We start from the raw sequence: 57,671 nt of genomic DNA on the forward strand, positions 1-57,671 counted from the left end.
ATAGGAACAAAGACGAAAGTTGTTATTGAAAAGGTTTTAGAGGAAGTTAAGAATAACCATCCAGATATCGAGATAGAACTGCTTGATTTGAAAAAGTATGATGTTCAATTTTGTGATGGCCGTAATCCGTCAACATACACAGGAGATACGAAAAAAGTAATTGATATCGTTACCTCAGCAGACTTTTACATTATAGGAACACCAATATTCCAAGGGTCGATTACGGGTGCCCTTAAAAACTTATTTGATTTAATCCCCCCGAAGGAGTTTCGTAATAAAGTAATGGGGCTTGTGGCTACTGGCGGAACCTACCAGCATTATTTAGTCATTGAAAATCAGCTGAAACCTATTGCTAGTTATTTCCGGGCATTTGTTGCACCTGGCTCTGTTTATGCTCATAACGACCATTTCAATACACAAAACGAACTGGTTGATGAGGAAGTTTTGGAACGTATTTCAATGCTGAGTGAAGAAGTCGTTTTTATGCAAAAAGCATTGAAGAGCACTAAAAAACCAGAGCACCAATTAAGTTGATGGATAGTAGATTTACAAAATGAAAAAAAACTCCAGCTGATAAATCGTATTGGAATTGAGTACATTTCAATTAGCAGAGCTAAGTAGCAAGGAGGGGACAAATTGCTATTAGATGTAGAAGAGATAATAAACTTAACTGATTTATCCTTTATTAAAGTCTGTGATGAACAGTATGGGATAAATAGAGGGGTTTATAATACCATTGATGCTTGGTTTTATAAGCAAGGAATTAGTAATATTCTAGAAAGACGAAATAGCATATTATATTTTCTTGAATTTATTAAGCGAAGTTCCGGAAAAGAAAATACCGGCTGTAAATTCGGTCACGGTGGATTAACGACAAAATTAGAAGAATATTATTTTCCAAGAATGGAATCGACCGTTTCAAAAATTGCCTCTAATCTTTAAATGAATCACATACAAAGAGTGAAGGGTGGTTGAGAACATGACAATCATAGATAAAGTAGAAAAAAAACATTTACTAATTAAAGGGGAATGGGTGGAGGCCCAGGAGTATAGTCAACTTCGATCCCCTTTTTCAGGAGAAGTCATAGCTGAAATCCCCCTGGCTACAGACGAGGAAACCGACCAAGCTATCGAAGCGGCGCAAAAAGCTACAAAGGTGATGGCAAAAATGCCGGCCCACCAACGTGCGAAAATCCTTGAAACATTGGCCCAACTTCTTGAGGAGCGCGCAGATGAAGCCGCTCAGATCATATCTATTGAGTCAGCAAAGCCGGTTACAACAGCGAAGGGCGAGGTGGCGCGAACCATTGAAACGTACAAGTTTGCCGCTGAAGAAGCGAAACGAATTCATGGAGAAACGCTTACGCTGGATGCCGCCCAAGGGGGCGAAAACCGACTTGGTTACACTGTACGTGAACCGATTGGAGTGATTGGGGCCATAACACCTTTCAATTTCCCCATGAATCTAGTCGCTCATAAAGTAGGTCCTGCTATCGCCGCAGGAAATACAATTGTATTAAAGCCAGCAAGCCAAACGCCTCTATCCTCTTTATTCCTTGGGGAACTATTACAGGAAGCAGGATTGCCTGCAGGAGCATTAAATGTGGTCACAGGTGGAGGGAGAGTGGTTGGAGACAAGTTGGTCACAGATTCTAGAGTAAGCATGATTACTTTTACCGGTAGCCCAGGAGTTGGGATTGGCATCCGTAACAAAGCAGGATTGAAACGAGTGACGCTGGAGCTGGGATCCAATGCAGCTGTCATCATTGATAGTGGTGTGGATATCGATAAGATTATTTCTCGTTGTGTGACGGGGGCATTTTCAAACCAGGGACAAGTATGCATTTCTTTACAAAGGGTTTATGCTCATGAAGAAGTCTATGATCGTTTTGTTGAAAAGTTTATAGAAGCAACGAAACTATTAAACTTAGGTAATCCGCTTGATCCAGAAACGGATGTTTCCGCTTTGATCTCCCCAAATGATGTTGAAAGAACCCTCAATTGGATTGAGGAGGCGAAACAAGGTGGAGCCAAGATTGCAGCAGGTGGAATAGCGGAAGGCAATATCCTTCATCCGACGGTCATATTAGATGCTGATGCTTACTCAAAGGTATCTTGTCATGAAGTGTTCGCCCCAATCGTGTTGATTAACAAGGTCCAATCAGTAGAACAAGCAATTGATTTAGTGAATGATTCCAATTACGGCCTGCAAGCAGGGATTTATACGAACGATGTACGTACAGCACTGGATGCGGCAGAAAATTTACAAGTTGGTGGAGTCATGATCAACGACATTCCGACATTCCGTGTGGATAATATGCCGTACGGTGGAGTGAAGGAAAGTGGAACTGGCCGTGAAGGATTAAAATATGCAGTGGAAGAAATGACAGAAATGAAGCTGGTTGTCTGGAACCGAAATTAGGGAGTGGAAAAGCATGGCTTATTATGCAGCAATTTTACATATGATTGATGCTGAAAAAAATATAGAAGTGCGGCCACAGCATATCGAGTATTTAAACGAACTTGATCGTAAAGGGAAGGTTTTTGCACGAGGGCCTTTTGCAGATGGCTCAGGCGGCTTGGTTGTCTATATTGCAGACACATTAGAAGAAGCACTCTCATTAGCGGAAAATGATCCCCACGTTGTACATAAAGTTCGGAGACTGGAATTAAAAGAGTGGAACATTTAATAACGAAACGTTATTAGTGCGTGTCATTGCAATGAAATTATACCGGGAACTTGAGACAGTTCCTTCATTTATTGAGAGGGGTTGCCGAAGCAACCTCTTTTTTATGCATGTGCAGGTCAACTCCATAATGAAAAGATAAAGTTCTAACAAAAGTGAGTAACGATATTAATCAGCCCATACTATCCTTTGATAACTGCCAGTTGTATCGAATTTTTTAATGGTTATTGGCGGTGTAGGTTCAGACTATTTGAAAGGGAAATATGTAGATTGAAAGGAACCTGCGTATAAAACTGTCTAACGAATCACAAAACGGAATCTTTTTTCCTTATATTGGGGGAAGGGGAGGCTATTCGATTGAACTTGACCATAAAAGAACAGAACCTTTGAATTTCAGGTTCTGTTCCTATTTGTTATTTGAACTTTTGCACTTCTTCTTTTCCCTCGTATTTGTTATCTTTCAATATGCCGATTTCTTCAATATGGTTTCGTGCCGTTTCATCCCCTAATTTATAAATGAGGGAATAAAGTCTTTTCATGGCTGCATCGTATTTATCATTTGCCCGGTCATGGTGATAGAGAAGGTAGGGCACATGTGAACGGGCGTATGCCTCCAGGTCATCTGTCCGGTGTTCCTCCAGGCATTGTTTCAATTCTGCAAGTTCCTCATCAGTTGCGTGTATAGTGAAGCTCGGATTCTCTTCAAGTTTTTGTCCGAGTACGTCGCCGCTTACCAAATCGACATGGTATGTCTGTTTTTCCTGCATCATTCTGCACATCATCCTTTCAAGCGTTTATCTATTCTGTACCACTATTTGTAAAAAGTTAATCATGGACGTAAACATTTCCTTAATGAAAAAGATAGGAAATAGAGGTATCGGTTTTCTTATCAAATGGTATAAGATGGATTCAAAGAACATTATGTAAAAGTGAGGAGTGACATAGTGAAGAGATCAATCATGGTTATTTTTTTTGTGATGATTGCTTCAGGCTGCGTAACAAGGAATTATGATTCCAATATGGATTTAGGAAAAGGTCAGTTGAATGAGGAAAATTATTTAGAAGCCCATGAGGCATTTGAATTAGCTTATAAAGAGGCGAAAACACCGGAAGCAAGGGAGTTAATGGATCTTTCAGGTTTTCTGGCAAGTGGGATGAAGAAATACGACGAACAGGATTTTGGTTCGGCCAAAAGCAATTTTGAAAAAGCAACCGCATATAAAGCAAAATACCGGGAAGGTAAACAAATGGTTTCAAAGGCGGTGGAAATGCACCCGCTATCAGACTCGGCCACAATCGAAACTGTAGAGGGGGATGACGAACCGGTAGAGGAAGCAACCGAGGACGGATCCAAAATAGAAGATAAGGCGGTAACGGACACGAAAGGTGAAGGAATCAAGGATTCGGTCAGTACATTAAGTAAATCGCAGGCGGAAAAGCTTGTGAAGGGTTATGTGGACATGGAAAATTTCCCTGATTTGCATATCGAATATGATCATGATTCCGAAAAGGGTGATTACATTTTTCATGTATTCGAGGTGGATGAACCTAGTCAGAAAAGTGGCCACAAAACCACTTGGGGCTGGTATGGCGTGAATAAGAAGACGAAAGAAGTTTATGAAGTCATGTAAGGAAAACTGAATGGTCGGATTGAAGGCCCTTGTTGAGGCCTTTTTTATTTTGTGGCGCGGCAAAGTACAGGATTCGATAAAAATTTAATGGTTTTTGTAAAAAGGTCGCCTCATTCTTTATTTTCTTAAGAATTTTTTAATATTTACTGTTTATGATGGAGCCAAGTAAAGGACAATTCTAGGAGGGATAAAGATGGAGAATTATAATGGTGATGAGCAAGTCAGAGTCAAGGCAGAACGGAAAAAGGGTAAATCTCTTTGGGTAACCAGTCTTGTTTCCGGAACGGTTGCTTCAATGGTTACATCGTCTGTATTTCTATTTGGCGGGGATTTTATAGATCAAGGGAAAAGTCCGGTGAATGAGTCAACCGAAACGGCAGGTGTACAGCAAACGGAAAGTGTTGAAAAGGATAAAAGTGTCACTGCGGAAAAGTTATCGACAAGTACGGATTCAAATGATAGGGCAAATATGGTCGAATCAGCATCCAAATCGATTGTAGGGGTCGTGAATTTACAGGAGATGCAAAACCAGAACCCGTACCAGCAGCAAAGCACGGAGAGCGAAACGGTTGAGAGCGGCACAGGCTCAGGGGTCATTTATAAAAAAGCTGATGGGAAAGCTTATATCATTACGAACAATCATGTTATTGAAGGAGCTAAGGAAGTCGAAATTTCATTGTATGATGGACAAAAGGCAACGGCAGCGGTTGTCGGCGCGGATGCTTTGACGGATTTAGCGGTTTTGACAATTGATGCTTCGAAAGCACCGGAGGGAATTAAATTCGGTAATTCTGATAGCATGCGTCCAGGTGAAGAAGTATTGGCAATTGGCAATCCACTTGGACTTGATTTTTCACGATCGGTTACACAAGGGATCGTCAGTGCGACAGGACGCTCCATTTCAGTCGATACTTCGGACGGGGAGTGGGAACTCGATGTCCTTCAAACAGATGCAGCGATCAACCCCGGCAATAGCGGCGGTGCATTGATCAACACTGCTGGGGAAGTGATCGGCATAAACAGCTTGAAGATTTCCGAAAACGGTGTGGAAGGCTTAGGGTTCGCCATACCGAGTAATGATGTGATTCCGATTGTTACGGAGTTGATTGAAAATGGGAAAATCACGCGCCCATATTTAGGAGTCAGCTTGGCTAGTATGGAAGAACTGCCGCAATATTACATTCAAAATGTTCCTGAAGCCGTTAAGTCCGGAGTAATGGTGACGAGTATAGAAGCAGGATCGGCTGCGGCGAATGGGGGGCTTAAGCAACAGGATATCATCGTTGAGATTGATGGAACGAAAATAAATACTGCCGCTGCATTAAGGAAGTACTTATATACAGATAAGAAAATCGGCGATAAGGTAAAGGTTAAAGTATATCGGGGTACTGAAGAGAAAACGGTAACGTTAACCTTGCAAAAACGATAGAAAGAGGTAGGGCCCCTGATTTTTCATCAGGGGCCTAAGTTTGTAGACAAAAGGGGTTCGGAATTAAAAAATCCGAACCCCATTTTCCCTTTGAATTTTAGGCGATTTTTGAAACTTACCATGTCCATTTGTCCATCTTCTTTACAATAAAAGCAGCGAAAGTAAGTATTCCCTGCATCGACAATTTTTTAAGTCCCTTTAATGTAATCCAACATATACCATACTTGTAACAATAAAGATTCAGGCTAAAAGTTTTTATCTAAAAGTTAAAACAAAGTTGATTGGAACGGACGGTGCGAGACTCTTGCGGGGAAAGCGAGCGCATGGAGTGGAAGAACGTTCAAATTGTCCAACCCCCTATTTAATAGTATACAAAAGGTTAATATAGGAAAAACAGATAGTGTATTTGCACTGTTTTACAGATTTTCCCTATAGTCTTGAATACCTAAAAGCGAATAGTGGCGCGTTCTATTTGTCAAGGTTTTCATTGTGTATATGTTAAAAAATAGAAAAGATTTGACAAATTTGTGAAATGTCATAAAATAGAAAGAAAGGGGATGAAATTATGGAAGCTAATCAGAAGATGTTAGATGCAGTGAAATGGGTATCGGGCACAGGTTGTGTAATCGGAATTATTATTTTTGCTTTAAGCTTCTTTGTAAGCGATTACAATAAGGATTATATATTTACCGCCGTTGGAATCGCCATCACACTAAGCGCAGCTGCAATTTTTCTAGTTGGTATATTTTTTGTCCTGACAGAAGAAATGGTAATGAAAACACATAAAGGTAAAAGAATTGTACCGGAAACGACTAAAATCATAAAAATGAAAACAAAGACTAACACTCAAACAAAAAGAAGTACAGAATTCAGTAACTAAAACGAGGAATATAGCATAATGAACTTGCATTCTATCATCAGATTTACTAACATGGTTGAACATAACCAGTTGTTCTTCTTTCTAAAGAATTTGAGTCAACATGATCCGAATGATTGAATGCGCTTTCATTTCGCAGGGAACGTGAATTAATTACCAGCTGGCTTTTTAATACAATACAATATACTGCACTCGTCATGTACAAAAAAATATTTCAAGTAATCCTTTGTATTTGAAATACTAACGATGTGCTTGGGTATTCAAACCAAACTGCCTGAACGCCAGGAAGTTTTCACTTTGCATTTTGAACTATATCCACGAGAAAAGGACACTTTTAAAAAGTCCTTTTTTTGTGGTTTTTTATGTGTTTTTCCCTGAAGATACAAAAGGGATGTCGTTGATTTTTGAGTAGTGAGCTTCCAAAATCCGGAGTTGATTGAACCACCAAATGTACTTTTTTGTAAAATGGTTTTGGTCCAGTCCGCTGGTATTGATTGATAAACAACTTGACTAGTTGTAACAAGTTTGACTGACCACTGAATTACTTCACCCACGCCTAATGTTAAACGGCTGTTTAGGAATACTGAAAGGGCAAAAAGTATTGCGAGGAGAAAAAACACAATTACATTTCACACTTGTTGTTTCCTTATATATATATAATATTGACCAGTGTTGGATCATAAGGGTATTGAAGCATGGAAAAAATATCGTGTACAAGGCGGCTACCATTAACCAGCTTCCATGGCCGAGTGAAAAAAATCCGCTATGAATCATGTTTTTCAACGAAAGATAACTAATTAGGATAGGTAATATAATTCATATTCTTTAGAAGTTTTGAGGCAATAAAAGCGGTGAATATAATGTGAAGATTTTATTTCATTATACTAGAGTAATATTAAACGGAAAGTGACCGGCATTATCTGCAATCCTGTACGGATAAGTGAATTATCCAAAGGTAATTTATTAAACAATTATTATATTTCATTTGCTGAAGATTTTCGAACATTTCTGTTCATTTACCATCTTCTTACTGCTCTTTATTGAACTTTATGTGACAGATGTCACTTTATATTGTCTTTTTTTACACTTGGGATTAATATTGGTATGTCGGGGTTTGTGAACATGGTAACACTTTGTCCGAATAATTACCAATTGGAATTTTATTATGTAAGAAAGGGGTAGTACTATGAAAATAAAATGGGCTCTATTAACTATACTTTTTACAATTGCCACTGTGCTAACCGGTTGCGATAACCCATTAATGGTCTTGGACCCTAAAGGGCCAGTAGCTGCAACACAAGCAGATGTTATTATGATTTCGATATGGACAATGTCCTTTGTCGTCCTTGTCGTTATGGTACTGTATATCGTCATGATAATGAAATATCGTGCTTCCAAACAGCGTGATGATTATGAACCACCTCATATTGAAGGAAGTAAGGTTCTTGAAATAATTTGGGTTGCAATCCCGATTTTGATCGTCGCTTTCCTATCCGTTGTTACTGTTAAAACAACAAATGAAGTTGAGGCAACACCTAAAGGGTACGGAGATCAAGAACCTTTAGTTATCTACGCTTCATCTTCCAACTGGAAATGGCATTTTAGTTATCCGGAAGAAGATATCGAAACGGTCAACTATCTGTTTATACCGACTAACCGACCAATTGAATTTAAACTTTACTCATTCGGTCCAATCTCAAGTTTCTGGATTCCACAACTTGGAGGACAAAAATACGCGATGTCGGACATGGTTAATACGTTGCACTTAGCAGCTGATGTACCAGGTGAATATATGGGTCGAAATTCAAACTTCAGTGGTTCAGGTTTTGCTCAGCAAACGTTCAACGTTAATGCATTGTCAGCAAAAGATTACGATAAGTGGGTAGATGAAATTAAAGCTACTGCTAAACCGATTACTGAGGAAAAATTCAATGAATTATTAAAACCTGGTCATGTGGGACAATCCACTTACACTGGAACTCACTTAGAGTTCTCACCAGCTCCTGAAGGGGAAAATGCTGGTCATGACCACGGATCTTCTGATACTGAAGAAAATGATTCCAAGGATTCACACGAGGAACATTCAGAACACAGCAACATGAATCATGATCACTAAGAATTAATTTCGTTCGATAAAACAACTAGGTTTACAAGATAAGGAATATTTTCCTGAAAGGAGTCACAAAAGTATGGATTACTTTGATCGATTTGCCGTACCTCATCCAAGTCCTGCGATTTATGCATCCATGGTTGCCATTGGTTTAACCATGATTGCGGTTGTTGCCGGAATTACCTATTTTAAAAAATGGGGTTACTTATGGCGTGAGTGGTTAACAACGGTTGACCATAAACGTATTGGTATCATGTACATCTTGTCAGCACTGCTTATGCTTTTCCGTGGTGGCGTCGATGCTCTTATGATGCGTGCTCAAACGGCTATTCCAGATAACGGTCTTTTGGATGGACAGCATTATAATGAGGTATTTACAACACACGGGGTCGTCATGATCCTGTTCATGGCTATGCCATTTATCATTGGGTTAATGAACATTGTTACACCATTACAAATTGGAGCGCGTGACGTAGCATTCCCACGTCTGAACGCAGTAAGCTTCTGGTTATTCTTCATGGGGGCAATGCTATTTAACATCTCTTTCGTAGTCGGTGGTTCTCCTGATGCAGGCTGGACATCTTACTTCCCGCTGGCAAGTAACGATTTCAGTGAATCAGTCGGTTCGAACTATTACGCGATTGCAATTCAAATCGCTGGTATTGGTACATTAATGACTGGTATCAACTTTATCGTAACCATCTTGAAAATGAGAGCACCTGGCATGAACTTAATGAAAATGCCAATGTTCACATGGTCTATCTTGATCACAAACTTCATCATCGTTTTCGCTTTCCCTGTATTGACAGTGGCACTTGCGTTGATGACAATGGATCGTCTATTCGGAACTCAATTCTTTACGATGGCCAATGGCGGTAGCGATATGCTTTGGGCGAACTTGTTCTGGGTTTGGGGACATCCTGAAGTTTATATAGTAATTCTTCCAGCTTTCGGTATTTACAGTGAAATCATTTCGACATTTGCACGTCGTAACCTGTACGGGTATAATTCGATGGTTATCTCCATGGTAGCTATTTCTACACTATCTTTCGTTGTATGGGCTCACCATTTCTATACAATGGGTCACGGTGCAATGGTTAATGGTATCTTCTCGGTTACCACGATGGCAATCGCCGTCCCGACCGGTGTTAAGATCTTCAACTGGTTGTTCACACTTTGGAAAGGTAAAATCGTATTTACCGTTCCAATGCTATACTCTTTAGCCTTCATTCCGATTTTCACGCTCGGTGGGGTAACAGGGGTAATGCTTGCCATGGCAAGTGCTGACTACCAATACCATAATACAATGTTCTTAGTAGCTCACTTCCACTACGTTTTAATCCCTGGTACTGTATTTGCCGTACTTGCCGGTTTTACGTACTGGTGGCCAAAAATGTTCGGTTTCATGTTGAGCGAAAAAATTGGGAAATGGTCGTTCTGGTTCATCACAATCGGCTTTAATGTAACATTCTTCCCGATGTTCATCACTGGTTTAGATGGGCAGGCACGTCGTATGTATACGTACTCTGAATCAACAGGATATGGTCCATTGAATATGCTCTCTTTCGTTGGAGCGATTGGTTTAGCAATAGGTTTTGCACTTATTGTGTACAATATCTATTGGAGTACTCGTTATGCATCAAGAAATATCTCAAACGATCCATGGGATGCACGTTCTCTAGAGTGGGCTACACATACACCAATCCCTGAATATAACTTTGCAATTGTACCAACAGTTGATTCTACAGAAGCATTCTGGGATTCAAAGAAAAAAGGCTTCAAATTATTTGGCGGTAAAGTAGAAAAGATTCATATGCCAAATAACAGTGGCGTGCCGTTTATCATGAGCTGTATCTTCTTCGTTTGGGGCTTTGCATTGGTATTCAGCATGTGGATCATTGCAATCATTGCAACGATCGGTATCTTTGCTTGTATGATTCACCGTTCATTCGAAAAAGATCACGGACGTTATATCTCTGTTGAAGAGATCGAAGAAACTGAAAATAAATTGCGAGGTGCTAAGTAATGAAAATAGATAACTCGCTGCCACTAGAATATAGCACGGAAGAAAATCGCTTAAAGATTTTTGGATTCTGGATTTTCCTAGGAGCAGAAATAGCTCTTTTCGCTACACTGTTCGCCACTTATTTTGTCTTAGTTGATGGTACTGGAAATGGTCCAACAGGGGAACATCTTTTTAAAGTCCCTACACTAATGTTTCAAACAATCTTTCTTTTAACTAGTAGTTTTACCATAGGTCTTGGAATCAATGCAATGAGACTTGGCAGGCAGAAAGCAACGATTGGTTTCTTCATTATCACCCTTATTCTTGGTTTAGGCTTCTTAGGAGTCGAAATTTATGAATTCGTGGAGTATGTACATGAAGGAGCAACGATTCAAACAAGTGCTTTCTTATCTAGTTTGTTCACATTACTAGGTACGCATGGAGCTCACGTTACACTTGGTTTATTCTGGGGAACCTTCATCGTCATGCAGATTAAAAAGCGCGGTATGACTCCACAGACAACAAACAAGGCTTTCATCTTTTCACTTTACTGGCATTTCTTGGACGTTGTCTGGATTTTCATCTTCAGTTTCGTCTACCTGAAAGGAATGATGTAATATGAAAGAATTATTCCCACGGGGCCAAGTTATGGGATTTGCCTTTTCGCTAGTCCTGACTTTGGTCGCACTATCAGTTATTGTGTTTGATCTCTCGCTTAAAATGGCTGTGATCATCCTACTTGTTACAGCTTTCATGCAAGCTGCACTTCAATTTGTTATGTTCATGCATGCAGGAGAGTCTGAAGATAAAGCTTCGATTTACACAAACGTTTATTACGGATTGTTCGTTGCATTGGTTACAATTTTCGGTACATTGCTAACAATGGTTTGGGGATATCAATAAATCCATTCCAGAAAAACTGGGCGTCTTGATGACGCCCGGTTTTTTTGTATTTAATTAATAATATATTGCTCTATCCACTTCATACTTTGAAGATGGGGATGAACCCATTGTGTTTAATATAACCATTTCGGAACATTATATGTATAAACGAAAAATTTTCCCTTTCGAAGCGCGGCCGTGCGTTCAAGTACAATGTTGTACAAAAGTAAAACGTTAATAGAACGTACACATTTTCAAAGAAAAACTGTCGGACCTTTTGATATAATAAGCGGTATAAGTATTTATAAACGCAGCGGAGATGATGAAATTGACATTGCCGGTCTTGATTTTGACCATTATCTTAAGTTTGTTAAAATTATTGGTTACCTGCCTTCCAACTGATGCAGTTAATTGGATTATCAACAAATTTAAAATACACTCAGAAATTAGTGACGAGAATGCGATCGTAACCTTTGACGGAAAACGTTTGGAAGGTGAAGAAAAAATTCAAGTCATTAATTATTTTAATAACGCTAGATTTTTGAAAAAAAATCATATATTCCCGGGTAACGAGCAATTGTTTTTACATCCAGAGAACAGTGGGATTCCATTGGTCATTGATACTAAAAGAAGCAAAAAGGATGTTAGGTTATTTGTATACATTTACAATGACCACGTCGATGTAGTTAAACAGTACAAGAAGAAAGTCATTTCTTATAGTCTGCTTTCAGATAACCTTCAAGAGCGTTCCGTGCCATTAATAAGTAAATTAGTTTAATAGAAAAAGACGGACTCTTTAAGGACCGTCTTAGACTTCCAGGCACTCGCTTTCCGCGGGCTGTCCTCGGCGCCTTTGCGCCTGCGGGGTCTCCCTTGGACTCGCTTTTCTAAGCAGGAGTCTCGTACCCTCCGTTCCAATTAACGTTATATAGAACCCTTTTTCTACAAACTGAGACTGGTTTTTAATGAATTTTTTAAAAAATCTAGTACACAAACTGACGTCTTAATTTTAGTTTCTTTTGGAAAATGCAATTAAAAGTGAGGGAATTGCTGTAAGAGGTTCTTTCATCGTGCATATGAAATTATTTAAATGGTAATAAAAAAGCAGGTATCTATTGCGATGCCTGCCTTTTTATGCTTTCCATTGTTTTTCAACTTGATGAAGCGCTTGTTGTAAAATTACTTCATGATCTGTATCCGGTTTAGTAAGGACGTTAGTTTGATAAGACTTTCCTTGAAAATCAACCGTTACCGTAACTTTTACCATTATGCATCTTTCCTTTCCTAATTCAGAATTAAATGGGGTGGTTGTACCTATTTCTTTAATACCCGTGACAGAGGATATTTCAAACATTTCAAAAGTAGTGAAACGTAAAGAATTAATATTCAAAATTATCTGATATTTTCGAGGGTGTGTCAACACTTTTTTTTGACCACCCTATTTCCCGGCATAATAAAAAAAACGGCCTGGCTTGTACTCATGGCTGCCAGGTCGTTTTTGTAAATGAACTATATTCATATTTTAGTCAAGATAATGCCGATTAATGCTGCAAGTACGCCGGCAACTTGATAGTTTTTTAGTTTTTCCTTGAATAAATAACATCCTGCGAAAACGACAACTAAACAGTTCAGGCTGACGACAGGGAAGATGATGCTTGCGATGCCAGTGTTCAACGCAAAGAAATAACATCCATAGCCTATAGTGCTTAAAAGGCCTACCAAGGAACCGATTTTGACTTCCTTTAGCTTGATTTTTTCCTTTTTAAAGGCCAGAGCCGAAAGAAGATAAAGAGTTCCCCCTCCATACATTGATACCAGGATATCAAGGGAATTTAAATGAAGACGTGTTGATGTCGTCATAAGAATGCCTAGCACACCAAAAGATAAAATGGATAATAATGTGTGCATCATCCAAGGGACATATTGATGGTTGCCTTTAGCATTAGGTGTATACTGAATGACTAATGTAGCGAGAAACATGCAGACGATTCCAGTCCACTGCAAAGTAGAAATATGTTCGTGAAAAATTAAAGCTGCACAGAGAATGGGGAATATTGCATTCGCTGCGATTAAAGGAGATGTCAAGCTTGCCGGTCCTTTTTCAAAGGCGCTTGCCATCTGGATATTACCATTAGCGTTCAGTACCCCAATGGCTCCACCAAGCATGATGGACAGCCAGTTAAACTGTAAACCATCCACAGATACTCCATAAGATATGGCCAAAATAAAAGCTGAAAAATAAAAGAAAAATTGGATATGTACTTTTGAGTAACCCTTTCCGCTACTCCATTTAAAAATGCTGTTATTGATTCCAAAACATAAACTCGTGATGAGGGCTGCAAAAATCCACATTGACGTAATCTCTTCCTTCATGTAGGATAAACTTCTTCTACATTTTAAGCTGAATACATGCAGGAATCAAACCAAATTTTAGAAGTATGATTGACAGATTAGATATTTTTTTCTATATTTACTAAGACAATTTTAAAATATTTCCCGATAAACGGGAGAGGTTCATAGCATCACCCTCTTAAAAAAACTATGGCTTTGATATTTTTCGCGAATCAACCATATCTTTGAGGAGATATGGTTTTTGTTATATAGAGGCCTATTTTATGAATCTCCCTGAAACGTGGGATTAGGAGGACTTTCAATGTCTGGAAGAAAAGAAGAAGAGTTAAAAAAAGATATCACACTGCTTGGGAATCAAGGAACAAAATATACATTCGACTATGCGCCTGAAATCCTTGAGTCATTCGATAACAAACATCCGAACCGGGATTATTTCGTCAAATTCAATTGCCCGGAATTCACTAGCTTATGTCCGATAACGGGCCAGCCGGACTTTGCGACCATTTACATCAGCTATATTCCAAGTGTAAAAATGGTGGAAAGCAAATCATTGAAACTTTATTTATTCAGCTTCCGCAATCACGGTGATTTCCATGAAGACTGCATGAACATCATCATGAATGATTTAATCGAATTGATGGATCCTAAATATATTGAAGTCTGGGGCAAGTTTACTCCTAGGGGCGGAATTTCCATCGACCCTTACACGAATTATGGGAAACCAGGTACGAAGTATGAGGAAATGGCGGATTACCGCTTGATGAACCATGACTTATATCCTGAAACCGTGGATAATCGCTAAAGAATAGGAGAGACAATGGGCAAATGCCCGTTGTCTTTTTTAGTTTTTTAGCTATTATCGATTAGTGGTCTTGTCGTTTTGTCCTTTTTGAAAATACAATTGTCCTTCAGTAACGGAATTTCCACTTGATTGTTTCGAGAAAAAGCGTAATAATAGGGAGAGTTAATTTTGACAGAATATTTACGAAAATAGGGGTTGTCGAGATGAAAGTTGCAAAGTTTGGTGGGAGTTCACTTGCGTCAGGTGAACAGTTGAGAAAGGTATTCGAAATTGTTGTTTCTGATCCAGAGAGGAAGATTGTAGTCGTTTCGGCTCCAGGGAAACGCAATTCCGATGATATAAAGGTGACGGATTTATTGATTGAAGCTGCGGAACAGCAGCTGCGCGGGGATAACGGAGAGCATTTGATAGAAGATGTCGTATCCCGCTATGCGAGCATTGCTGAAGAACTGGATATATCCGAGAGTGTCGTCACTGGGATCCGCGAAAATTTAATGGCGCTGTTGCATGCAGACCAAACTAACCCGAAGCGCTATTTGGATACTTTGAAGGCCAGTGGCGAGGATAATAATGCAAAGCTGGTCGCAGGTTATTTCCAAAGCCTTGGAGTTGAGGCGCAGTATATAAATCCGAAGAAGGCTGGCTTGATCGTAACGGATGAAGGTGGATTTACCAAGGTGCTGCCAGAATCTTATGATCGGTTATATGCTCTGCGTGATGAGCCTGGAATCGTAGTATTCCCAGGGTTCTTCGGTTATACGTTAGATGGTGATGTTTTAACCTTCTCAAGAAGCGGTTCCGATATTACGGGTTCGATTCTTGCGAATGGGGTCAAAGCTGATTTGTATGAGAACTTTACGGACGTGGATGCCGTTTATGCGGTGAATCCAAATGTGGTTTCCAATCCAAAGGGAATCCGGGAATTAACTTATCGTGAAATGCGTGAGCTTTCTTATGCAGGTTTCTCGGTATTTCATGATGAGGCGCTGATTCCAGCATTCCGAGCGGGAATACCTGTCCATATCCAAAATACGAACAATCCGTCGGCACAAGGGACCCGCATTGTAAGTACACGGGATAATACGAACGGGCCGGTTATAGGCATTGCAAGTGATAAAGGATTTTGCAGCATTTACATTAGCAAATATTTGATGAACAGGGAAGTTGGTTTTGGCCGGAAACTGCTGCACATCCTCGAAGATTATGGAGTTTCATATGAACATATTCCATCAGGCATCGATGATGTGACGCTTATTCTAAGACAGGACCAGATGAAGGGTGAAGCCGAGAAGAAAATCATTTCACGAATCAAGAAAGAGCTTCATGCTGATGAAGTGAATGTGGAGCATGATCTTGCCTTGATCATGGTTGTAGGGGAAGGAATGCGCCATAATGTCGGTACAACGGCAAGAGCGTCAAAAGCCTTGGCCGAAGCGAAGGTGAATATTGAGATGATCAATCAAGGCTCTTCGGAGGTAAGCATGATGTTCGGTGTGAAAGGGCATAACGAAGAGACGGCAATTCAGGCATTATATCACGAGTTCTTTTGAGAATAATAGTTCAAAGACCTCCTTTTAGAAGGGGGTTTTTGTGATTAATCATTTAGTCACTATACATACGCTGGATTTTTCATCGGGTTCTTTATGATAGTGACAATGACCGTTTGGGGGTAATCATTCCAAGCTAACAGACACGCTGTAGGGCTCAGGCTGTCTGTCTTAATTTAATGCCCATTTATCAAGTGGCTAAAGCAATTGGAGGAGAACGGAGTTGATGCTCTTGAAACGGATAAAAAGGGGGCTTCCAACCTCTAAATCATAAATGAAAGAGATGTCAATGGCAGCGTCAAGATTAAGAGCAAAATGATTCACTGGCACCAATTGATTTAAAATAATCAATTCGAGTTGATCTTGCTGAATAGCATCATGCTTAGAAGCATCCTTATCACCTCAAGTTTAATACTTCTATATAATAAAAAGAATGTAGGAATGAGTTCTATCTTTATATTAAACAAAGTTGATTGGAGTGTAAGGTTGCTAGGGGAGACACCTCAGGCGTAAGACGAGGTGGGCTCCCGGAATGCCCGCGGAAATCGAGAGCCCTACGTTACAAACAACCGTCAAATTGTAAAAGCCATAAAAAAACTGTAGACAAACTCGATTTACATCGAGAGTTTGTCTACAGTCTGAGCCTTCGATTGAGGATTGGTGGTTTTTCTTTTATATTAGTCCAAGATGGTCAGTATTTGATCGATCTCTTTCCTTGGACGTGGAGTGGGGATCATATCGGGATAGCCGACGTGAAGGCTGCCGACGATCTTCTCTCCTGGTTTCACGCCTAATGCTTCACGAAACTCCATGCTGTGTATCATGCCGTATGTTTCCCATATCATCCCGATTCCTTGTTCCCAGGCAAGCAGACTGAAATTCTGGATCAAGGCACTTGTGGCCGCATAATCTTCTTCACGTGTCATGGGATTCGGATTCTCTTCCATGATCACCGCGACAAACATCGGTACACCTATAAGTTTATTATATCCTCGCTGTCCGGCGGCTTTTTTCTTTTCAGGGTCCTTCTCTTTGCCTGACATGAATGCACTGGTTGCTTCCGCGAGTTTTAAACGGCTATCACCATGCACCACGACGAAGCGCCATGGTTGGGTCATTTTATGGTTCGGTGCCCATGTCGCAGTTTCCAATAATGATTGGATGGTATCAATAGGAACAGGAATGTCCTTAAATCGTTTGATGCTGCGCCGCTCTTTAATGATATCTTCTAGTTTCATGATCATCCTGCTCCTTTAAATCATATATGTAAGTTTAATAGTTTTAAAAAATAATCCCCGGCTGCCTAATATGCTTCCAACGTGAATAAATTACTTGAATAAAGAGGGGGCAATATTCCAGTGACTTGCATTCGCTAATGAGCATATAATTTTACTAGGCACAGAGAAGCCGGGGCGACATTGTAGCTATGTACAATATCAAAAGGGTACGATAAAAGAATATCGTAATTGCTTATCAAATTTCAGAGATTGATAATGAAATTGAAAATCATTATCAATTAGAATTTTCGCTTATTTCCTGTAATTTGTCAAGGGCATTTATTAAAAAAAATTCAACATATTTACCAATCCTTTATAATAGTTAAATTCTTTTAAAAAATCTGTATAAAAATGTATAATGAGAGGATGAAAAGATGCTATCTACATATGAAGAATCGAAGGGTGTCATAGATGAAAAATTTGTCTTCATTTCTTAAGCCATACTGGCTTTTGATCATTCTTGCTTTATCCTTAATGATTGTCGAGCTCGGGGTAGAGCTGTTACAGCCTCTATTTATAGCAAAAATAATTGATGATGGCATTTTGCAGAAAGATTTATCGGTGGTGATTAAATGGGGAAGTGTCATGGTTGGACTTTCCGTTTTTTCATTCCTTGGCGGGATCGTTAATTCCTTTACGGCATCACATGTAAGTCAAAGCTTTGGACATGATGTAAGGAAAAGTCTTTTTGGTAAAATACAGGCGTTCTCTTTTGCGAATTTGAATAATATCCCGACTTCCTCGTTGATAACAAGGATGACGAATGATGTGACCCAACTTCAAAATACGGTTTTTATGGGCTTGCGCATCATGGCAAGGGCGCCTTTGATCGTAATCGGCGGGGCGATAATGGCAATTACGGTCGATTTGAAGCTATCCCTAGTTTTGGTCATTTCAATTCCGGTTCTTGTCTTCTTCCTTAGATGGGTGATGAAAAGAGCGGCCAAGCTGTTTAAGCTCGTGCAGAATAAACTAGATAACGTCAATGGCGTCATGAGGGAAAACCTGATAGGCATGCGCTTGATCAAAGCTTTTCTTCGTAAGGAGCATGAGATCGGCCGATTTGACGATGCGAATGAAGAGTTAAAAAGAAAGACTATGGCTTCCCTTCGTTTAATTGAAACGACGATGCCTGTGTTGATGCTTGTCATGAATGTGGCGATTCTGATCATTCTCTGGCTTGGAAGCGAATTTATAACAACGGGAGATATACAGGTAGGGGAGGTTGTGGCGATCGTTAACTATGCCACGAGGATTGCGGCATCCCTTTCCGTTTTTTCATGGCTGATCATGGTCATTTCCCGTGCGAAGGCTTCAGCGGAACGTGTGACGGAAATATTCGAAACCCCGATAGACATTGATGAAGGCAAGGCGGAAAGCAAGAGTGGGGCCGTCAATGGGGGAGGCATCGAGTTTCTGGATGTATCTTTCCGCTATCCTGGAACCGAAACCCCGATTTTGAAAAACTTGAGCTTCTCCATCGATCCGGGAGAATCGCTTGCCATCATAGGAGCTACGGGATCTGGGAAAACATCACTGTTTCAGCTGATTCCAAGATTATACGAAGTTGAAAGCGGCTCCATTCGAATTGATGACCAGGATGTGAGAGATATTCCCTTGAATTCGCTGCGGAAAAGGATTGGCTATGTTCCGCAAGAGGCCCTGCTTTTTTCAGGAACCATAAAAAATAATGTCGCTTGGGGAAAAGAAGATGCCTCGATGGAGGAAATCGTGACAGCGGCCATGCATGCTCAGGTACATGAGACCGTAATGAAACTTCCGAAACAATATGAAACCCAGTTAGGGCAAAAAGGTGTGAATCTGTCCGGAGGGCAAAAACAGCGCTTATCGATAGCAAGGGCATTGGTGCGCAGACCAAAAATTCTCCTTCTGGATGATAGTACGAGCGCGCTGGATTTGAAAACGGAAAGTAAATTGCTTGCCGCTTTAAAGGAATATACATGCACAACGCTCATCATTACACAAAAAATCAGTACTGCCATGGAGGCGGACAACATATTGTTGTTGGAAAGCGGTCAAGTGCTTGCGCTGGGGAAACATCAGGATTTGATGCAAACAAGCGATCTTTATCGAAAAATCGTTCACTCACAGTTTGGGGAGGAGGGGATTTCTCTTGAGTCGAAGAATATCTCCCGATAAGGCAAGGACTAAACCGGTCAACTCCTGGAATACGATAAAAAGGATCATTCCCTACTTAGCAACGAATAAAAGCCTGCTATTTTGTGTCCTTTTCATGGTACTGATAAGCTCGGTTTTGGGATTGCTTGGCCCTTTTCTTGTTGGGATGGCCATTGATGATTATATTGTCACAAGAGATAGCGGGGGGCTGATCAGCCTTCTTTTCGGACTTCTTGGAGTCTATATATTCTATTCGCTGTCCATGTGGCTTCAGAATTATTGGATGATCGGAATCGCACAGGATACGGTTTATGCAATGCGCAATCAATTGTTCAAAAAGCTTCACCAGTTGTCCATCCCCTTTTTTGACCGGCGTCAGCATGGGGAATTGATGAGTAGGGTCACGAATGATATAGAAAATGTCAGTTCAACTTTGAATAGTTCTGTCATCCAGATTTTTTCCAGTGTGCTGACACTGGTCGGGACAATCGGAGTTATGCTGTATTTGAGCCCTTTATTAACTGTTCTAACATTATTAATCGTTCCTCTTATGTTCTTCGGTCTGAGGTGGATAACGAACCGGACGGGAAAGCTGTTTAAAGAACAGCAGAAGAATCTTGGAGAACTGAATGGGTTTATAGAAGAAACGATTTCCGGACAACGGATCGTAAAGGCCTTTTCACAGGAAGATAAAGTGATCCGTGATTTTGTCATCCGGAGTGAAAACCTAAAGAAAGCTGGGTTCCTATCACAATCATACTCGGGGCTGATTCCGAAATTGATGAATTTGCTGAATAACTTAAGCTTCACGGTAATAGCAGCTGTCGGGGGATTTTTGGCGCTGAGTGGCATAGGGACGGTTTCCATCGGGGTCATTGTCATTTTCACCGAGTATTCAAGGCAATTCACCCGTCCGCTCAATGATCTCGCTAACCAATTCAATACACTACTCTCGGCTGTTGCCGGTGCGGAGCGGGTTTTCACCATACTTGATGAAAAAGAAGAGGAAGTGGATGAGGAACAGGCCTCTGAACTTCGTGATGTCCGTGGTGAGGTGGAATTTAAGGGTGTTTCTTTTTCGTATAATGATGAGGAGCAAACGATATATGATGTTGATTTCCGTGCGGAAAAAGGGGAGACCATCGCGCTTGTAGGTCCCACTGGGGCAGGTAAGACTACGATCATTAATCTTCTAGCCCGTTTTTACGAGCCGAACAGCGGCCGGATATTGATTGATGGCCAGGATATCCAACAGGTGACGAGGTCTAGTCTCCGTAAGCATATGGGATTCGTTCTACAGGATTCATTTTTGTTTCAAGGTACGATTCGTGAAAATATCCGCTACGGCCGGCTGGATGCCGAAGATGAAGAAGTGGTGGATGCAGCCAAGCTTGCCAATGCCCATTCCTTTATCATGAAACTGCCGGATCGGTATGATACCATCCTGAATCAGGATGGCGGTGGAATAAGCCAGGGACAGCGCCAGCTATTATCGATTGCCAGGGCTATACTAGCCGATCCCGTCCTCTTGATTTTGGATGAAGCGACAAGTAGCATAGATACGATTACAGAGCTTAAAATCCAGGAGGCTTTACACCGTTTGATGGAGGGAAGGACAAGTTTTGTCATTGCCCACAGATTGAATACAATTCAGCAAAGTGACCAAATCCTTGTACTTGATGAAGGAAGGATCATTGAAAAGGGATCCCATGAAGAATTGTTGCGGCAGAGGGGTTTTTATTACGAACTGTTTCGCAGTTCATTAAGGGGAAACCAGATTGGATGAAGAAAGAATGTGTGCCGTCAGGGCGCACATTTTTTGTGTTGGTCCCCTTATTAGGACATTAAACCTGGGGGGAAATGTAGAGTTTTCACCAAAGGCGGTTTTATTAAGAGTGAAAACACCTTGGTGGGAACAGAGAGAATTATCGACAAAATAATGGAAAATACTTTACAAATTGACTAATTTGCTATTGCTAAAAAACCTTAAGGTAACATATAATTCAGAATATATATAAAATTCTTTAAATTTAATGGGTAAGAGGAGGAATAAAGCCCTAGCCCCTTATAAATGAAGTTTTTTATAGTTGCACACCAGTTCAAAATAGAGAGGAGATGGAAAGAAATGAAAGCGCTTAAGTCAGTCTTTCTTTGGGGGATCATATCTGCGTTGGGTGCGGTGAGTTTTGGTTTCGTCGCGCTAAACCGGGGGGAAAGCATCAATGCCATGTGGATTGTCACTGCAGCACTCTGTGTTTATTCAATTGCATACCGCTTTTATAGTAAATTCATTGCACGGAAAGTGTTTGAGCTAGATGACAATCGCCAGACTCCATCGGAAGCGAATAATGATGGGAAAGATTATGTTCCTACAAACAAATGGGTGTTGTTTGGCCACCATTTTGCAGCGATTGCCGGGGCTGGCCCTCTCGTTGGTCCCATCCTTGCAGCGCAGATGGGATATCTGCCAGGGACACTATGGCTTGTAGTCGGGGTTGTATTGGCTGGTGCCGTACAGGATTTCATCATTCTTTTTGGTTCGATGCGCCGTAACGGCAAATCATTGGGAGAGATGATCAAGGAGGAAATTGGACCGATTACAGGCTTGATAGCGATGATCGGAATTCTGGGTATCATGATTATTTTATTAGCGGTACTTGCCCTGGTTGTCGTAAAGGCGCTCGTGGGAAGTCCATGGGGGATGTTCACGATTGCCTCTACCATACCAATCGCTGTGCTTATGGGCATTTACATGCGCTATATAAGGCCTGGACGGGTTGGCGAAGGATCGATTATCGGAATCATACTATTGATGCTCGCGTTATATTTCGGTCGCTTTGTATCAGAGAGCGCAACCTTGGCGCCAATGTTCACTTTCAATGGGGAAACGATTGCCATCATGTTGATTGTATACGGATTCGTTGCCTCCGTTTTGCCTGTATGGATGTTATTGGCACCGCGTGATTACTTGAGTACATTCTTGAAAATCGGTACGATCATCGGACTTGCACTTGGAATCTTTATTGTCATGCCGAGCCTTGAAATGCCTGCCGTCACTCAATTCATCGATGGAACAGGACCTGTATTTTCCGGAAACTTATTCCCTTTCCTATTCATTACGATCGCTTGTGGGGCGGTATCAGGTTTCCATGCACTCGTTTCTTCAGGAACAACTCCTAAAATGATCGAACGCGAATCCCATTCACGTCCAATCGGATACGGGGCGATGCTGACTGAATCCTTTGTAGCCATCATGGCGATGATAGCAGCTTGTGTACTGACTCCTGGTATCTATTTTGCCATTAATAGCCCGGGTGCCGTTGTGGGAACGGAGCCAGCTCAAGTGGCCGCTACGATATCCGATTGGGGTTTCATTTTGACACCTGAGATGATTACCGGCCTTGCAGATGATGTTGGGGAAGAGACCATTATATCCCGCACTGGAGGAGCTCCAACCTTTGCTATCGGCATGGCCCATATCTTTTCGCAGGTGATTGGCGGAGCGTCCCTGATGGCGTTCTGGTATCATTTCGCGATCCTGTTCGAGGCATTGTTCATATTGACCACCATTGATGCTGGAACCAGGGTAGGGCGTTTTATGATACAGGATATAATCGGGACCTTTTACAAACCTTTTGCCGAAACGAATAAATGGCTGCCCAATATTATTGCTACTGCCATTTGTGTAATCGGCTGGGGGTACTTCCTTTATCAAGGGGTCATTGATCCTCTTGGCGGAATCAACACCCTTTGGCCATTGTTTGGAATTGCGAATCAAATGCTTTCCGCCATTGCGTTGCTGCTTGGGACGACGGTCCTTTTCAAAATGGGCAAAAAAGCGTACACATGGGTCACTCTTGTACCTACAACATTCTTGTTGATAGTGACCATGACGGCTGGGTGGCAAAAGCTGTTCCACGAAAACCCGGCTATTGGCTTTTTGGCACATAAGGATAAGTTTAAAGCGGCCTATGATAATGGGGAAATTCTTGCTCCGGCAGCTAACCTTACCGAGATGAAACGGGTTATCGTCAATGATTATGTGGATGCTGCCCTGTGTGCCATCTTCATGATCGTGGTGATCACGGTCTTGATTTCCGCAATTAGGTTATGGATAAAAGTCTTGAAGAATCAAAAAATAGATTTACATGAAACACCTTATGTATCAAGGACATCATAAGGGAGGGAAGGCAATGTTGAAAAGATTGATTAAAATTCTCAGCTACAGAAAACAATTCGTCAGTTTGCTGGTCGGCGTGCCGAGTTATGATACTTATGTGGCGCATATGAAAATGCATCATCCTGAAGATCCTGTGAAAACCAGGAAAGAATTTTTCTGTGAAGCCCAGGATGAGCGGTATAATGCAAAGGGTGGGAAAGTGTCTCGTTGCTGCTAACTGAATATCTTTTGAAGGGCCCTCAATAGAAGGGCCCTTTTTTTAATGGGTTTTTTAGAACGGGACATAAGTAGAGGGGGAAAAGTAATGGGAAGGGATTCGTGAAATTGGTGAAAATTATTTTCAAAACGAAAAAACCCATTTTCTTTTGATCCTTTATTCATAAGTGATGTTATATAACCTCACGCTTTTTAACGGAAAATAAAAATTTGGTTGAATTTTTAGAAAACTGAGTATATGATAAAAAATATAACATGTTAATGTTAATAAACATAACATATACAAAAAAAGGGGGAAAAAACAGTATGCAAATGGCGGATTCGGTATTCATGTTTTTGGCGACGATGATGGTTTGGCTAATGACACCAGGGATTGCACTATTTTATGGAGGGATGGTAAAGAGTAAAAATGTCCTGAATACTGCAATGCATAGTTACATGCCACTGGCTGTCATTTCGATTCTTTGGGTGCTGATTGGGTATTCATTATCATTTTCACCTGGTAATGCATTTCTAGGCGGTCTGGACTGGGTCGGCTTAAAGGATGTAGGCTTTGCACCTGGACCATACAGCGAAACAATTCCTCATAGTTTGTTCATGTTATTCCAAATGACTTTTGCCGTGTTAACAGTCTCGATCATTGCAGGTGGCATTGCCGAGCGGATGAAGTTTTCAGCATTCCTGATTTTTACGATCCTTTGGTCTTTATTAGTATACGCTCCTGTTGCACACTGGGTTTGGGGAGGCGGCTGGTTAGCGGAATTGGGTGCACTTGACTTTGCAGGAGGAAACGTCGTCCATATTTCTTCAGGGGTTGCGGGTCTGGTTTTGGCGGTCATGTTAGGTAAAAGAAAAGAGTCGGGTGATAGTGCACCACATAATCTTCCTTTAACTTTCCTTGGAGGTTCATTAATTTGGTTCGGGTGGTACGGCTTCAACGTCGGAAGTACATTGACAATCAATGAAGTGGCGATGAATGTATTCGTTAATACAGCAGTTGCAGCGGCGGCTGGTATCATTGGCTGGCTGATCGTTGAGTATATGGCTAATAAAAAGGCAACATTGCTGGGTGCGGTATCCGGAGCTATTTCAGGCTTGGTAGCCATTACACCTGCTTGTGGATTCGTAACCACTGCCTCTTCCATCATCATCGGTGTCGTCGGCGGTGCCGTATGTTTCTGGGGCGTATTCTTTCTGAAGAATAGAATGGGTTACGACGATGCACTTGATGCATTCGGATTACATGGGATCGGTGGGACATGGGGGGGCATCGCGACAGGTTTGTTCGCGACCACTTCCGTAAATGAAAGCGGGGCAAATGGTTTATTCTATGGTGACTTCAACTTGTTGTGGAAGCAGCTTGTAGCGATCGTCGCGACATATATTTTCGTTTCCGTGGTCACTTATATCGTTGCGAAAGTCATTAACCTTTTCGTGCCGTTGCGTGTCAGTGAAGAAGATGAGTCAATGGGGCTTGATCTTACACTTCATGGAGAAAAGGCTTATCACGAATCAATTTAAAGGGGGGGCTCATATGTCAGAGGTTTTAACGAAAATAGAAATCATTACACGTCCTATCAAGTTTGAACAATTCAAAGCGGAACTTGCAAAAATTGGGGTGAGCGGAATGACGGTTTCGGAAGTAAAAGGAACGGGTCTTCAGAAGAGTTATGTGGAAACATATAGAGGCAGAAATCGTGAAATGTCATTGCATGACAGGATGAAAATCGAAATCGTCGTGTGTGAGGTGCCAGTTCAGGATATTGTGGATGTAGCAAGGAAGTTCTTGAGTACCGGTAAGCCTGGTGACGGTAAAATCTTCATTTATGAATTGGCGAATGTTGTGAATATCCGGACCGGAAAAGAAGGTCATGATGCGTTAAAGAATGACATCTGATGCTGTGATTAATTCGGCCGAATATGCCGGATACAGTCGATTAAGGAAAGGGAGCTGAAAATGGGGAGACTGGTCCGAATTGTTAATGCGAAAAAACAGAAGATCGTTAATACGCTCATTTCAGAGGGTGTATATCAACCTGATGACCGATCCTTTTTATTGGAATTGCCATTGAAAAACTTAGAAGAGATATTATCCCTTCGAATAAAATCCTCGTTTCAAAATCCCCGTTTAAAAAAATAACCTTTCAGCCGTTATCCAATATGGGGAGAGCGGCTTCTTTTATGCGTTTGTTGCCAAATTCGGCTTTGGAGTATGAATGTTAGGTAAAAGGAAACTTTTTTCTAGAATCCCCCATGGAAATCGGGGAGCTTTCCAACTATAATGAATAAGGATATAAATTTAAATACGATTTTTTTGCTTTTTTTGACGTTATTCGCTTAGTTACTTCCATATTTCTTTATTTTACGAAAACCAAATTCAAAAAAATGTAAGTTTTCCAGAAAACGATGAATTATTTCATGAATGCCCTGTTTAATAAATAGGGAAATTATTAATATGTTCTTTTAAGAGGTGAAAGGAAATGGATCAATTTACGGTCGAATCCGTTTTGAATATCATCAGGGAGTTTGTACCGAAGGATGCTTCAATTTCTGTGGCTGATTCTGAAAAATACATTTATTATCAACCGAGCAAACAAGTTGACTTAAGAATAAAACCGGGTGATTTAATCAGTGAAAAAACGGCGACATATAAAGCGTTGAGTGTTCGAAAAAAAATAGGGGTGCAAGTGGAAAGTAATGTATTTGGCGTACCTTACTATGGGCTGAGTGTTCCTATCATGGACGAGGACAATCCTTTAGGGGCGGTAACGGCCATTTTGCCGTCAAAGCCATTAATTTTACCGACATCATTCTTGACCATTAAAACAGATGACCGCTGGATACCGCTTCCATATGATGAAATTATGTATTTGGAAGCTCAAAATAGGAAAACTAAGATTCAGTCCGAACGTGTGAGTGGATTTCATAAAATGAACTTAAGTGAATTGGAATTCATTTTACCTAGTGATTTATTCATTCGTGTGCATCGTTCGTACATCGTCAATATCAACTATATACAGGAGATCCTTCCTGATTTTCATTCTACATTTTTACTCATAATGAAAGACCATTCCAAAATCCAGGTCAGTCAAACATATGCAAGTCAATTTAGAAGGGCTTTGGGATTTTAGTGATTCTCCTTTATGTAAAAAAAATGCTGGTTTATGCTCTATTTAAGGCTTTTCATTCAGAATCGAATGTGATGATTACACAGGATTGATAAAATTAAGTGTAAGAAAAGCGAAAAATGGGGGTCTTTTGTATGAACGAAAGCGTTTTCAAAAAAATTCGCAACGAACAGTTTAAGGGGAAAGTAGTTACAGCGGAAGAGGCAGCTTCATGGATTAAAGATGGGATGAAACTCGGTATGAGTGGTTTTACTCGTGCTGGAGATGCTAAAGTTATTCCGATGGCTCTAGTTGAAAGAGCTAAAACTGAAAAATTCAAAGTTGACGTATTTACAGGTGCCTCATTAGGGCCGGAAGTCGACCAACATATGGCGGAAGCGGGTATCATAAACAAACGTTTGCCGTTCCAAGCGGATAAAGGTATTCGCAATAAAATCAATGCTGATGAAGTCACTTATGTAGATCAGCATTTATCTCATACAGCTGAACAAGTTCGTCAAGGCATTGTCGGGCCTATAGATTTTGCAATCATCGAAGCATTGGCGATTACGGAAGATGGATTAATCATCCCGACGACTTCTGTAGGAAACTCAGCCATATTCGTTCAAGAAGCTAAACATGTAATCATTGAATTGAACGTGTCCCATCCAGAAGGATTGGAAGGGATGCATGATATATATACACCAGCAAAACAAGGAGAACGCGAACCGATTCCTATGACTAAAGCGAGTGATCGCCTTGGATCGATCGGTATTGCGGTTGATCCTGAAAAAGTAATGGGAATCGTCGTTTCCACAGATCTTGATGCACCTTCTACAATCGTGCCGCCGGATGAAGAAACTGCAACAATCGCCAACCACCTTATTAACTTCCTTCGTGAAGAAATCAAGGCAGGCCGTTTAACTGAAAGCCTTGCTCCGCTTCAGTCGGGAGTAGGTTCAGTTGCAAATGCAGTATTCGCTGGCTTCCTTGATTCTGAATTTAAAGATTTGGAAGTATATTCAGAAGTGCTGCAAGATGCGGTGTTTGATTTGATCGATGCTGGAAAAGTTAAATTCGCTTCAGGGTGTTCGATTACATTAGCTGAAGAAAAAGGTAAACAAGTTTACGGTGAGCTTGAAAAATACCGTGATAAACTAGTTCTTCGTCCACAAGAAATATCTAACCATCCTGAAATCATCCGTCGCCTTGGCTTGATTTCAATCAATACAGCGTTAGAGTGTGATATCTATGGTAACGTGAACTCGACACATGTTTCTGGGACAAGAATGATGAATGGAATCGGTGGATCGGGAGATTTTGCCCGTAACTCACGCCTAGGCATTTTCGTAACGAAATCATATGCGAAAGGCGGCAAAATTTCTAGTATCGTTCCTTTTGTTTCACATGTGGATCATACTGAACATGATGTGGATGTATTAGTGACAGAGCAAGGGATCGCTGATTTACGTGGTTTGGCACCAAAAGAGCGCGTAGAGTTAATCATAGAAAACTGTGCGCATCCTGACTACCGTCCACAGCTTCGTGCGTACTTCACTGAAGCTGTTGCGCAAACTGGCGGGCATCAAACTCCACACATTCTTGAAAAAGCATTTTCATGGCATACAAACCTAGCTAAAAATGGTACGATGCTTGAAGCAGTACTACAAGATCAAAAATAAAACAGAAAACCACCCCGCCAATACAGCGGGGTTTTTTTATTTGGGTCCGTATCCCTTATTGGTGATAATAAACACATGAACCTTTCGGCACCGCTGGAAATAGAATATTTTAAAATGAAGCTTAACCATCAAAATGATAGGGAACTGTATCTTTAGGCTATTTCTTTTATTTTTGTATATAATTATTCATTCAAGTTATGGAAATATGGTAAACTGCTAACAATGAGAGATTATCATACATAGGATTTTTCGTATTTATGATGTTGTTTCCTTAGAAATAGGGAGTTAAATAGAATGGTTATAGTGGAGGAGATAATTTGTTCAAGACAAAATTACATTTTTGGACGTTAGAGTTATTACTATTGTCTTTACTTTTTTATGTTGGTACTAAGATTTCTTTTCTTTTTGAACCGATAGTCATCTTTACATCTACATTGTTCTTTCCAATCTTGATTTCAGGTTTTCTCTACTTTTTGTTCAACCCCACTGTTGATTTCCTGGTTAAAAGAAGGGTGCCTAGGGGATTATCGATATTATTGCTATATGTATTTTTCCTGGGATTGATTAGTTTGCTGGTCGGTCTGGTTGGCCCGTCACTGTCCAAACAGGTTACGGATTTAGTCAATAACCTCCCGGATTATTTCAATCAAGTAAGAAAGTTCATTGAAGACTCAGCTGAGTCAAAATGGTTTTTGTGGACGGTGGAACAAGATTATGTTCCTTTGCAAGAAGTAGGAGATTCGCTTCAAAAATATTTGACGAATTTACCGAGTAATATAACTAATAGTTTGTCTTCGGTTTTCAGTGTAGTGACGAATATTACGTTAGTGGTCGTAACGGTTCCTTTCATTCTGTTTTATATGTTGAAGGATGGAGATAAGCTTCCGGCTGCCATTATGAAATTCGTACCCGTTCGCTATAGAAAACCAGCTTTAACGGTACTTAAGGAAACGGGAGAGACGCTTGCTACTTATATTCAAGGACAGATGCTAGTTTGCATGTTTGTCGGAATTGGAACGTTCATTGGATATTTAATCATTGGTTTGCCTTACGCGTTCTTATTTGCGCTGATTGGTGCGGTAACCAATATCATTCCATATGTAGGTCCGTTTATCGGAGCAGCTCCTGCGGTCATTGTGGCGTTGATTCATTCACCGACCGAAGCGTTATTGGTCATTCTTGTTGTAACGGTCATTCAGCAACTGGATGGTAATGTCATTTCGCCGTTAGTCATCGGGAAGAAATTGAACACTCATCCGCTAACCATCATCATCCTTTTGCTCGTCGCCGGAAACATTGCTGGTATCATCGGTATGATTTTGGCCGTTCCGACTTATTCCGTTGTTAAAACGATTGTATTGAATATCGTAAAATTCATCAGGATCCGAAAAGAGGAAAAGCTTGAAGAAGATATATTGGAATGAAAAAACGGGCCCGACTCAATTAAGTCGGGCCCGTTTTCTTAGTGAAGGAGCAAAAGTGCCTAAATAGGTTACAAACCTAAGGAAATATATTTTACTTCCAGGAATTCTTCGATGCCTTGATGTCCACCTTCGCGGCCGAGCCCGCTTTGTTTGAATCCGCCAAATGGAGCTTGCGGAACTGAAGGAAGTCCATCGTTCAAGCCAACAATACCGAATTCAAGTGCCTCGGTGAATTTGATGCCCTTGGTGATATTTTCAGTGAAGACGTAAGCTGCCAAACCGAAGATGGAGTCATTTGCCCTTTTGATTGCCTCTTCATCAGTCTTAAAGGAGGCGATTGGAGCTAAAGGACCAAATGTTTCTTCATTCATGCAGAGCATGCTGTCATCAATGTTGGATAGTACGGTTGGTTCAAGAAAAAGGCCGCTTATTGATTTACCGCCAGCTTCGAGCTTAGCACCGCTGCTGATTGCTTCATCAATTTGTTTTTGAACCTTATCAACTGCATTTTGATCGATAAGCGGACCGATATCGACGCCATCCTCCAGTCCATTTCCTACCTTTAGTTCTTTGACCTTGGCAACGAGCTTTTTGATGAAGGCTTCTTGAATGGCTTCGTGGACATAAATGCGATTTGAACAGACGCATGTTTGTCCTGCATTACGGAATTTCGAACTGATGATGCCATCAACCGCTTTATTAAGGTCGGCATCCTCAAGAACGATTGCGGGTGCGTGACCCCCAAGTTCAAGCGAGATTTTCTTTACCGTTTCAGCTGAACCTCTCATAAGGGTTTTACCGACTTCTGTAGAACCGGTGAACGTCAATTTACGAACCCTTGTATCTTGAAGCCAAGTTTCGCCGATTTCTGATGATTTTCCTGTCACGACATTGATGACTCCTTTTGGAATGCCAGCTTCTTCAGCCAATTCAGCCATTTTTAGAGCTGTTATGGGAGTCAGGTTTGCCGGTTTAATGACGACTGTGCAGCCGACTGCAAGCGCCGGTGCAACTTTTCTTGTAATCATGGCTGCAGGAAAGTTCCAAGGCGTAATGACAGCTACAACTCCGACAGGTTGTTTTGTCACGAAAAGCCGCTTATTGGATACGGAAGCAGGAATCGTTTCGCCATACACCCGTTTTCCTTCTTCGGCAAACCAAGATAAAAAGCCATTTGCATATGTCATTTCACCAAGAGCCTCTTTAAGAGGCTTGCCTTGCTCTTCAGTCATGATTTTGGCTAGTTCTTCTTTATTATCATCAATCAATCGATGCCATTTCCAAATAAGTTCAGCACGTTCATAGACCGAGAGTGCAGCCCAGCCCGTAAAGGCTTCATATGCGGCATCTGCAGCCTTCGCCGCTTCAGTTGCACCGCCTTTAGGAACGGTGGCAACAACTTCATCTGTTGCCGGGTTTCTCACTTCAATTTTATCCAATCCAAAATCCGACCACTCACCGTTAATAAATAATCCGTAATCCTTCATGATAAAACCTCCTAATTGGTTAAATCCATCAAACTACTAAAACTTTTAACTATATACTTTTACCTTTATATAAAAGTATAAACACTTTTCAGTAATTCTGAAATTTATTTGATTGGCTATTTATAGAAAATCGGCTATTCATTGATAGAAAGGGAGCAAGACATAAAAAAAGAGGTGCAAGTTGCACACCTCTTCATTCAAGATTCGCTTATTTTTCCGATGAGACGGCCACTTCATGCAGATCACCTGAGATGGCTTGATTAGAATTGAATTCACCTTCCGATTTAGAAATGACCACTGTAGCAACACTGTTACCGATTAGATTAGTGATGGCGCGTGCTTCAGACATGAAGCGGTCGACTCCCAGCAGTAATGCCATTCCTTCAACTGGAATCATTGGGAAGGCAGCTAAGGTTGCAGCAAGTGTAATGAAACCGGATCCCGTTACACCGGCAGCTCCTTTGGATGTTAACATCAAGATTCCTAGAAGGGTCAATTCCTGCCAGATGCTTAAATCGACACCATAGGCTTGGGCGATGAAAATCGCTGCCATGGATAAGTAGATGGATGTGCCATCAAGGTTGAAAGAATAACCCGTTGGGACAACTAAACCGACTACCGATTTTGAGCAACCGTATTTTTCGAGTTTTTTCATCACGCTTGGTAGAGCGGATTCCGACGAAGATGTTCCTAAAACTAAGAGGATTTCTTCTTTTAAATAGGCTATGAACTTGAAAATATTAAAGCCGTAGATTTTTGCGATCGAGCCAAGGATAAGAACGATGAATAGTGCCATTGTGATATATACACTACCCATTAATTGTCCTAAAGAGCTTAGAGAACCAAGGCCAAACTTACCGATTGTATAAGCCATTGCTCCAAAAGCCGCCAATGGGGATACTTTCATGATCATGCTGACGATGCCGAAGAAAATATCGGCAATATGCTGAAAGAAAGAAACGACTGGCTGCACTCTCGGTCCCATTGCCGCCATTGATAATCCGAATAATACGGCAAAGAATAGAATAGGGAGTAAGTCTCCGCCAGCAAGTGCGGCAACGGCATTATCAGGAATGATATTAGAAATGAAAGCAAGGGCGCCATGTTCCGTTTCGGAAGCGGCTGTTGTATATTGTGATACATCTCCGCCCTCGACTGAATCGATGTTAAAGCCTTTACCAGGTCCCAGAAGATTGACGACGATGATTCCGATGGCAAGTGCGAAAGTGGTAACGATTTCAAAATAGAGCAGTGCCTTTCCGCCGATGCGGCCAACCTTTTTCATATCACCCATGCCGCCAATTCCGATTACGACGGTTAAGAAGATGATTGGTGCAATGACCATTTTAATCATTTTAATAAATAAATCAGCTAATATCTTCAGCTGTTCACCGAAAGCAGGGAAGAAGAAACCGACTGTTATACCCAGAATGATACCGATGATGACCTGAACTGTAAGATTTTTTAATATTTTCAAGGTGCATTCTCCTTTGTTATATGATAGCGCTTTCTTAACTTGGTTATAGTGTAACAGAAGGAAGAATCAGAATATTCTTTTGGTGATATTGTTTTCTTTTTGTTCTTTTTGGTCATGGGATTAGGGGTCATGATAGATTGATAGACTGCAATAAAAAAATACCGGTGGGGTTCCGGTATTAGGAAAAATCAATTTTCGAATGGTTTTATGAGTGCATAAAGGGTTCCGATCACAGGAAGTTTCAATCCGGCCTTGTCGGCAAGGCGCAGTGCACCGCCCTGTAAATGTTCCACTTCTAGGGTTAGGCCCTTCCGGCGGTCCTGGTGCATGGAAGAGGTGGATTCATCAGGTAAGCCTGCCATGTTTTCCAACGCCTGTGCAATATTCTCCACAGTAATTCCGACGCCATAGGCATTCGCAAGCTCCTTCATTTCAACAAGGACCTTTTCCAGCAATCCATTGGTTTCAGGGAATCTCCGAATCGTGCCGATAGGGAGGTTGGAGGCGGTTGTCACACCGGAGAAAGCGGTGATGAACATGTATTTGATCCACATCCTGATCAATATGTTTTCCGTTCTGCCAGTCTTCATGATAGCTGATCCGGCTGCCTGCTCGAATTCATCACAAATCTTTTCTTGTGACGGATGAAGCGGGCCATAGATTAAATCGTGATTATCATTGGAGTGAATGACATGACCTTTTTCATCAAGAGTGGCGATGATGAAGGCACTTCCTCCCAAGACGGCTTCATCGCCCAGTTCGTCCTGCAAAATGGATAAATGTTCCAACCCGTTCAAAAGCGGGAGGACCTTTGCGCCTTTTTCGACAAGGACCTTTAAATCTGTAAGGGTGCCTTGCAGATGCTGGCCTTTTACGGCGAGAATCACAAGGTCGACCTTTTCAATATCATTTACGTTCTCTGTGATATGAAGGTCGTTAAATTGGTAGTTTCCATGAGGGCTGGTTATGCTGATGCCGTTTTCTTTCAATTGTTTGGCGCGGTTTTTTCGGACAAGGTATTGAACATGCTGCCCGGCCTGCTGCAGCCTGCCTCCAAAGTAGGAGCCGAGTGCCCCGGCCCCTATAATGACAATATTCAATGTGCACACCCCTCTTTTGATTAAGATGTACTAATCATAACATTTACTGAAATTTCAGTAAATATTCCCGTTTGAAGGGAAACTGGTTGTTTAGGTGTTTGTAAGAATGGGGAAAACAAAAAACCAGCCTGAATTTGGTTTCAGGCTGGCACTTATCATTATTTATAGATTTTTACTTTAACGGTTTTTCTGCCCCAATTGATAGCTTTTGAGTGAGAAGAGTAGAAGACGTCAATTTTATTCCCTTTGATTGCGCCGCCTTTATCTGCCGCAATGGCATCCCCGTATCCTTCTACATGAACTTTTGTTCCTAGTGGAATGACCTTAGGGTCAACTGAGATGGCTTTTGCGTTAGGGTTTTTCTTTAAGTTAAGACCTGATGCTGTAATACCGCTGCAACCTTTGCAGTTTGCAGTGTAAGCTGTTGCCTTCACGGTGATTGTTTTATATTTCTTGGATGATGATGTTTTAGCTTTAGGTTTAGCAGATGTCGATGTTTTCTTGACCTTTAAAACTTGTTTTGGATGGATGTTATCTTTTTTCAGGTTGTTCCAACTTTTGAGTTGATTGACTGTTATATTATGTTTATTGGCGATACCCCATAGTGTGTCGCCGCTTTTAACTTTGTATGTAGTAGTAGCAGCCGATGAAACTCCGGAAAAACTAAATACCAAAAAGAAAGCAGTGAATAGTGGAAGTAGTATTTTTTTCAAAATGAATAGTCTCCTTTGTTTTAAATCGTAGACTTAGAATAACAGGTCTTTATGACAACAATGTTTCGCTGGAATAGTAATTGTGTTACAAAAAGGTTTCCTTTGATAAATAAATGTAATATAAACTAGGGCGAAAGGCCTTATCTATTGAATGTAAATATATTATTTATTATGTCAGTATAAGCGTATCTTTGGTAAATAATGTTGGTTTTATGGCGTATCCTGTTTAATAAGGAGAAATATGGATATCTATTCCCTGGTTTTAAAGTCCTGTATATTTTGTAAAAAAGCTATGAAATATTGAACGATTGAGTGGGGTTTATTTTAGTAGGAAAGAATATTCGAAGCATGAAAAAAGCCCGCATCTATGTGATGCCGGCTCAAACTGTAGACAACTCGATGAAGCTACAGTATTTTTGAGAGTATGTAAAAATCCGAACGTTGATTTCCATTCCAGGCACTCGCTTTCCGCGGGCGGCCCGGGAGCCTCCTCGGCGCTTTTGCGCCTGTGGGGTCTCCCTTGAACGCGCTTTTCCCGCAGGAGTCTCGCACCTTCCGTTCCAATCAACTGTGTTTTATAATTGAATTCCTTTTGTCTACAAACGGATCCGACATCTATGTAATGCCGGCTTTTTTTCATGCTTTGGATTAATTTAAAACAAATTCAGAAGCGAAATCGACTAGCATTTTTTGATAGACTGCCACTGATTCAAGGTTGACGCATTCCCTATCTCCATGCCAGTTCTCACCTTTCGGACCGAATTCAATGGCGGGGATATCATATGCCGCAAAAAACACGGTATCTGCGGATCCGTGCTGCCCAAAAATGACAGCATCCTGCTTGGTGTTGCTTTCGATTATCGGGCGGAGCATAGCGATGAATGGGTCTGACTCTTCGGTTTTTACAGGTTTACTGTACATATTAAGGTGGACATTATTTCCTGTCACACTTTCGATCTGAGCAATGATATCTTCCATTGTTTGCGTAGGAAGGTAGCGTATATCAAGGCTTAGCAAACAGGCATCCGGTACCTTATTATAAACATCCCCGCCTTTAATTTTTGCTAGGTTAAGTGAAGGGGAATCGTAAAGGGGGGTGTGATCCCTGGTGAAAGGAAGTTCCTTTATTTTTTGATAGAGATCATAGGCCTTTTCAATTGCATTCACGCCTTCCCATGGACGGCTTCCGTGTGCAGATTTGCCGGATACTTCAATATCGAGACGAAGGGCACCCTTTGCCTGGAGTCCGATTCCCAATTGCGTAGGTTCAGCACAGATTACAAAGTCCCCTCTATAACCATGTTTCGCTAAATATCCGGAACAATTCAACCCGCCAATCTCTTCATCCGATACGATCTGTAGCTGGATTTTCAAACCTAAGTCCTTATCTTTCAGTTCGATAAATGCACACATCATCCCTGCAACTCCAGCTTTCATATCGGCTGTCCCGCGTCCATATAAGTTTCCTTCATGAACCTCAGGGAAAAATTGATCCGGCGTTCCGCTGACAACATCGACATGGCCATTCCAAATTACCGTTTTTTCTCCGCTGCCAATTTCGCTAACAAGCATTTTATAACCGTTATTTACGATCACATTCACAGTAATACCTTGTTTTTTAAGCCAGTCCGCACAGTAATCAACTGCTTGGTTAGCTCCTTCTTTCGTTGAACTGTCAATAGATACTAAATCTTTAAGTAACTCGATGAGCAAAAAGAAAACCCCCTAAAAATTTGCATATTATTATTATATATACCCTTTCTAAGTAAGGGTTAACTCAAAAATATTTTTCTGTTAAATAACGTTTAGCCTTTTCATCCCCAGGGGTATGTAAAGGGTGAGCGACAATTTACATTCTTTAAGGAGGATGATAGATATGGATAAACGTATAATTGGTGTATATGAAACTGGAGAAGAAGCCATAAAGGCTGTTGAGTCATTACAGGCCCAAGGGTATGATCGTGAAGATATTTCGGTGGTAGCTAAAGATAAAGAAGAATTAAATACAGTGAATGAAGAAACGGGTACAAAGGTTGAGGAGGGGCTCGCAGCTGGTGCGGCGACCGGAGGTATTTTGGGCGGTACTGCCGGATTATTGGCTGGTGTGGGTGCATTGGCGATTCCAGGAATCGGACCGGTACTGGCAGCTGGACCGCTTGCTGCAACATTAGCCGGAGCGGCAGTAGGTGCTGGTACCGGAGGATTGGCCGGTACATTAATCGGAATGGGTATACCTGAAGACGAAGCTAATCGATATGAAGCGGATGTAAAGAGTGGCAAGCTGCTTGTGTTGGTCGATTCGAATGCAAGAAAATCCAGTTCTTCTTACTCAGGAATAACTGAAACGGATGAAACGCTTACGAACAGTAGAAGAACCCTATGAATCGTAAGGTAAAAAAGGACGGATCCCTTAGGATCCGTCCCTTTTTTTGATTAGAATGTGAATTTCTTTATTTCTTTGTGCATTTCCTGGGATAGGGCATCCAACTCACTAGCCAGGGCATTTAATTGTTCCATGGAAGCATTCGTTTGTTCTACGGAAGCTGATACTTCTTCAGTTCCTGCTGCAGTTTCCTGACTGATCGAATTTAAGCTTTCTGCATTGCTCGCCATTCGTGTGACCTCTTTTACCATATCGTTCATCATCTTTTTTATTTCGTCGAAATTGCTGAATGTGTTCGCTATAATGGATGCAATGTGACTGAAGGCATTTTCCGTATCCGATACAGAAGTATCCTGAAGATGGATTTTTTGATTGACTTGATCAATCAAATGAACGGTATTGGTTGTATCGGTTTGCATGGCTTGAATGATTTCAGAGATTTCTTTCAGTGAGTTTTCCGTCTGTTGGGCCAATTTCTTCACTTCATCGGCTACAACTGCAAACCCCTTTCCGTGCTCACCGGCCCTGGCTGCTTCGATGGCGGCATTCAGGGCGAGTAAATTCGTTTGTCCTGCAATCCCGCTTATGGTCTTTACGATTGCACTAATATCATTGGAGCGTGCATCCAATGATTTGACTGCCGTACTCATCTTACTGGAAATCAGGGATGTTTCATTGAATTGCTGTTTTAGGCCTTGCACTTGAGTGATTCCGTCTTCGGAAGCCTTGAACATATTTTCGGATTCCGTGGCCATTTTGCTCGCTTGCGATTCAAGATCATGGATTTTATCAGCCAATAGCTTTACAGCCATTTCGTTATTCTGCCCGACTTCAATTTGGTCTATGGCACCGGCCGCTATTTGTTCCATCGTCATGGCCACCTCGTTAGCCGCCGCTGAATTTTCATCTGCACTAGCCACTAGCGTCATGGAGGATTCCGATACTTTATCGGAAAGGTTGTTGACAACGCCTAACATATGGCTCATATTCCTGGTCATTAAGTTGGTGTCTTCTGCAAGTTGCCCAATCTCGTCTTTCCTGGAAATGGAATTATTGGTTGTGAAATCGCCTTCAGCCATTTTCCGTATGGATTCCTGCAGCTTTTTTATGGGATTCGTTAGCGAACGGGTGATGAAGATGGCAGACAGTGCAGTGACAGTAAAGACGATCAGCAGTGTGATGATATTATCGATTACCATCGGGCTTGCACGGACTTTCACTTCATTTTCATCCATTACCCCTGTTATTCTCCATCCAGTTGTCGGATTGGTGGCGTATCCGATGATCCGGCTTTGCCCTTCGTATTCCTCGATCATTGAACCGGATGCACTTTTCATTTTTCTGAACATATTTTCCTTTGATATATCTTGTTGGATTTTTTCCTTGTCTGGATGTGTAACGAATGCCCCTTTCTTATCCAGCAAAACCGTATAGCCCGTTTCACCGAATTTAGTTTGATTGACCATCGTGATCAATGTATCAATCGAGATGTCGACACCAATCACGCCTATTAATTCGTCACGATCATCATATATTGCTTTTGCTGCCGTAATGACCAGTGCATTCGTCGCCTGATCCGTATAAGGTTCCGTCCAAATGGTCTTGTTTTTTTGTTTCAGAGCCGATTGATACCAATCCCTTTGTCTTGGATCAAAGTCAGTCGGCAATTCAGCTTTTGGGAATATCAATGTTTTTCCGTCTTTCTCTGTGCCAAGGTATAAACCATTTATTTCAGAGCTGCTTGACTGTGTATGGGAAAATTCATCCATTATCGATTCGGGATTCTTATCATAAGTACCCATGATAGGGTACTTACCGATCCTATCCAATTGATTTTCCGTTTTTTGAAAGAAGATTTCGAAAGAATCGTTCATTGACTTGACTTGTTCTTCCGTCGTTCCGGTAAGTTCTTGAGTCGTCAACTCGATACTATTTTTATAGCTCATATAAGAGATGGCCATTCCGCTTATCATGATCAAAGCTAAAAAAGGGATCAAAATTTGTTTTTTTAGCGAATTAAAATACCAGTCTGTCAGTCTTTTCATTTTGGACAATTCTCCTTATATTCCTCAAATTGATTTAGGTTCTATAAGATATTTCGGTCTGCTTTGACTTTTTTGAAGTTTCAAGTTAGAAAATTCCCAATATTAGTTTTGACTTGAGTGGGCTTACAAATATTCTAGGTCTGAGAGGGGGGATAAAGTAGATAAAAAAAGAGCTGACCGCCACGGTCAACTCTTTTATTCATTCATTGCTATTCGACTTGGATATTTTTTGTCCTGCCCATATACCATGTGTAAAACTCGTCTGCATAATCAACGGATACATCTTGGAGCTTAGTATGGTGTACCGGCTTGGAGCGGTTGATCGTTTCAATTGTGGCAAGACCGAAAAGCTTTTGCAACTTTGTACGTTCCACCTCAATTTGAATGACCTTGCTTCTTTTGGTAATGAATAGTGATGTTTCCAAACTTCCGGATTTGAACTGAATGAACTCATCATTTAACAAGTAACGGCTATTTTTGTAATCCATTATTCTCAATGAATAAATGAGGACGAGTAAAATCAGCGAGATATACCATAGGGAGGGTTTAAAATAATAAATCGCCAATGTTGTGAGAATCCAGAAAAAGCTGGGCCGCAGCATTCGAATCTTGAAGGCCTGTTTCGATAGGGGCTTCATTGACTGTTCCACTTTGTAAGCGGGTAAAATCTCTTCTACCATCCCATATGCCCGTTCAATTGATAAAAAAGGATAGAGTGTATTCGTTTCCAGCTCTTCATCGCCCGTATTTCCTGCACTGACCAATTTCACTTCTGCCAAGCCTAGCAATCTTTTAATGATGGATTGGGTGATTTCTACAGCTTGTACTTTTTCTTTCTGAATGGAAAAAGCGGATTCATCCAATACACCTTTCTTGATATATATACGCTCGTGATCGGATGAAATTTCATATTTTCCATATTTGACGAAAGTGGAAACGATTCCGAAGGCGACGGCGACACATATGAGGCCTGCAAGAACGATGGTTATGATCCACCACGTATCCAATAACTTGGCAAGAAACCCTTCGGCATTCTCCAAATTGATAAAATCATCGAGTGTATTATATAACGTAGCCAATATCGGGATAAGAGCCAGGAAGCTGAGTGATGTAAAGGAAGCTTTCAGCACATCTTGTTTGGTTGGTGTGAAATGGATCGTTTTCCCATTGATTGGTTCTGTTATATGCTCTTCGGGAATTTCCACTTCGATAACCGTAATTTCCTGTTTTGAAGCATATTCCCCCTCCAGCCGTTCGGCCTCTTTTCGGGAAATCACCTCAAAAGGTACGGTACCCTGATTACCAGTCATCCCCGTTTCGAATGTTATAGAGGTTAAACTGAAAATTTTATGAAATAACGTCGTGCGTTGCTGAACATTCTGTACCTTATGAAGAGGGATCGTTCGATACGACTTCGAGATAAGGCCTGAAGTAATATATATGGTTCCTTCTTTGATTTGGTATGTATACGTATACCATTTTAGGATGATGGAAATGACTTTCCAAATCAAATAAACTAGAAAACCGATTTGAAGTACCTTCATATACATCTTTTCAGAACCGAAGTTCAGGACATAAAGCATGATGATGAAAAACGCATTTCCTTTCAGCAATTTCCAAAACTCGAAGGGGATTTTGAAAGGGTGTAATCGTTTTGCATGTTCTTCCATCATTAATCCACTTCCTTAATTTTTGCGAAATGTGCAATTTTATCTCGTAATTCATAAGCCTCTTTCTCGGGGATGGCAGGTATGTCATGAGAGTCCCCCATTGTTCCAATGCTCAGGGAGTAAAGGTTATATTTTCGCAAAAACGGTCCTTGGTTCAATTTTACGGATTGGACCTTCGTCATCGGAATGAGTTCATGCGTTTCACTCCAGGCTCCACGTTTTGTTTGAATGAATTCTTCGTTCACGTCGTAACGCCAATACTTTTGCAACAAGATCGGTTCAATGAAGATGGACCAGATTGCATGAAAAAAAGATAATGTGATAAGTCCGTTTAAAATCCATCCAATCCATTCTTTCCAAGTGAAATAATCATCAATAAATAATAGGATGCCAAGGACAGCGAGGATAATGAGATTGGTAATGGCTTCAGTCATCCGCCAAACCTTCACTGATTCTTTGGAAATTTTCTTGGTTGGTGGCTGTATCTTTGAATACATATATTCACTCCTTACTATGTCTTTATACTTATACGGATTAGCCGACAAGAAAGTTCCCTATTATCCTTTTGTGACAAGAAATCATGAAGTCGGGTCCCTATCGGTTGCGTGGAGTGGCGGACGAATAATCCTCCAGTTTCCTGAGTATGTATAAATAAATACCTCTAGTGGATCTTTTCTTTTTATATGACTGTAAATTGGACAAGATAGAAGTGGTGAGCTTTTAGAGTGGGAGTGATAGGTTTGACATACAAAAGGAAGTTGAGTTTTATATTCTTCCTGTTTTTGATCTGTTTTTTTAATGGAGAATCGATGCAGGCTGCGAATGATGATGGAAACCTAGGGCAGGAAATTCAACAAATATTGGATGAATCGCCGGGATTGGCTGGCGCGTTAACGGGAATTTCCATCCGTTCAGCAGAAACGGGGGAAATGATTTATGAACGGCGGGCGCAAACAAGATTACGGCCTGCTTCGAACCTTAAGCTATTGACTGCAGCAGCTGCGCTGGAAACTTTAGGGGAAGATCATGCTTTTCAAACGGAACTATACATAAAAGGAGTGCAAGTTGGCCATGTTCTGCAGGGCGATGTGTACCTGAAGGGAAAAGGGGATCCGACGTTATTGGAAAAGGATTTCGATGAGCTTGCAGCTTCACTGAAGCACAAACAAGTTAAGGTGGTTCATGGGGATCTTATAGGCGATGATTCTTGGTATGACGATGTTCGTTATTCCCAAGATTTAGTTTGGAGCGATGAACAGGAATATTACGGGGCGGCCGTTTCAGCTTTAACGGCTTCCCCGAATGAAGACTACGATACCGGAACCATCATCGTGGAGATATCCCCAGGGAAAAAGGCTGGTAAAAGGGCAACGGTGAAGCTGAAGCCGGAAACGGATTATGTGAAGGTCATCAACAAAACAAAAACCGAATCGGAAGATGGCAATAAGAAAATTGAAGTCGAACGGTCTCATGGCACACAAGTCATTACGGTGACCGGAACCATTCCGGAGCATGCCGGGGTGACCAAAGAGTGGATCTCGGTGAAAGATCCCACAGAATATGCCTTAAGCCTATTTGAAAACTCAATGAACAAACATGGAATTAAAGTGTTGGGAAAAAGGAAAAAAGGGAAAACGCCAGTAGGGGCGGACATGATTGCCACTCATCGGTCCATGCCGCTTTCACAACTGCTTATACCTTTCATGAAATTGAGCAATAACAGCCATGCCGAGGTTTTGGTGAAAGAAATGGGCAAAGAGGCAGAAGGGGAGGGAAGTTGGAAGGATGGTTTGAAGGTTGCTCGAAATCAGCTGAAGAGCATGGGTCTTGATATGCAAACGATCATGATGCGTGATGGATCTGGAATTTCCCAAGTCAATATGATTCCAGCGAATGAAATAACGAAACTGCTGTATGCCGTACAGGAAAAAACGTGGTTTCCTGCATACTTGAACGCTTTGCCGATTGCAGGCAACGAAAATCGGATGGTGGGCGGTACGCTAAGGAAGAGGATGAAAGGGACTTATGCAGCCGGGAATGTTCGAGCTAAAACAGGGACGATTTCAGGAACGAGCTCCTTATCAGGTTATGTTACGACCAAAAGAGGGGAAAAAGTCATATTTTCGATCATCTTGAATAATTTTGTAGAAGAAAAAGGCATTACGGCAATCCAGGATAAGATAGCCGTGATGCTCGCAGAAAAGGAAATCCGGCTGGGGATTGGCCTTTAGTATCCATTTGGAAAACAAAGTCTAGAAACGGATCGTCATCTGCCAATTCATTTTTTTTGGCAAATCCGAATTGGCAGCAAACTGCAGATGAGCCATTTTATTGCTGACTCGATATCGTCTTCGATCGTAAATCCGAATGGCGGATTCAATTCAATGGTCATTCGATAACATTGCCAGCACCTCCTTCCAGTTTTTTTCATTTTAATCCTCTCAAGGAAGGAATTTGAGGGAGGATGAATAGAAATAAAGTAGTATAGGAGGAATGCTCATGAATTTTCCAACACTTGCTGGACAGTATACAATTAGCAGTCTTATAGCTGAAATTCACGAAATTTCCAATAAACGATCTCCATATATATTGGCCATAGACGGACGGGGTGGATCTGGAAAAAGTACACTCGCTTCCCGTATCCAAGCTGAGTGTCCGGGTAGCGCGGTCGTTCATATGGACGATTTTTATTTGCCATCATCGAATAGGTTCCAACTGCCTCCATCCCAAAAGCAGATTGGTGCGGATTATGATTGGGAGCGGGTGTTTAATCAAATTATGAAACCGCTTATAAATGGACGGGAAGCAAGGTATCAAAGGTATGATTGGGAAACGGACACTTTGGCAGAATGGCATGATGTTCCTGCTGAAGGCCTTGTTATTATAGAAGGCACATATTCCATCCGTAAAGAATTGGCAGGGTACCATGATTTCACGATTTGGGTGGAATGTCCCCGTGATCAGCGTTTGAAACGGGGGCTTGAGCGGGATGGTGAAGAAACGCGGCAAATGTGGGAGGATAATTGGATGGTGCATGAAGACCTTTATGTGGGTGCGCAAAGGCCTCAAGAAAGAGCGGATCTTGTTGTGGACGGAACGAGCTGAATCCGTGGATTTCTGGAACTTGCTTTTAATTGTAAGGGTTTACCTATAAAATTATATGTATGTTTAAATAATGCCGGAAACTTGGGGGGAAACTATGTTTACTAATGAAGAACAAGCTGCCGTATATAAAGCCATTTATAACCGAAGGGATATCAGGAGTTTTTTGCCTAAGCCCATTTCAAAGGATATACTCCGCAGAATTTTGGATGCTGCACATCATGCGCCGTCTGTGGGATTCATGCAACCTTGGAGTTTCATCGTGATTTCATCTCAGGAAACCAAGACCAGTTTGGCATGGGCAGCGGATAAAGAAAGAAGGGCACTCGCCATTCATTATGAAGGCGATAAAGAAAATAAGTTTCTTAGTTTGAAAGTGGAAGGGTTAAAAGAAGCACCTTACACCATTTGTGTTACATGCGACCCGACACGGGGCGGCTCCCATGTTTTAGGGAGGAATTCCATTCCGGAAACGGATATCCTATCCACAGCCTGCGCGATTCAAAATATGTGGCTGGCTGCCTGTGCGGAAGGATTGGCAATGGGATGGGTAAGCTTTTATAAGAAAAATGATATTCGTGATATTTTGGAGATTCCGCCGCATGTAGAACCCGTCGCACTCTTGTCGATTGGCTATACGGATCAATATCCGGATAAACCCATTCTTGAACTTGCTAATTGGGAAAAAAGAAGGCCGATGGATGAACTTATTTTCAAAGATAAATGGGGTAATAAATAAAACGATATATTATGATTCTAGCCCCTGTATCAGGGGTTTTTTGTTTAGAGTCATGACTTTTTTACAAAAAATAGAAGTGGAGCAATGGAAAAATAGAGGACCCTTACGATGGATACATCTTTAGTAAGAGTCTTTTAAAATGCGTCATTCCGTAATATGGACACAAAATTTGGTTTGATTTTAAAATCTGCGCCGTTTTGAAGATCCCGGTATACCGAGATCTTCACGATATTTTGCAATAGTGCGGCGGGAAATCTTCATCCCTTCATTTTCGAATATTTGACAAAGTTTCTGATCTGAAAAAGGCTTTATCTTATCTTCAGCGGCAATCAAGACCTTTATTTTTTCTTTGATGGTGGTCGTTGATTCGGTTGCTTGGCTGTTCACGCTATTAACCCCTCTAGTAAAGAAGTTCCTAAGTTTAAAGAGGCCATGCGGCGTCTGGATATATTTATTGCTCGTCGCCCTGCTGATTGTTGATTCATGAACCTGAAGTTTTTCCGAAATGTCTTTCAGTGTCATAGGCTTTAACCCCGTAATTCCCTTCATGAAAAACTCTTGCTGCTCGTCCACTATTGCCGCTGCCACTTTGTAAAGAGTCATTTGCCTTTGTTCGAGCCCTTTTAAAAGTAATTGGGCATCATTTATGTGCCCTTTTATATAATCTTTAGCTGGATTGACAGGATTCAGAGCGATGTGGTCCTTGTAGATAGGACTGATGGAAAGCTTAGGTGTGCAGCTATCATTGACCGTTATCAGAAAACCTTCTTTTTCTTTTTCCACGTAAACGTCCGGAATGATGTAATGAGTCAAATCATTGGAAAAGTGACTGATGGGACGCGGGTTTAACGTACGGATGAAATCCGCCGCTTCTTGTACTTCCTGAATGGTCACTTTGTATAGGGCGGCAATTTTTCTGTAGCGTTTTTCTGCTATGTCCGTTAAGTGCTTTCCAACGATCTTATACGCCAGTTCATTGCAATTCTCATGCTCACGCAGCTGAATGAGTAAGCAATCGCTCAGATCTTTAGCGCCGACTCCAATCGGGTCAAGGGATTGCAAAACTTGAATCATTTTTTCTATTTCTTCGACGGACACGGAAAAATGCGAGGCAGTCCAATTGGCATCCAATTCAAGAAACCCATATTCATTTAAGTTTCCAATTAAAAATTTGAGAACCTTCCTTTCAATTGCTTTCAACGAACTGAGTAAACTCAACTGTTCCAGCAAATGGCTTTCCAGTGTTTCTGTGTTGATTGAATAATTGTTGATAGGGTTGTAATCATTGTCTCCGTTGAAACTTTTACTTTTAGAGGACCGTTTCAGAGAATTTATTTTAGATATACGAATGCTGGATTCAGAAAGTGATGCGAGGGGGTCTTCAAAGCTTATTTCAAGAACGGGATTTTCGTAAGCCTGTCGGTTTAGGAAATCTATTAGTTCATGGGTCGAATATTGAAGGATCTTTATCGATTGCTGTAATTCAGGGGTTAATGACAATTTCAAGGTTTGTTTTTGGTACAGTTCAAATCCTACCTGCATATATATCAACTTCTTTCGTTTAGATTAACATGGCGGCTCAAGAGGGATGGAAAAATATTAACATGATAATAATACAAATCTTCCGAAAATTCAACGTTTTGTGTCAGGTTTTATAACATCAACTGAGGGACTTGTAATTTAGTATTTATTATTTATTCTAATGAATGGGCGTTGGGTGATTCGAATACGAATCGAATGATTTATATATGAATCAAAGCAACCTCCTAATGATTTATATGTGAATCGTTTTAACTTGAATACCTTTAATATAAGGCACATATAATTTGGCATGCATCTTGCAATATCTAAATATATAAATAAAAAATAAACTAGCTTGAAAAAATCCACTACAAGAGAAGGGTGTTTTTTACATGATAAAAGAAACGACGGGTATTCAGGAATTAATCGATTTGGATAAAAAGCATTTTATTCATCCGACTACGGCAATCGAGCAACAGCAGGCAGATGGTCCAAGTTTCATCTTTAAGGAAGGGAAGGGAATATATCTTACGGATGTCACGGGCAGGACTGTAATTGATGGCATGGCTTCACTTTGGAATGTGAATATTGGACATGGACAAGAAGAGTTGGCTGAAGTCGCGAAGGAACAAATGACGAAGCTAGCTTTCACCTCAAGTTTCGCCACTTTCAGCAATGAGCCGGCAATCCGGTTGGCGGCCAAAATCGCTTCCATTGCACCTGGGGATCTGAATGCGGTTTTCTTCACTTCAGGTGGATCGGAGTCGAATGATACGGCCATTAAACTTGCTCGTCATTACTGGCTTTTGAAAGGGCAGCCTAATCGTCAAAAAATCATTTCCCGCTCGAAATCCTATCATGGAGTGGCAATGGGAGCTACAAGTGCGACTGGACTGAAGCCGTTCCGAGACTTCACGAATTCAATCGCACCGGATTTTTACCATGTGGACGGTTCTTCGATTGAGGAGTTGCGTAAGGTCATAGAACAGGAAGGGCCGGAAACGATTGCAGCATTTATTGCTGAACCGATTCAAGGTGCTGGTGGCGTGAACCTTCCTCCAGAAGGCTATTTTAAGGAAGTAAGAGAGATTTGTAATGAATACGGCATTTTAATGGTGACGGATGAAGTCATAACAGGTTTCGGAAGAACAGGGACTTATTTTGGGATTGAACACTTTGGTGTTGTACCTGATATGATGTGCTTCGCAAAAGGTGTGACGAGCGGATATGCACAGTTAGGCGGGGTCGTCCTGAATGATAAGATGCATCAGGATTTCATTGCCCTTTCAAAAGGCACGCTTTTACACGGCTACACATACAGTGGCCATCCTATGGCATGTGCGGTTGCTTTGAAAAATATTGAAATAATTGAACGTGAAAATTTGATAGAAAACTCGAAACAGCGTGGTGAAGAGTTGCTTGCCGGCTTTAAGAAGCTTCAAAGCAAACACCCGATTATTGGTGATGTCAGGGCACTTGGATTAATTGGAGGCATCTCCATCGTAAAGGACAAACAAACAGGCGAAGGCTTTGAAACACAGCTTGCTCCAAGACTGGTTGCAGAAGCGGCAAAGAATGGTTTGATTTGCCGGTCTGTTACGTTTGACCAAGATACACTCGTATTCGCACCGCCTTTAATCATTACTAAATCGGAAGTCGAAAGAATAATTGAAATCCTTGATGAGACATTTACTGCTGTCGAAAAAGAAATTTTATAAGAGGTGAAAGTGATGGTCATGACGGAAACACTGAAAAAGAAACTATTCATTAATGGTAAATGGCAAGAAGCTGAAAAGTTCACGACACTAAAGTCTCCCTATAGCGGGGAAGTTCTGGCGGAGATTCCTTCTGCAAGCCTAGAAGATGTAGAGTTGGCAATAGAATCAGCCTACCAAGCTAGAAAAACAATGGCAGCTTTACCTAGTCATAAACGCGCTGCAATACTTGAAAAACTTGCAAGCCTTTTGGAGAGCCGCAAAGATGAGGCAGCTGAAATTATTGCTAAAGAGGCAGCGAAACCGATCAAAACGGCAATGGTTGAAGTATCCCGGACAATTGCCACATATAAATTTGCAGCAGAGGAAGCAAAAAGGATTCATGGGGAAACATTGACGATGGATGCTACAGCTGACGGAGAAGGAAGGATAGGATACACAGTCCGTGAGCCACTAGGCGTTGTGGGTGCGATTACCCCTTTTAATTTTCCGATGAACTTGGTTGCCCATAAAGTAGGCCCGGCCATTGCTGCCGGAAATACACTTGTCCTGAAACCTGCGAGCCAAACACCGCTATCTTCGCTATTTCTTGCTGAACTATTAGCCGAAACTGATTTGCCGGCAGGTGCGTTTAATTTAATTACCGGAAGCGGTTCGGTTATTGGTGATAAATTAGTCACCGATTCACGGGTGAAGAGCATTTCATTTACTGGAAGTCCGGCTGTCGGAATCGGAATCCGTAATAAGGCAGGATTAAAGAAAGTGAGTCTTGAACTAGGTTCGAATGCGGCTGTCATCGTTGATAAAGGGATCAATATCGATAAAATCATTCAACGCTGTGTATCGGCAGCATTCGCTTTTCAAGGGCAGGTCTGTATTTCCTTACAGCGCGCATATGTTCATGAAGAGGTATATGATGAGTTTGTCAAAAAATTCATAGAAGCAACGAATGGCTTGAAACTAGGAGATTCTTTGGACCCGTCTGTGGACATTTCGGCATTAATCAGTGCTGGTGATGTACAGCGAAGCCTGGATTGGATTGGTGAAGCTAAACAACACGGTGCGATCGTTGCTGCAGGAGGTAAATCTGAAGGAAATATCCTGCATCCGACTGTGTTGCTGGAGGTGGATGCAATGCTTAAGGTATCTTGCCAGGAAGTCTTCGCTCCCATTGTTTTGATCAATAAGGTTTCTTCTGTTGAGGAAGCGATTGACTTGGTCAACGATTCCGAGTTCGGATTGCAGGCCGGGATTTACACGGAAAATATCAATCTGGCTCTTTCTGCCGCAGAAAAGTTGGAAGTCGGCGGTGTTATCATTAACGATATCCCAACTTACCGTGTCGACAACATGCCGTATGGCGGAGTCAAAAAAAGCGGGACGGGCCGCGAAGGGTTAAAATATGCCATTGAAGAAATGACGGAAATGAAACTGATCATTATTAACCGAAATTAATCAGAAAAGAGGTGAGCATCTGCTCATCTCTTTTTTTTGAGCTGAATTTTTCTATGTATCTTGATAGAGGTTAAGATGAAGGATTTCTCATAGGTTATGCAAAAATGAATAGGTAATTCACGATTGAATTTAAATGAGACAGGAAAGAGTAAAAAAACGTGTGTTACCTATTATTTCAAGCTGGCATGAATCTTGCTCATATCTTATATATAGGTAGATAACTTAAAACCGAGGAGGAATTTATATGCAGGAAACTTTGCAAAATAATACGAAAAAAGAAGGAACGGGAGCACTGGACTTAAAGATGTTCATCAATGGGGAATGGGTGAATTCGACTTCAGGGGAGAAGAGGGACGTATTGAATCCGGCTACGGGGGAAATTATTGCCAAAGCTGCGGAAGGAACACAGGAAGATGTGGATGCAGCGGTCGAGGCAGCAAAATATGCTTTCTATGAAGGTGGTTGGTGGGGAACTCCTGCAGTGGAAAGAGCTCGCATTTTATTCAAAATAGCCGACAAAATAGAAGAAAAAGCTGAAGAATTAGCTGCGTTGGAAACATTGGATAATGGGAAACCATTGCGTGAGGCTCGTTATGATATAGCAGATTCAGCAGCCTGTTTTAGATATTATGCAGGATTGGCTACTAAACCGACTGGTCAAACTTTTGAAGTTCCTGACGGTCAGCAAGCGATGGTCGTAAGGGAACCGATCGGTGTATGCGGGCAGATCGTACCATGGAATTTTCCGCTAATGATGTCAGCGTGGAAACTCGCCCCGGCGCTTGCTGCAGGGAATTCCGTTGTGTTCAAACCATCTGAGATCACCCCTGTGACAGCGGTCAAACTATTCGAAATCATGGATGAAGTCGGATTGCCAAAAGGTGTCGCAAACCTTGTGTTAGGAGCAGGCCCAGTTGTCGGACAAGCCATTGCCGAACATGAGGAAATCGATAAAGTGGCCTTTACAGGAGGAACGGCAACAGGACGTAAGATCATGGAGGCATCACTTGGTAACCTAAAGAAAGTGACATTGGAGCTCGGCGGGAAATCTCCTAATATCGTATTTGCGGACTCTGACTTTGAGACGGCTGTTGATTATGCTCTATACGGGATTTTCTGCAATCAAGGACAAGTGTGTTCAGCAGGCTCTCGTTTACTGTTGGAAGAGTCCATATACGATCAGTTCATTGCAAGTCTTACTGCGAAGGCGAAAAAGATCAAAGTAGGTTCAGGTTCTGATGAAAGCAGCCAGATGGGACCTATCGTTTCAGAAGCCCATATGAACAAAATATTATCGTATATCCAAATCGGAAAAGAAGAAGGTGCCAAAATAATCGTCGGTGGAAATCGAATGAAAGAAGAAGGCTTGGATAAAGGTTACTTTGTCGAACCTACTATTTTTGTTGATACGACACCGGACATGCGGATTGTGCAGGAAGAAATTTTTGGACCGGTGCTTGTCGTTCAAAAGTTCAAGGATGAAGCGGAAGCACTTCGACTGGCAAATGATACGAAATATGGTTTAGCGGGAGCGGTGTTCACGAATGATATCGCAAAGGCGTACCGTGTCATTAAAAAAGTGCGTGCCGGCATCACGTGGATAAACTCATATCATCCGACTTATAACGAAGCTCCGTGGGGAGGATTCAAGCAAAGCGGAAATGGACGCGAACTGGGAACTTTCGGTTATGAGGCTTACACTGAAGTGAAGCAAATCAATAACAACTTGGATATCCAGCCAACAGGCTGGTTTGATGAAGAATAAATGGCTTGACGAAAAGGCTGTTCCTTGTGGAACAGCCTTTTTTTGTGGAAGCGCAGATAAATATCAAAAATCGGAGATATAACTCCGAAAATCGCAGATAAAATGCCGGAAGCGCAGATATATTCAAAGATTGCTATACATTGATTTACTTTTGGTGGACTTTTTCAAGATCAACCCGTCCCGAAAAGAAAACGGCGCCATTACCCATATCTGAGAGGCGATCTGGGGTAAGGGAATTGATGTGCTGTTTTGTTTCAGGTGTATTCTGCCACAAGCCTTGGCTGACAAGAACGCCTGGTAACACATTTTCACCGGGAGCAGCGGTAAGTAAACATTCACCGCGATCGTTCCAGATTTTAACCATATCTCCAGAGGATATTCCCATTGTTTTGGCATCGGCGGCATTCATGTGCAGCTTCGGTTCCTTTTCCAAGGAGATATGTTTGGCATTATTCGAAAAGGTTGAATTCAAGAAATTGTGATTAGGTGCCGGAATGAATAAAAATGGCAGGTCGCTGTCTTTTATGATTGGCGTATATGTTGGCAAAGGCTCGTATCCATCCTGCTTCATCCGTTCGGAATAAAGTTCGATTTTACCGCTTGGTGTCGGGAGTTTTCCTGGGAACATCGGCTGCATCTTGGCTTTAACAAATTGATTCCTTGAAAGGGAGTCATAGGTGATGCCTTCTAAATGAGGGTTTTCGGAAAAATCCAGCGCCTGACGTATCATATCTTCCTCTGAATCTCTAAATGCTTGTTCCCCAAATCCCATTCCAGCAGCTAACAGTTTGAACAGTTCAACATTCGATTTCGACTCGCCATATTTTTCAACTACAGGTTTTTGTATTTGCACGTAATTATGCCAGTATGAATTATAAAAATCCTCCGTTTCATAAGATGATGTGGCAGGGAGGACGAGGTCGGCAAACATGGCCGTTTCGGTTAAGAATAGATCATGTACAACTGTGAATAGATCTTCCCGCATTAGGCCTTCCTGCACCTTATTAGCATTCGGAGCGACAAGTGCAGGGTTGGATCCGTATACAAACATGGAGCGAATCGGGTTTTCTTTTTCCAGAAGTGCTTGACCGATTTGGTTCATATTAATGGTCCGGGTAGCTTTATTATGCAATAAATCAGGACGTCTCAAGGCATTTGTATTAAAAGCCAGATATCCAGAATTCCCTTTGATGGCTCCGCCGCCTTCGGTCATCCATTGGCCGGTAAGTGCAGGCAGGCAGGCAATGGTACGTACCGCCATGCCGCCATTGTCATGGTGCTGCAGGCCATTGCCTATCCGAACGAATGATGGACTTATGGTGCCATACATCCTGGCTAATTCATATAAGTCTTCAATTGGAACGCCAGTGATCGCGGAGACGGTCGCAGGGTCATATTGGCGGACGTGTTCCCGCAATTCGGCAGCACCCACTGTGTATTCATCGAGAAAGGGCTGGTCGACTAGATTCTCAGCATATAGTATATACATCAATCCGAGGGCAAGCGCACTATCGGTGCCAGGCAGAATCGGAATGAACCAATCTGCCCACCTGCCGGTTTGGTTTTTATGTACGTCAATGACAACTACTTTGGCCCCGTTTTTTCGGGCTTGCTGGGCAAGCGTTACTTGGTGCATATTTGTGCTCACAGCGTTAATGCCCCACATGATGAAAAGCTTTGTATGAATCGTTTCTTCTGGATCGATGCCGAATGAACCACCCATTGTATAGTTGTATCCGACTGAGCCTGCCGCGTTACATATGGAACGCTCGAGCATGCTTGCACCGAGTTTGTGGAAAAAACGGCGATCCATCCCCTCAGCACTGAGGTTGCCCATGTTTCCGTAAAAGCTGTAGGGAAGTATGCTTTCCGGTCCGTGCATTTCAATCAGGTCTTTCCATTTGGAAGTGATTTTGTCAATGGCCTCTTCCCAGCTGATTGGAGCAAATTTCCCTTCTCCTTTCGGACCGATGCGCTTTAATGGCTGTTTTAAGCGATTGGGGTCATATAGGCGGGCAGTCATGTTTCGGACTTTGTTGCAAATATTCCCTTTTGTGACTGGATGATCAGGATCCCCTTGAACTTTAATGATTTTCCCGTTTTTCTTGTGCAACAGTAAACCGCATTGATCAGGACAGTCTAGAGAGCAAACAGAGGGAAAGACTCCATCTGGTTGATTGATATAGGATTGCATGGCGTATTCCTCCTAATAATTTAATCTAATAAAATGAATTTTCTTAATTATATTGAAAGTGAAATCGTTCAAAGGTGCAAGAACTTCTTAACATATGTTTTTTTTTCTGATAAGCTTACAAGATGAAAATTAACCTATAAATAGGAGGATTCATTTTTGGATTATGGAATTATAATATCAATAGGAATATACATGGCAGGCATGCTGTTAATTGGTTATTTTGCTTATCGGAAAACGGCCAACTTAACCGATTACATGCTTGGCGGCCGGAACTTGGGCCCGGCTGTAACTGCATTAAGTGCAGGGGCTTCCGATATGAGCGGCTGGCTGTTGATGGGTCTTCCCGGTGCTATGTACATAAGCGGGTTAAGTGCTGGCTGGATTGTCATCGGCCTGTGTACGGGATCTTATTTAAACTGGTTATTCGTGGCACCAAGACTTCGGACATACACGGAAGTGGCCGGGAATTCGATTACGATTCCGGACTTTTTGGGAAATCGGTTTAAAGATGGCTCCAGGGTCTTAAAAGTGGTATCAGCATCGGTCATTTTAATTTTCTTCACCTTTTACACATCTTCAGGCATGGTAGCGGGCGGTGAGCTTTTCCGCTCAGCTTTCAATTTGGATTATCGGTGGGGCATCTGGCTGACGGCGAGCGTTGTTATTCTTTATACATTATTTGGCGGATTCCTGGCTGTTAGCTGGACCGACTTCGTACAAGGGACAATTATGTTCATCGCCTTAATTCTAGTACCAGTTGTCACGATTGTAAATATTGGTGGCTGGGACCCTACCTTCAATGAAATAAAATCGATCAACCCGAATTTATTGCATGTCTTTGAAGGAACATCAACCATTGGAATCATATCTCTTCTGGCATGGGGGCTTGGTTATTTCGGGCAGCCTCATATTATCGTTCGATTCATGGCGGTTTCATCTGTTAAAGAATTGAAAAGTGCACGCCGGATCGGTATGAGCTGGATGATTTTTGCTATCGTCGGAGCGATGTTCACCGGATTGGTGGGGATAGCTTATTTTAACCTGGCAAATAGCCCTTTAGGGGAAAAAAATGCTGAGTCCGTATTCATCATTTTATCTAAAGAACTGTTTCCTTCTTTAATTACAGGCTTCTTGTTGGCTGCTATTTTAGCAGCGGTCATGAGTACGATTGCATCACAGCTGTTAGTATCGGCAAGTGCTTTGACCGATGATTTCTATAAGCAGTTCATTCGGCCGAATGCATCTGATAAGGAATTAGTGCTGGTAGGTCGGTTTGGTGTGTTGGCGATTTCCGCCATTGCCCTATTATTGGCTTTTAATCCAAGCGGCACGATCCTTAAATTGGTGGGTTATGCATGGGCTGGCTTTGGAGCGGCCTTCGGTCCTGTCATTCTGTTAAGCCTGTACTGGAAACGGATGACGAAATGGGGAGCCCTGGCGGGAATGATTGTCGGTACGGCAACCGTGATCATCTGGGATATGATCGATAAGTTCGCTGAAGTATACGAAATCATTCCTGGATTCATCGCTGGTTCAATAGCGGTAGTCGTTTTCAGCTTATTATCGGCCAAGCCTACAAAAGATATAGAAGAAGAATTCAATCAAGCCATTAAGAACCTCTCTTGATCATTGAAGGTCGTTAAAATGGTGCTGTTTTTTTTAGCTATATAAAACAATGAATGTAATATATATGGTACAATACCGATAGAGTCCTTATGTTGAAAACATGAGGGCTTTTTTTGAGTGATTTGGGAATAATAAACCAAAAAACAATACAAAGGAAAAAATATGAACCAATCTCATAAAATTGCATGTAAAGTGGCTTTTATATATATAATCATTGGGGTCTTATGGATTTTCGTTACGGATTACATCTCTATGACACAGGCAAGGGCAGATGTTCAGAGATATGCAATGTTTCAACATTCGAAAGGGTGGATGTTCATTTTCATAACCGGGATTTTCCTATACTTCATAATCAGGTATTGGACGGGGAAAATGTTAAGGTCCCAGCAGGAATTCGTTCTGAAGGATGAACAGTATCGGTCGCTGTTCAAGCATAACCCGGATTGTGTCCTCGAGCTGGATCTCGAAGGAAATGTCGTTTCGATAAACCCTGAAGCTGAAAAACTATTAGGTCATAACAGTGACAATTTGAAAGGCAAGAATGCGAATCATCTCCTCAACTGGAATGAAAGTGATAAAGTATCTTTATTCTTTAAAAGGTCCCTTCAAGGGGAGGCTGTAAAATTCGAAACGACCATCCAGAATGGCAGTGATGAAGAGCGGATAATCCGTGTAACCTTTTTACCGATCATCGTTCACACGGAAATGCTTGGTGTATATGCAATCGTTCGGGATATTACTGAATTGCGGCGCGAAGAGGAATTGATGATCATGTCTGAAAAGCTATCTGTAATCGGACATCTGGCTGCAGCGGTCGCACATGAGATACGGAATCCCCTGACATCGTTAAAAGGATTCGTACAGTTAATGGATATGACGCAGGAGGTGAACCCGCTGCATTCTGATATCATGTTGAAGGAAATTGACCGAATTAATATTATCTCAAGTGAACTTTTGATTCTTGGGAAGAAACAGGATGTAGCATACCGCAGGATCGATCTTGCCGACAGTTTACAACAGGTATTCACGTTGATGAAAGCGGAAACGAATTTGAATAATATCGAAATGGGGTTCAGCGTTAAAACCGCCGAACCGATCTATATTATGGCTGATCCAATTGAAATTAAACAGTTGATAATCAATATCGTCAAGAACAGCATTGAAGCGATTGAGGATAATGGGAAAATTGATATATCGCTGCAAACCGTCGATGGACAAGCAATGGTCAGCGTGAGTGATAATGGAATGGGAATGGTGCCGGAGCGTCTTGAACGGATTGGTGAGCCTTTTTATTCGACGAAAGAAAAGGGCACAGGGATCGGGCTAGCAATTTGCCGGAAAATCGTTCATCGGCTTCACGGGGAAATGCATTTTGAAAGTGAGGTAAACAAAGGGACGACGGTTACAATTCGTATTCCATTGGCTACTGGACAAGAATAAATGGTACTATGAAAGATAGGAAAAGTTATATTTTAAAGGAGAAAGATATGAGCGAATTACCTGAATTAGTGAACGATAGAAAAGCATATATACAAGAGGTCTGGAAAAAGTCCGGATTCGGGCAACTTACCCCGATTCAAACGAAAGCGATACCGGTGATTGTCGAGGGAAAAGACATCATGGCCGAATCACCGACTGGTACGGGAAAAACATTAGCATATTTACTGCCATTGCTAGAAAAGGTAGACCCTGAAAAGAAATCGCCACAAGCTTTGATTTTGGCATCATCACGAGAACTGGTCATGCAAATCAATGAAGAGATTCGCATTTGGTCAGAGGGAAGCGGCATTACGGGTGCAGCATTCATCGGCGGTGCAAATGTGAAAAGGCAGTTGGACAAACTGAAGAAGCGTCCCCAGGTGATTGCTGGAACACCGGGGCGTATTTACGAATTGATTGCCCAAAAGAAATTGAAGATGCATGAAGTTAAGACGATAGTACTTGATGAAGGTGACCAATTGATCACTCCAGAGCATATGGGAACGATCAATAATATTATCAAAACAACGCTAAAAGACCGGCAAATCATGGTATTTTCAGCGACCTTGCCGGAGGAAACGGAAAAAGCGGCCCGGGGATTCATGAATGAACCCGTAATGATCAAGGTAGATAAGCATGAAAAAATGGAATCAAAGGTGGACCATCTTTACTTTGTTGTTGAGAGACGGGAAAAGTCCAAGATTCTCGAGAAAATCACAAGAATTAAAGATGTGAAGGCCCTTGCATTCCTGAATGATATAGCAGAGCTGAGCGTCCTACATGAAAAGCTGAGCTATAAAGGTATTGAAATGGGCGTGCTTCATGGTGAATCCAATAAAGTCGACAGGGAGAA

48 protein-coding genes and 1 riboswitch (2 of these 49 only partly in view) are annotated in these 57,671 nt (G+C 41.5%); of the genes, 33 read left to right on the top strand and 15 right to left on the bottom strand.

Annotated features, from left to right (window positions below; all coding sequences use genetic code 11):
• From JNUCC41_RS11650 to JNUCC41_RS11665, 4 genes are all read left to right on the top strand, one after another.
• Window positions 1-534 carry the 3' portion of an NADPH-dependent FMN reductase gene (locus JNUCC41_RS11650; protein WP_192207710.1) on the top strand. It extends 30 nt beyond the left edge of the window, so only the last 534 of its 564 coding nucleotides appear in the window; the start codon falls outside the window, past its left edge; its stop codon occupies window positions 532-534.
• A gap of 102 nt (window positions 535-636) precedes the next feature.
• On the top strand, window positions 637-942 hold the full coding sequence (locus JNUCC41_RS11655; protein ID WP_192207711.1) for a hypothetical protein: 306 nt from the start codon (window positions 637-639) through the stop codon (window positions 940-942).
• Window positions 943-979: 37 nt separating this feature from the next.
• Entirely contained in the window at window positions 980-2,422 is a 1,443-nt protein-coding gene (locus JNUCC41_RS11660) for an aldehyde dehydrogenase family protein (RefSeq protein WP_192207712.1), read from the top strand.
• Window positions 2,423-2,435: 13 nt separating this feature from the next.
• Window positions 2,436-2,690, top strand: coding sequence for a YciI family protein (locus JNUCC41_RS11665; protein WP_192207713.1), 255 nt, complete (start codon window positions 2,436-2,438; stop codon window positions 2,688-2,690).
• A gap of 410 nt (window positions 2,691-3,100) precedes the next feature.
• Here JNUCC41_RS11665 and JNUCC41_RS11670 read toward each other — a convergent pair whose 3' ends face one another.
• Window positions 3,101-3,457 (bottom strand): hydrolase, encoded by a 357-nt coding sequence (locus JNUCC41_RS11670; RefSeq protein WP_192207714.1) that lies wholly within the window; start codon window positions 3,455-3,457, stop codon window positions 3,101-3,103.
• A gap of 174 nt (window positions 3,458-3,631) precedes the next feature.
• Between JNUCC41_RS11670 and JNUCC41_RS11675 the strand changes: the two genes are divergently transcribed.
• The 8 genes from JNUCC41_RS11675 (at window position 3,632) to JNUCC41_RS11710 (ending at window position 12,399) form a co-directional block, all read left to right on the top strand.
• A complete protein-coding gene (locus JNUCC41_RS11675) occupies window positions 3,632-4,318 on the top strand; it encodes a hypothetical protein (protein WP_192207715.1) in 687 nt (228 codons plus the stop codon).
• A 193-nt stretch (window positions 4,319-4,511) separates the two neighbouring features.
• Window positions 4,512-5,747 (top strand): S1C family serine protease, encoded by a 1,236-nt coding sequence (locus tag JNUCC41_RS11680; protein WP_192207716.1) that lies wholly within the window; start codon window positions 4,512-4,514, stop codon window positions 5,745-5,747.
• Between the two features lie 565 nt (window positions 5,748-6,312).
• Window positions 6,313-6,627 carry a hypothetical protein gene (locus JNUCC41_RS11685; RefSeq protein ID WP_192207717.1) on the top strand — a complete coding sequence of 105 codons (315 nt, stop codon included), beginning with the start codon at window positions 6,313-6,315 and terminating at the stop codon, window positions 6,625-6,627.
• A gap of 1,183 nt (window positions 6,628-7,810) precedes the next feature.
• Window positions 7,811-8,740, top strand: a complete 930-nt coding sequence (gene qoxA, locus JNUCC41_RS11690) for a cytochrome aa3 quinol oxidase subunit II (RefSeq protein ID WP_192207718.1) — start codon at window positions 7,811-7,813, stop codon at window positions 8,738-8,740.
• 73 nt (window positions 8,741-8,813) lie between these two features.
• On the top strand, window positions 8,814-10,760 hold the full coding sequence (qoxB, locus tag JNUCC41_RS11695; RefSeq protein ID WP_192207719.1) for a cytochrome aa3 quinol oxidase subunit I: 1,947 nt from the start codon (window positions 8,814-8,816) through the stop codon (window positions 10,758-10,760).
• Complete coding sequence (qoxC, locus tag JNUCC41_RS11700; RefSeq protein WP_141992696.1) at window positions 10,760-11,356, top strand: cytochrome aa3 quinol oxidase subunit III; 597 nt, start codon at window positions 10,760-10,762, stop codon at window positions 11,354-11,356. Before qoxB ends, qoxC begins: the two co-directional genes overlap by 1 nt.
• A 1-nt stretch (window position 11,357) precedes the next feature.
• Window positions 11,358-11,642, top strand: coding sequence for a cytochrome aa3 quinol oxidase subunit IV (gene qoxD / locus JNUCC41_RS11705; RefSeq protein ID WP_076370787.1), 285 nt, complete (start codon window positions 11,358-11,360; stop codon window positions 11,640-11,642).
• A 301-nt stretch (window positions 11,643-11,943) separates the two neighbouring features.
• On the top strand, window positions 11,944-12,399 hold the full coding sequence (locus JNUCC41_RS11710; protein WP_370662510.1) for a YfmQ family protein: 456 nt from the start codon (window positions 11,944-11,946) through the stop codon (window positions 12,397-12,399).
• 354 nt (window positions 12,400-12,753) lie between these two features.
• Here JNUCC41_RS11710 and JNUCC41_RS11715 read toward each other — a convergent pair whose 3' ends face one another.
• Window positions 12,754-12,888, bottom strand: coding sequence for a BA3454 family stress response protein (locus JNUCC41_RS11715; RefSeq protein ID WP_192207721.1), 135 nt, complete (start codon window positions 12,886-12,888; stop codon window positions 12,754-12,756).
• 248 nt (window positions 12,889-13,136) lie between these two features.
• Window positions 13,137-13,994, bottom strand: coding sequence for an EamA family transporter (locus tag JNUCC41_RS11720; protein ID WP_228467604.1), 858 nt, complete (start codon window positions 13,992-13,994; stop codon window positions 13,137-13,139).
• Between the two features lie 130 nt (window positions 13,995-14,124).
• Window positions 14,125-14,170: riboswitch (PreQ1 riboswitch) on the top strand.
• A 104-nt stretch (window positions 14,171-14,274) separates the two neighbouring features.
• On the opposite strand from JNUCC41_RS11720, the gene queF reads away from it, so the two are divergent.
• Together queF and JNUCC41_RS11730 are read left to right on the top strand one after the other, a co-directional pair.
• A complete protein-coding gene (gene queF / locus JNUCC41_RS11725; protein WP_061461394.1) occupies window positions 14,275-14,775 on the top strand; it encodes a preQ(1) synthase in 501 nt (166 codons plus the stop codon).
• Between the two features lie 203 nt (window positions 14,776-14,978).
• The gene (locus JNUCC41_RS11730; protein ID WP_192207722.1) at window positions 14,979-16,325 is read left to right on the top strand and encodes an aspartate kinase; all 1,347 of its coding nucleotides are present in this window, start codon (window positions 14,979-14,981) and stop codon (window positions 16,323-16,325) included.
• Between the two features lie 674 nt (window positions 16,326-16,999).
• Here the strand turns inward: JNUCC41_RS11730 and JNUCC41_RS11735 are convergent.
• Window positions 17,000-17,560 carry a nitroreductase family protein gene (locus JNUCC41_RS11735; RefSeq protein ID WP_192207723.1) on the bottom strand — a complete coding sequence of 187 codons (561 nt, stop codon included), beginning with the start codon at window positions 17,558-17,560 and terminating at the stop codon, window positions 17,000-17,002.
• Window positions 17,561-18,010: 450 nt separating this feature from the next.
• Here JNUCC41_RS11735 and JNUCC41_RS11740 point away from each other — a divergent pair, with 450 nt between their 5' ends.
• The 9 genes from JNUCC41_RS11740 (at window position 18,011) to JNUCC41_RS11780 (ending at window position 30,347) form a co-directional block, all read left to right on the top strand.
• The gene (locus JNUCC41_RS11740) at window positions 18,011-19,759 is read left to right on the top strand and encodes an ABC transporter ATP-binding protein (protein ID WP_192207724.1); all 1,749 of its coding nucleotides are present in this window, start codon (window positions 18,011-18,013) and stop codon (window positions 19,757-19,759) included.
• Window positions 19,734-21,524, top strand: a complete 1,791-nt coding sequence (locus JNUCC41_RS11745) for an ABC transporter ATP-binding protein (RefSeq protein ID WP_228467605.1) — start codon at window positions 19,734-19,736, stop codon at window positions 21,522-21,524. Before JNUCC41_RS11740 ends, JNUCC41_RS11745 begins: the two co-directional genes overlap by 26 nt.
• A 339-nt stretch (window positions 21,525-21,863) precedes the next feature.
• Window positions 21,864-23,918: a carbon starvation CstA family protein gene (locus JNUCC41_RS11750; RefSeq protein WP_192207725.1), complete on the top strand. Its 2,055-nt coding sequence runs from the start codon at window positions 21,864-21,866 to the stop codon at window positions 23,916-23,918.
• Window positions 23,919-23,931: 13 nt separating this feature from the next.
• Window positions 23,932-24,135, top strand: a complete 204-nt coding sequence (locus JNUCC41_RS11755) for a YbdD/YjiX family protein (RefSeq protein ID WP_076370801.1) — start codon at window positions 23,932-23,934, stop codon at window positions 24,133-24,135.
• 305 nt (window positions 24,136-24,440) lie between these two features.
• Window positions 24,441-25,655, top strand: coding sequence for an ammonium transporter (locus JNUCC41_RS11760; RefSeq protein WP_192207726.1), 1,215 nt, complete (start codon window positions 24,441-24,443; stop codon window positions 25,653-25,655).
• Window positions 25,656-25,668: 13 nt separating this feature from the next.
• Window positions 25,669-26,031 carry a P-II family nitrogen regulator gene (locus tag JNUCC41_RS11765; protein WP_192207727.1) on the top strand — a complete coding sequence of 121 codons (363 nt, stop codon included), beginning with the start codon at window positions 25,669-25,671 and terminating at the stop codon, window positions 26,029-26,031.
• A 583-nt stretch (window positions 26,032-26,614) separates the two neighbouring features.
• On the top strand, window positions 26,615-27,265 hold the full coding sequence (locus JNUCC41_RS11770) for a LytTR family DNA-binding domain-containing protein (protein ID WP_192207728.1): 651 nt from the start codon (window positions 26,615-26,617) through the stop codon (window positions 27,263-27,265).
• A gap of 131 nt (window positions 27,266-27,396) precedes the next feature.
• Window positions 27,397-28,923 carry a succinyl-CoA:acetate CoA-transferase ScpC gene (locus JNUCC41_RS11775; protein ID WP_192207729.1) on the top strand — a complete coding sequence of 509 codons (1,527 nt, stop codon included), beginning with the start codon at window positions 27,397-27,399 and terminating at the stop codon, window positions 28,921-28,923.
• Between the two features lie 317 nt (window positions 28,924-29,240).
• Window positions 29,241-30,347 carry an AI-2E family transporter gene (locus JNUCC41_RS11780; RefSeq protein WP_192207730.1) on the top strand — a complete coding sequence of 369 codons (1,107 nt, stop codon included), beginning with the start codon at window positions 29,241-29,243 and terminating at the stop codon, window positions 30,345-30,347.
• 68 nt (window positions 30,348-30,415) lie between these two features.
• Here the strand turns inward: JNUCC41_RS11780 and JNUCC41_RS11785 are convergent, their stop codons facing one another.
• From JNUCC41_RS11785 to JNUCC41_RS11805, 5 genes are all read right to left on the bottom strand, one after another.
• Entirely contained in the window at window positions 30,416-31,834 is a 1,419-nt protein-coding gene (locus tag JNUCC41_RS11785) for an NAD-dependent succinate-semialdehyde dehydrogenase (protein WP_192207731.1), read from the bottom strand.
• Window positions 31,835-32,042: 208 nt separating this feature from the next.
• Window positions 32,043-33,311 (bottom strand): dicarboxylate/amino acid:cation symporter, encoded by a 1,269-nt coding sequence (locus JNUCC41_RS11790; protein WP_192207732.1) that lies wholly within the window; start codon window positions 33,309-33,311, stop codon window positions 32,043-32,045.
• Window positions 33,312-33,499: 188 nt separating this feature from the next.
• A complete protein-coding gene (locus JNUCC41_RS11795; protein WP_342615004.1) occupies window positions 33,500-34,420 on the bottom strand; it encodes a ketopantoate reductase family protein in 921 nt (306 codons plus the stop codon).
• A gap of 149 nt (window positions 34,421-34,569) precedes the next feature.
• Entirely contained in the window at window positions 34,570-35,124 is a 555-nt protein-coding gene (locus JNUCC41_RS11800) for a 3D domain-containing protein (protein ID WP_192207734.1), read from the bottom strand.
• A gap of 648 nt (window positions 35,125-35,772) precedes the next feature.
• Window positions 35,773-36,837, bottom strand: a complete 1,065-nt coding sequence (locus JNUCC41_RS11805; RefSeq protein ID WP_192207735.1) for a M20 family metallopeptidase — start codon at window positions 36,835-36,837, stop codon at window positions 35,773-35,775.
• 163 nt (window positions 36,838-37,000) lie between these two features.
• Between JNUCC41_RS11805 and JNUCC41_RS11810 the strand changes: the two genes are divergently transcribed.
• Complete coding sequence (locus tag JNUCC41_RS11810; protein ID WP_192207736.1) at window positions 37,001-37,507, top strand: general stress protein; 507 nt, start codon at window positions 37,001-37,003, stop codon at window positions 37,505-37,507.
• A gap of 50 nt (window positions 37,508-37,557) precedes the next feature.
• Here JNUCC41_RS11810 and JNUCC41_RS11815 read toward each other — a convergent pair whose 3' ends face one another.
• The 3 genes from JNUCC41_RS11815 to JNUCC41_RS11825 all read right to left on the bottom strand — a co-directional run bounded on the left by JNUCC41_RS11815 (window position 37,558) and on the right by JNUCC41_RS11825 (window position 41,719).
• A complete protein-coding gene (locus JNUCC41_RS11815; protein ID WP_192207737.1) occupies window positions 37,558-39,552 on the bottom strand; it encodes a methyl-accepting chemotaxis protein in 1,995 nt (664 codons plus the stop codon).
• A 209-nt stretch (window positions 39,553-39,761) separates the two neighbouring features.
• Window positions 39,762-41,225, bottom strand: coding sequence for a PH domain-containing protein (locus JNUCC41_RS11820; protein ID WP_192207738.1), 1,464 nt, complete (start codon window positions 41,223-41,225; stop codon window positions 39,762-39,764).
• Window positions 41,225-41,719 (bottom strand): PH domain-containing protein, encoded by a 495-nt coding sequence (locus tag JNUCC41_RS11825; RefSeq protein ID WP_192207739.1) that lies wholly within the window; start codon window positions 41,717-41,719, stop codon window positions 41,225-41,227. The genes JNUCC41_RS11820 and JNUCC41_RS11825 overlap by 1 nt, the downstream gene beginning before the upstream one ends.
• A 312-nt stretch (window positions 41,720-42,031) precedes the next feature.
• On the opposite strand from JNUCC41_RS11825, the gene dacB reads away from it, so the two are divergent.
• Window positions 42,032-43,453 carry a D-alanyl-D-alanine carboxypeptidase/D-alanyl-D-alanine endopeptidase gene (dacB, locus tag JNUCC41_RS11830; RefSeq protein WP_192208137.1) on the top strand — a complete coding sequence of 474 codons (1,422 nt, stop codon included), beginning with the start codon at window positions 42,032-42,034 and terminating at the stop codon, window positions 43,451-43,453.
• Window positions 43,454-43,500: 47 nt separating this feature from the next.
• Here the strand turns inward: dacB and JNUCC41_RS11835 are convergent, their stop codons facing one another.
• Window positions 43,501-43,653, bottom strand: coding sequence for a hypothetical protein (locus tag JNUCC41_RS11835; protein WP_192207740.1), 153 nt, complete (start codon window positions 43,651-43,653; stop codon window positions 43,501-43,503).
• A gap of 68 nt (window positions 43,654-43,721) precedes the next feature.
• On the opposite strand from JNUCC41_RS11835, the gene JNUCC41_RS11840 reads away from it, so the two are divergent.
• Together JNUCC41_RS11840 and bluB are read left to right on the top strand one after the other, a co-directional pair.
• On the top strand, window positions 43,722-44,327 hold the full coding sequence (locus JNUCC41_RS11840) for a uridine kinase family protein (RefSeq protein ID WP_192207741.1): 606 nt from the start codon (window positions 43,722-43,724) through the stop codon (window positions 44,325-44,327).
• 94 nt (window positions 44,328-44,421) lie between these two features.
• A complete protein-coding gene (gene bluB, locus JNUCC41_RS11845) occupies window positions 44,422-45,063 on the top strand; it encodes a 5,6-dimethylbenzimidazole synthase (RefSeq protein WP_192207742.1) in 642 nt (213 codons plus the stop codon).
• A gap of 180 nt (window positions 45,064-45,243) precedes the next feature.
• Here the strand turns inward: bluB and rpoN are convergent, their stop codons facing one another.
• A complete protein-coding gene (rpoN, locus tag JNUCC41_RS11850; RefSeq protein ID WP_192207743.1) occupies window positions 45,244-46,605 on the bottom strand; it encodes an RNA polymerase factor sigma-54 in 1,362 nt (453 codons plus the stop codon).
• A 371-nt stretch (window positions 46,606-46,976) separates the two neighbouring features.
• Here rpoN and JNUCC41_RS11855 point away from each other — a divergent pair, with 371 nt between their 5' ends.
• The 3 genes from JNUCC41_RS11855 (at window position 46,977) to JNUCC41_RS11865 (ending at window position 51,519) form a co-directional block, all read left to right on the top strand.
• Window positions 46,977-48,302 (top strand): aminotransferase family protein, encoded by a 1,326-nt coding sequence (locus tag JNUCC41_RS11855; protein ID WP_192207744.1) that lies wholly within the window; start codon window positions 46,977-46,979, stop codon window positions 48,300-48,302.
• Window positions 48,303-48,320: 18 nt separating this feature from the next.
• On the top strand, window positions 48,321-49,754 hold the full coding sequence (locus tag JNUCC41_RS11860; RefSeq protein WP_192208138.1) for an aldehyde dehydrogenase family protein: 1,434 nt from the start codon (window positions 48,321-48,323) through the stop codon (window positions 49,752-49,754).
• 244 nt (window positions 49,755-49,998) lie between these two features.
• Window positions 49,999-51,519, top strand: coding sequence for an aldehyde dehydrogenase family protein (locus tag JNUCC41_RS11865; RefSeq protein ID WP_192207745.1), 1,521 nt, complete (start codon window positions 49,999-50,001; stop codon window positions 51,517-51,519).
• Window positions 51,520-51,664: 145 nt separating this feature from the next.
• On the opposite strand, the gene JNUCC41_RS11870 is transcribed toward JNUCC41_RS11865, so the two are convergent.
• Window positions 51,665-53,713: a molybdopterin oxidoreductase family protein gene (locus JNUCC41_RS11870; protein WP_192207746.1), complete on the bottom strand. Its 2,049-nt coding sequence runs from the start codon at window positions 53,711-53,713 to the stop codon at window positions 51,665-51,667.
• A 156-nt stretch (window positions 53,714-53,869) separates the two neighbouring features.
• Here JNUCC41_RS11870 and putP point away from each other — a divergent pair, with 156 nt between their 5' ends.
• The 3 genes from putP to JNUCC41_RS11885 form a co-directional block, all read left to right on the top strand.
• On the top strand, window positions 53,870-55,339 hold the full coding sequence (gene putP, locus JNUCC41_RS11875; RefSeq protein WP_192207747.1) for a sodium/proline symporter PutP: 1,470 nt from the start codon (window positions 53,870-53,872) through the stop codon (window positions 55,337-55,339).
• A gap of 162 nt (window positions 55,340-55,501) precedes the next feature.
• Window positions 55,502-56,779, top strand: coding sequence for an ATP-binding protein (locus tag JNUCC41_RS11880; RefSeq protein WP_192207748.1), 1,278 nt, complete (start codon window positions 55,502-55,504; stop codon window positions 56,777-56,779).
• A gap of 47 nt (window positions 56,780-56,826) precedes the next feature.
• On the top strand, window positions 56,827-57,671 hold the 5' portion of the coding sequence (locus JNUCC41_RS11885; protein ID WP_192207749.1) for a DEAD/DEAH box helicase. 292 nt of this gene lie beyond the right edge of the window; 845 of the gene's 1,137 nt are visible here — the first part of the coding sequence; the start codon lies at window positions 56,827-56,829; its stop codon lies beyond the right edge, outside the window.

The sequence above is a fragment of the Brevibacillus sp. JNUCC-41 genome (genome assembly GCF_014844095.1).
Classification (GTDB): Bacteria; Bacillota; Bacilli; order Bacillales; family DSM-1321; genus Peribacillus; species Peribacillus aracenensis.

Coding starts and splice junctions, on each gene's coding strand:
- JNUCC41_RS11660 (WP_192207712.1), top strand. CDS start 980: ATGACAATCATAGATAAAGTAGAAAAAAAACATTTACTAATTAAAGGG.
- JNUCC41_RS11665 (WP_192207713.1), top strand. CDS start 2,436: ATGGCTTATTATGCAGCAATTTTACATATGATTGATGCTGAAAAAAAT.
- JNUCC41_RS11670 (WP_192207714.1), bottom strand. CDS start 3,457: ATGATGCAGGAAAAACAGACATACCATGTCGATTTGGTAAGCGGCGAC.
- JNUCC41_RS11680 (WP_192207716.1), top strand. CDS start 4,512: ATGGAGAATTATAATGGTGATGAGCAAGTCAGAGTCAAGGCAGAACGG.
- JNUCC41_RS11685 (WP_192207717.1), top strand. CDS start 6,313: ATGGAAGCTAATCAGAAGATGTTAGATGCAGTGAAATGGGTATCGGGC.
- qoxA (WP_192207718.1), top strand. CDS start 7,811: ATGAAAATAAAATGGGCTCTATTAACTATACTTTTTACAATTGCCACT.
- qoxB (WP_192207719.1), top strand. CDS start 8,814: ATGGATTACTTTGATCGATTTGCCGTACCTCATCCAAGTCCTGCGATT.
- qoxC (WP_141992696.1), top strand. CDS start 10,760: ATGAAAATAGATAACTCGCTGCCACTAGAATATAGCACGGAAGAAAAT.
- qoxD (WP_076370787.1), top strand. CDS start 11,358: ATGAAAGAATTATTCCCACGGGGCCAAGTTATGGGATTTGCCTTTTCG.
- JNUCC41_RS11710 (WP_370662510.1), top strand. CDS start 11,944: ATGAAATTGACATTGCCGGTCTTGATTTTGACCATTATCTTAAGTTTG.
- JNUCC41_RS11715 (WP_192207721.1), bottom strand. CDS start 12,888: ATGGTAAAAGTTACGGTAACGGTTGATTTTCAAGGAAAGTCTTATCAA.
- JNUCC41_RS11720 (WP_228467604.1), bottom strand. CDS start 13,994: ATGAAGGAAGAGATTACGTCAATGTGGATTTTTGCAGCCCTCATCACG.
- queF (WP_061461394.1), top strand. CDS start 14,275: ATGTCTGGAAGAAAAGAAGAAGAGTTAAAAAAAGATATCACACTGCTT.
- JNUCC41_RS11730 (WP_192207722.1), top strand. CDS start 14,979: ATGAAAGTTGCAAAGTTTGGTGGGAGTTCACTTGCGTCAGGTGAACAG.
- JNUCC41_RS11735 (WP_192207723.1), bottom strand. CDS start 17,560: ATGAAACTAGAAGATATCATTAAAGAGCGGCGCAGCATCAAACGATTT.
- JNUCC41_RS11740 (WP_192207724.1), top strand. CDS start 18,011: ATGAAAAATTTGTCTTCATTTCTTAAGCCATACTGGCTTTTGATCATT.
- JNUCC41_RS11750 (WP_192207725.1), top strand. CDS start 21,864: ATGAAAGCGCTTAAGTCAGTCTTTCTTTGGGGGATCATATCTGCGTTG.
- JNUCC41_RS11755 (WP_076370801.1), top strand. CDS start 23,932: ATGTTGAAAAGATTGATTAAAATTCTCAGCTACAGAAAACAATTCGTC.
- JNUCC41_RS11760 (WP_192207726.1), top strand. CDS start 24,441: ATGCAAATGGCGGATTCGGTATTCATGTTTTTGGCGACGATGATGGTT.
- JNUCC41_RS11765 (WP_192207727.1), top strand. CDS start 25,669: ATGTCAGAGGTTTTAACGAAAATAGAAATCATTACACGTCCTATCAAG.
- JNUCC41_RS11770 (WP_192207728.1), top strand. CDS start 26,615: ATGGATCAATTTACGGTCGAATCCGTTTTGAATATCATCAGGGAGTTT.
- JNUCC41_RS11775 (WP_192207729.1), top strand. CDS start 27,397: ATGAACGAAAGCGTTTTCAAAAAAATTCGCAACGAACAGTTTAAGGGG.
- JNUCC41_RS11785 (WP_192207731.1), bottom strand. CDS start 31,834: ATGAAGGATTACGGATTATTTATTAACGGTGAGTGGTCGGATTTTGGA.
- JNUCC41_RS11810 (WP_192207736.1), top strand. CDS start 37,001: ATGGATAAACGTATAATTGGTGTATATGAAACTGGAGAAGAAGCCATA.
- JNUCC41_RS11815 (WP_192207737.1), bottom strand. CDS start 39,552: ATGAAAAGACTGACAGACTGGTATTTTAATTCGCTAAAAAAACAAATT.
- JNUCC41_RS11820 (WP_192207738.1), bottom strand. CDS start 41,225: ATGATGGAAGAACATGCAAAACGATTACACCCTTTCAAAATCCCCTTC.
- JNUCC41_RS11825 (WP_192207739.1), bottom strand. CDS start 41,719: ATGTATTCAAAGATACAGCCACCAACCAAGAAAATTTCCAAAGAATCA.
- dacB (WP_192208137.1), top strand. CDS start 42,032: ATGCAGGCTGCGAATGATGATGGAAACCTAGGGCAGGAAATTCAACAA.
- JNUCC41_RS11835 (WP_192207740.1), bottom strand. CDS start 43,653: ATGAAAAAAACTGGAAGGAGGTGCTGGCAATGTTATCGAATGACCATT.
- JNUCC41_RS11840 (WP_192207741.1), top strand. CDS start 43,722: ATGAATTTTCCAACACTTGCTGGACAGTATACAATTAGCAGTCTTATA.
- bluB (WP_192207742.1), top strand. CDS start 44,422: ATGTTTACTAATGAAGAACAAGCTGCCGTATATAAAGCCATTTATAAC.
- rpoN (WP_192207743.1), bottom strand. CDS start 46,605: ATGCAGGTAGGATTTGAACTGTACCAAAAACAAACCTTGAAATTGTCA.
- JNUCC41_RS11855 (WP_192207744.1), top strand. CDS start 46,977: ATGATAAAAGAAACGACGGGTATTCAGGAATTAATCGATTTGGATAAA.
- JNUCC41_RS11860 (WP_192208138.1), top strand. CDS start 48,321: ATGACGGAAACACTGAAAAAGAAACTATTCATTAATGGTAAATGGCAA.
- JNUCC41_RS11865 (WP_192207745.1), top strand. CDS start 49,999: ATGCAGGAAACTTTGCAAAATAATACGAAAAAAGAAGGAACGGGAGCA.
- JNUCC41_RS11870 (WP_192207746.1), bottom strand. CDS start 53,713: ATGCAATCCTATATCAATCAACCAGATGGAGTCTTTCCCTCTGTTTGC.
- JNUCC41_RS11880 (WP_192207748.1), top strand. CDS start 55,502: ATGAACCAATCTCATAAAATTGCATGTAAAGTGGCTTTTATATATATA.